This is a genomic window from Nocardia sp. NPDC056000 (genome assembly GCF_042269265.1).
Classification (GTDB): domain Bacteria; phylum Actinomycetota; class Actinomycetes; order Mycobacteriales; family Mycobacteriaceae; genus Nocardia.
This window is the reverse complement of record NZ_JBHJXS010000001.1, coordinates 1005203-1060879: the sequence shown is the minus strand read 5'-3', so window position 1 is coordinate 1060879 and position 55677 is coordinate 1005203. Positions and strand designations below refer to the sequence as shown.

Below are 55677 nucleotides of genomic sequence, written 5' to 3'. Positions count from 1 at the left end.
GTCCCGACACCCTGCTGATGACCATCATCATCCCGCTGGTGATTCTGCTGATGTTCGTCTACGTCTTCGGCGGCGCGCTGAATGTGGGCGGGGCGTATATCGACTACGTGGTTCCCGGAATCATTCTGCTGTGCTCGGGTTTCGGTGCGGGCGGTACGGCGGTGGCGGTCTCCACCGATATGCAGAGCGGCATCATCGATCGTTTTCGCACCATGGCGATTTCGCGTTCGTCGGTGCTCACCGGCCACGTGGCGGAAAGCGTGCTGCGCAATATGATCACCACCGGTCTGGTGATTCTGGTGGCGGTGGCGCTCGGTTTCCGGCCGACCGCGGATCCCATTCGCTGGCTCGGTGTGATCGCGATGCTGGCGCTGTTCATTCTCGCGCTGTCCTGGCTGGCCGCCGCGCTGGGTCTGCTCGCGCCGAATCCGGAGGCGGCCAACGGTTTCACCTTCAGCTTCATGTTCCTGCCCTACGTGAGTAGCGCTTTCGTGCCGGTGCATACGCTGCCCGGCTGGTTGCGGGGCTTTGCCGAACATCAGCCCATCACCCCGATCACCGAAACCGTGCGCGGTCTGCTGATGGGCACGCCGATCGGCCACAGTCCGGTGACGGCCCTGATCTGGTGTGCCGCAATAGGTTTGGTCGGCTATCTGGCGGCGGGCACGCTGTACCGCAGGCGCGGCCTGAACTGATCATGACCATCGCTGGGGTCCGGGAGTGCTCGGACTCCAGCAATATTCGTCTACCTGGATATGCGCATCCAACTATGTGTTCCCGGCCTGTCATCTTATGTCGGCATTCCCGCTGACACGCGAATCATGCTGCGGATGTTGGGTTTCGCACACTTCCTAACAAGCAATTGCTTGGCTTGCTAACCTCGGAAGGGCAGGAGGACGGTGACGGGCATCGGTCGCAACGCAGCGGCACGCGCACTGCCAATCCGGACCGCGCTGGACGCGGCCGTCAGGACTATCAATGGGGATGTTGTCCGGGGGCAATACATTTCGGCTCGACGTCGAGAATTCGAAACGTCGGCGTGTGTCGTTACGTGCCGCCCGTCATCGGTAACGCGATACGACAGGACATTCCATGAACAACACACCGGTACTTCCGAACCCGAACCACCCACTGCTTCCCCTGGCTCGGGTCTATACGAATTACTTCACGCCGCAGGTGACGGGCGTGGAGAACCTACCGGCGGCGGGGCCGGCACTGGTGATCGGCAATCACTCGTCCATCTATTGGGCGCCCGAGGTGTGGATCACCTTCATGGCGGCGATGGATCGCCGCCCGAATGAGCCCACCTACGGGGTGGCACACGAAATCCTTTTGCGCGCACCGGGTCTCGGTGACAGCCTGCGCGATTTCGGTGTCATCCCGGCCTCGCAGGAGGCGGCCACGGCGGGCCTCAAGGACGGCGGCGCGGTCATGGTCTACCCGGGCGGCGACTGGGAGGCGTGCCGTCCGTGGACCGATCGCGGCAAGGTCGATTTCGCCGGGCGCAAGGGCTTCATCCGGCTCGCGCTCAAAATGGGCGTGCCGGTGATTCCGGCGGTCGCCAACGGCGGCCACGATTCCATCTTCATCGTGAGTCGCGGTGAGCGCACCGCTCGCGTGCTCGGACTCGATAAACTGGTGCGCGCCAAGGTATTTCCGTACACCGTCGGCCTGCCGTTCGGCATCGCGCCGATTCTGCCGCAGATTCCGCTGCCTTCGCACGTGGATGTGAGCTTCCTGCCCGCTCTGGACTGGTCCACCCAGCCCGGCGATCCGGAGGACACCGAACTGGTGGATCGCATCTACGAGCAGACCGTCGGAACCATGCAGACCGAACTGGATCGCCTGCGCGCGGCGACCCCGAACCCGGTGGCGACCGGTCTGAAGAATCACGTGGCCGCGCTGCCCGGTCCGCTCTCGGGTCTGGCGAATCTGCTGTAATCGGTCGCGGCGTGCGCGCCGGGCTCGCATCATGAATTGTGGTTAACTCTCGGCTATTGCATGGTGGACGGCTGTCCGTCCGCTGATCCGATATGTGTGGCGGTCACCCGTTGCGGGCCCGCCACACGGACCGGGAGGCTGGAAGACATGGCGCGCCTGATTCATTCGGTCGGACCGGCGCTGGCGGCGGTGGCCGCCCTCGCCGTGATCGCCGTGGTGCCACCCCTGTTGGACGCGGCGGTGCCCGATCGGGAGACCGCGGTCGCGGCGGGGACCGAGATCACGCTGACCGCGAGCGGTATCGGCGCCGTGCACGGCGCCGACGATCCGTCGAACGGGGTGCGGTTCGCGGTCCCGGAGGCCATGCGCCGCATCGCCACCGGCTCCGAATCCTCCGCGATCCTCGATTCCGATATCGGGGAGCAGCGATTGGGCGTCTCGGTGGTGGACGGCATCACCGATTTCGATACCGCCGCACCGCGACTGCTGCTGCCGCTGCGCGCGTCGGGACATCAGGTGCACTTCGACGGCGATGCCATCGAGGCGGGCTCGTTCCACGGCCGGATGTGTGTGCTGCCCGATACGGCGGGCGGTGTCTGCGCGGTCGCGAATTCCGGTGATATCGCGGTGACCATCACCGTCACGGGTCCGACCCGGGAGGCGGGCCGGGCCATGATTCTCGCGGTGCTCGCGTCGAGCAAAGCGGTCGAGGTATGACCGGGCCGGGCTGGTTCCAGCCGCGGTCGGCGCTGTTCTGGGTCTACTGCGTGGTGGTCGCGGCCGGACCGCTGGTGTTCCTGGTGCAGGCCGCGGGCATGGTGTGGTTCGGCGGTGCGCAGGCGCTGGCCGCGCTGCCGGTGACCGCGCTGACGCTGGTGTTCTTCGGCTGGGTGTTGTTCGAGCTGGACCCTTTTCGCGCGCGGCGGCGCTTGATCGCGCCGATTCTGATGGGTTTCATCTGGGGTGCGACGGTGTGGCCGGGTGTGGCGCTGTGGGCGAATGACCATGTGACACAGCTGGTCGCCAAGCTCGGGGGCGATGAGTTCGCGAACAACTGGCAGGCGGCGATCGCCGCGCCCATCGATGAGGAGTTCATCAAGGCGATCGGCATCGCCATCGTCGCGGTGCTGTTCCGGGCGCGACTGCGACGGCCCATGGACGGTCTGCTGATCGGCGGTTTCGTCGGATTGGGCGCGCAGATCTCCGAGGATTGCCTGTACAGCGTGCAGACGGCGCTGGGTGCTCCGCAGGATCCGATCGCGGATGTGCTGATCGTGGCGGTCCTGCGGCTGATCACCGCGTTCACCTCGCACTGGGCGATGTCGGCGCTGGTGGGTGTGGGCATCGTGGTGCTGTTGCTGCGCACCGATCGCTCATGGGGCTGGCGGATCGGCTTCTTCGCGCTGTTCTACGCCATGGCGGTGACCATGCATTTCGTCTTCGACGCGCCGCGCCCGAGCGGTCCGGGCGTGCTGACGCTCTTCTTCCCGGTGATCGTCGATCTGCTCATCTTCGGCCTGGCGTATCGCTGGGTGCTGGGTACCGAGCGAAAATGGTTGCGCGCCACCATCGCCCAGCCGTCGGCGCGCACGCTGGGCACCGAACAGCAGTTGGCTTCGCTGCTCACCCGGCGCAGTCGCCGCCGTGCCCGGGCGGGCCTGCGGGCCGCGACCCGAATGGATCGGCGGCAGGCTCGGCGATACGAACGCGCGCTGATCGATCGGGTCGAGGCGCTGTCCGGTGGTGTGCCGCCGGAGCCGAGTTGGAACTATCAGCAAACGGCGTGGAGGTAGCCGCATCATGCGCCGCCGAAGGATTTCGACCCATCGGGAGCGTGCCGGTTACCTGCGACTCAGCCGCCGAGCGCTAGCTTGTTTGTTATGAGTGAGGGCAGATCGCTTCCGGAAGCATCCGGTTTCGAGCGGGCGCATGAGCTGCTGGACCGGAGACAGCAAGCACTGTGCAACTATTTGGCGGCCAGCGGTGATGTCGCGGGCAGCCGGATTCGAGCCAATCTCACCGGGTGGCGGCGCTGGTTGCACCGGCTGCCCGGTTCCACCATCGCCAATGCCACCGGCCGCCGCGATGTGCTACTGCGCGAACTGGCCCAGCACGGCGTCGGCGCGGACGACAGACGCTGGGGCGTGCTGTCCGGCGGCTATATCCGCAGCCGCGGCAGTTCGTTCGGCCTGGAGTTCACCCTGGCCGATCTGATCACCGAATACGAGACCACCGATCCGCACTGGACCCGGCAATTGCGCGTGCTGGCCGCGCTCGCCGAACAGACCCGCCCGCTGGCGGCACTGGGCGATCGGGTGGCCGTGGCCGATCTGACCGAGCAGCTGGTCGCGCTGACCCGCACCGCGCCCGATGAGGCCGCGCGCGGACGGCTCGCGGATCATCTGCCCGGCGTGCTGCGCCCGCTGCCCGCCGATATCGAATCCCTGCGCCGCAGTGACGATCTCGTCGATGTGGTCTTCGACGTGTACGCCGACACCATCAAACTCGACAACATCACCGTCAATCCGGAGTTGCGCGGCACCGGACTGGGAACCGCTGTGCTGCAACAACTCTGCCGGGCCGCGGATGCCCATCACCTGACCATCGTCGGTCAGCTGGTGCCCACCTACCGCGATGACGATTCGGCCGTCCCGATGCTGGCCGCCTGGTGCCGCAAACACGGCTTCGCGGTCAACGAGCGCCTGGGCGGCCGCATTTCCCGCACCCCGGCCAGCGTTTCCTCCTGACGGACCCCAACGCGCTCGGCCCCCGGATATCCCGTCCTCGGCCATGCTGAAACTGTTCCGCCGCTACGCGGGCACGTTGCACGCGGCCACGCCTCGATCGAGAGTCGCGCCGACCAGGTGTGAGCGAGCTGCGTCATCACGGCATGCCCTCGCCGATGCGTCGTCGTTTGATGCGGCGGCCGTGGGCTTCGTCGGGGTGGCGCTCGGGTTCCGGGGCGCGGCGGTCGACGGCACGGCGTTCGCGCGCGACCGCCTCCTCGAGCAGTTGCAGCATGGGTACCGCGCTGAGCGCGTCCCGGGTGGCGGCGTGGTCGACATCGCTGCGCGTGAGCAGTCCCGCGGCGATGAGCCCCTCGACCGGGTTGGCGTCGTAGGCGCGGGCCAGTTCGATCACGGTGTCCGCCACCGGCGGATCCGATTCCTCCAGATGCCGCTTGATGCGCGGCCCATTGCTGTCCAAGCGTTCCGCGATGGCCCGGGTGCTCGCCCCGCGCGTAATGGTCCGCTTCCAAGCGTCGAACGCCTGGCTCATCGTCGCATCCTCGGGTCGGTGGTGCTGTCGGCTGCGCCGAAGGCTACGCGACGAATCGTGAATATTCCAAGACCGCAGCGAAAATGTTGCACCGGTGGTGGGAACGGCGAAAGCGGGGTGGGGTGTGGGATGGGCACATACGCTCGGGTGGGTGAAGACACTGCTGCAGATTGTCGCCGGTCACTTGCCTCCTACTGTCGCCGCGCGGGTGCGGGTGGCCGCGGCGGATCCGCGGTTGGACGGGGCGCAGATCGAGGATGTGGTGGCGCCGCTGGCACAGTTGAGCGAGGGTCAGGTGCGCGAGGTGTGGCAGGCGCTGGCCGATCAGTCGGACGAATCCCTGCCGCAGCAGCTACAGGACGATCTGGTTGCGCTGCACAAGGATCCGTCACCGGTCGCGCTGATGGCGGTGGTGCGCGATCTGCTGACCGCCATCGCGGCGCGCTGATATCAGGTTCGGTTCCGCAGGCGGTCCAGCACTTCGGGATGGGTGGTGAGATAGCGGTCGAAGGCGATGGGCGGATGACCGGTGATCGCCTCCACGGTGCTCGAGACCGTCGCGAGCTCACCGGTGGCGATGGCCTGATAGGAGGTCACCCATCCCGCGACCATCCAGTCCGGCGCACCGTATTTCGATCGGCTCTCGTACGCCTCGGGAATCGATTCGGGTTTGTAGGTGATCTCGCGGTCGGTGTGCTTGCTCAGAATGGCCGCGACCTCATCCAGATTCAGCGCTTCGGGCCCGGTGACATCGCGTATCTCGTTGGGCAGCAACTGATCATCGAGCAGCACCGCGGTGGCCACATCGGCGATGTCCTCGTGCGCCACCGCCGCGACCCGGCCGTCACCGGCGGGTCCGCGGATCACCCCGGTCTCGGGATCGGCGAGCGCGGGCAGATGGATCTGATAGTTGTTGTCCCGCAATACCGTGAACGCCAGTTCGGTCTGGCGGATCTGCTGTTCGGTGTACCAGTGATCGCGCGCGAAGGTGAAGGTGGCCTCGGGCGCGGCGCCCTGGAACGAGATGTAGACGATGCGCCGCACCCCGGCCGCGACCGCGGCCTCGATGGCGGTGGTGTGCTCGGCCACGCGCAGATCGCTCTCCATGGCCGAGACCAGCAGCAGGGTTTCCACCCCGCCGGCCGCCAGCTCGAATTTGGGACCGTCGCCGTAGGGGGCGAAGCGCACCTCGGCATCGGGGATGGGCAGCTGTTTCCCGGGTTTGCGGGCGATCAGGCGCAGATCTGCGCCCGCCGCGGCCAGGCGCTGGGCGACGAGGGTGCCGAGCTTGCCGGTCGCTCCGGTGACTCCGATTTTCGTCACGGTCGTACCTTTCGGTGCGAGGAAGTGAATCTCGGATCGTGCCTTTGTGGCAGCCTACGCCCCGCGCGGGCCTGTCGGAGTGTTCGACTACGGTCGACGGCACTGGTTGCCGAGCAGAGGTGAGGATCTTCGATGCCGCGGGATTTGGCCGATCTGTCGTTCGCGCGTTTTCTGCAGGAGCGCGATGAGATCACCATGGAGGGCGAATACGATTGCGCCCTCTTCGAGGGAATGCGGCTCGAGGATGCCGAGGTGCGCGGCGCTCAGCTCACCGAATGCGCCATCACCGGCGGTTCGATCACCGGTGGTTCGTTGCGGCACACCAGGTTCAACGATGTGTGGATTCAGGGCACCCAGTGGACCCGCGCCGATCTGTCCGAAACCTCGTGGATGGACGCGGAATTGGTGATGAACGCGTGGTCGGGGGTGGAGGCGTTCGGCGCGCGGCTGCGCCGGGTCAAGTTCTACAACTGCAAATTCGATTCGGTGAATCTGCGCGGCGCGCACCTGACCGAGGTGTCCTTCACCGATTGCGTACTGCGCCATGTGGATATCGGCGAGGCGAAGCTGACCTCGGTCACCTTTCCGGGCACCGAGATCGAGGCGCTGTCCATGCGCAAGGCCACCCTGTCCAAGGTGGATCTGCGCACGGCGCGTTCGATCGGCGTCTACGAGGGCGTGGAATCCCTGCGCGGGGCCACGATCACCAGTTTGCAGCTGATGGATCTGGCCCCGATCTTCGCGCACACCATCGGAATCAACGTCTCGGACCGGTGAGCTACACCCCGTAGCCGCCGTCGATATCGAGCTTCTGCCCGCTGATGAAATCGGCGCGATCCGAGGCCAGGAAGCACACCGCTTCGGCGATGTCCTCCGCATTTCCGAAGCGGCGCAGCGGAATATTGCCCCGGGTGATATCCAGCGCCTGCTCGTCGAGTTCGCCCGAGCTGATCAGCCGTTCCGCCATACCGTCGGTGGTCATGCCCGGTCCGACGCAATTGGCGCGAATCCCGAACCTGCCCTCTTCGGCGGCGATGCCCCGGACCAGTGCCTCCACAGCGGCTTTCGGGCCGCTGGACAGGCCGTCCCGGATGGGGAAGCGCGCGGTGGCGGCGGTGCTGATGGCGACGATATTGCCCTGGGTCCGGCGCAGGTGCGGTATCGCGGCGTGCACGGCGTTGAAGAAGCCGCTCGCGTCATCAATGAGCTGAGATCGGAAGTCGGCCGGGGAGATTCGGCTCAGGTGCCGCATCGGGATATGCGGTCCGGCGGCGTAGACCAGGGTGTGGATCCCGCCGAATTCCTCCGCGACCTGCGCGGTGACCTCGGCTGCGCGTTCGGCGTCGGTGAGATCGAGTCGCCAGGATCGGGCCCGCCGCTCCTGCTCCTTGGCGATGGTGAACAGCGGATCGAGCTTGCCCGCCGAGCGGAAGTAGGTCAGCCCCACATGACTGCCGCGCTCGATGAGCATGCGCGCCACCGCGAGTCCGAGCCCGCCGCTGGCGCCCAAAACGAGTGCGGCGCCGGGCCGATGACCGAAGTCGTCCATGCACTTCCTTCGACTGTGAACAGGGCGATACCACCTCATTCGTAGTCCACGGAGGCAAAACAAGCAAGTGCTTGGTTGTTAGGCGGCGGTGATCAGCCGGTTCGATACAGCTCGGCGGCAATGCGCCGGAACGACTCGATCAGCGGATTCGTATCGGCCCGGGGCCAGGCCACCACCAGGTGACTCGGCATCGCGTCATCGATCGGCACCGCGCGCAATCCCCGCGGCAGCGTGTGCACCAGTGGTGCGAGCCCGATGGACCCGTTCCAGAGCACGGCCTGCATGCATTCGTGCACGGTGCGCACCACCGGACCGTCGGCGTGTCCCAGGTCGGGTTGCGTCCAGTACGCCTGCCACACCGGATCGGTGCCCTCGGGTAACCGGAACCACTGCCGGTCCGCGAGCTCGCGAAGGTCGATCCGCTCCCGCCCGGCGAGTGGATCGTCCTCGCGCACGATCACCCCGATCGGATCCGAGCGCAAGGGATGCACCGCGATCCCGTTGTGCTCGAACGGAGTTCGGGTGAGCGCCAGATCGGTCAGCCCGGCCCGCAGCCCCGCCGTCGGATCGGTGAAGTCGAACTCGCGCACGCGCACCCGGATATCGGGATGTACGCGCCGGAACTCCGAGACCAGATCCGCGCCCACCTGTTCGGCGCTATCACCGAGCGTGCCCAGGGTGAGCGTGGCCGAGGCGGCGATCGCGCGCACCTTCGCACGGGCCTGTTCGGCTTGAGCCAGCAGTGCGCGTGCCTCGTCGTAGAGGGCCGCACCGGCGGCGGTCAGCGTGACACCGGCGGGGGAGCGCAGTAGCAGCACGCTGCCGAGTTCGGTTTCCAGCTGCCGGATGGCCCGGCTCAGCGGGGGTTGGGACATGTGCAGGCGGGCGGCGGCCCGGCCGAAATGCAGTTCCTCGGCGACCGCCACGAAATAGCGCAGCGTGCGTAAGTCCATCAGCGGCAACGATACCCGCGGGGTATAGGGCGGCCGGAACGGGTGTTGGACGGTGCGCGGCCGCGCGACTGGACTGAGAGGGAGTCGAGGACAGGAGTGTGCAATGACCGCAGCGGTGACACCCGAACATCCGATCCCGGATCCGGCGGTGAACCTCGCGCAGGCTCGCGAGGTCGCCCGCGATCTGGTGGTGATCGAGAATCACGGCGTGCAATTGGTGCCCAATATCGGGGTGATCGGCGGCCGCGAAGCGGTGCTGGTGATCGATACGGGTATGGGGCCGCGCAATGCGGAGGCGGTGCTGGAGTTCGCGGCCGACTACGCGGCCGGACGCCGATTGTATTTGACGACAACGCATTTCCACCCCGAGCATGCTTTCGGTGCCGAGGTGTTCGCGGGCGAGGCGACCTATCTGATCAATCGGGCGCAGGCCCTGGATCTGGAACGCAAGGGCGCGGCATATCTCGAAATGTTCCGGGGCCTGGGCGATTCGGTGGCGCGACGACTCGAGGATGTGCGGCTCATCGCACCGGATCAGATCTACGAGAGCGAACACGAACTGGATCTGGGCGGTCGCCGGGTGCGCATGCGCGCCACCGGTCGCGGGCACAGCCTCGGCGATCAGGTGGTCGAAATCCCGGATGCCGACGTGCTTTTCACCGGTGATCTGGTGGAGGCGGGCCAGTTCGCCATCTTCCCGTGGTTCCCGCCGTACGACACCGATGTCTCGGGTATCGGCTGGCTCGCGGTCATGGAACGGCTCATCGCCGAGCGGCCGGGCACGGTGGTCCCCGGACACGGTGCGATCGGCGGTCCGGAACTACTCGCCGATGTCCGCGACTACCTGCGACTGTTGCGCGAGGAGACCTGGATTCGCCGCGACAGCGCCGTGAGCGAGGCGACGATCATCGCCGAGGTGCGCGCGATAATGCTTGCTCGGCACCCGGATTGGGCCGGGCGCGAATGGATCGAGAACGGCATCGGCTGCCTGTGCGCCGAACACGCGCACGCCGGTCACTGATCCTTGGGTTTGGGGCGGGCGCGCAGGTGTGCGCGTTCGCCCTGTTTGCCGAACAGGCTGAGGAATTCGACCGGATTGCCATCGGCCGAACCGAACCAGTGTGGTTCGCGGGTATCGAATTCGGCCGCCTCACCGGGTGACATGACGAAATCGTGGTTGCCGAGCACCACGCGCAGGCGGCCGTTGAGGATGTACATCCATTCGTAGCCCTCATGCGTGCGCGGATCCGGTTCCTGCCGGCTGCCGCCCGGAATCACCAGCTTGTACGCCTGGATACCGCCCGCGCGCCGGGTGAGCGGCACCATGGTCATCCCGTTCATGCTGACCGGCCGCAGATGGATGCGCGGATCGCCGGTGGCGGGCGCGTCCACCAGTTCGTCCAGGGTCACCCCGTGCGCCTTGGCCAGCGGCAGCAGCAGTTCCAGGGTGGGCCGGCGCGCACCGGATTCCAGCCGGGACAGCGTGCTCACCGAGATTCCGGTGCTCGCGGACAGTTCCGCCAGCGTGGTGTCGCGTTTGCGGCGCAGTTCCCGCAGGCGCGGGCCGACCGCGTCCAGGGCCTGATCGAGTTCGGAGTCCATCCCCCGATTTTGCCGTATCGGCAACATTAGTTGCCAGGATTGTGGGTGTTCTCGCATTGTCGAAGCAGACGAACGAGGAGGTCAGGATGACGGATCAACTGGCGAACGGTTATGACGCGGTGGTGATCGGCGGCGGCGCGGCCGGGTTGAACGGTGCGCTCATGCTCGCACGGGCCCGGCGCTCGGTAGTGGTGATCGATGCGGGCGCACCGCGCAATGCCCCCGCCGAGGGAGTGCACGGGCTGCTGGCCCGCGAGGGCATATCCCCGGCCGAATTGGTCGAACGCGGTCGCGAGGAGGTGCGCGGCTACGGCGGGCACATCATCTCGGGCACCGTGGTCGCCGCCACCCGCGACGGCGCGGACGGGACCGATGCGGTGGCCGATGCCGAAACCCCCGGCTTCACGGTCGAATTGGCCGACGGCCGGACCGTGCGCGCCCGGCGACTGCTGGTGACCACCGGCCTGGTCGACGAACTGCCCGATATCCCGGGCTTGCGAGAGCAGTGGGGCCACAATGTGATCCACTGCCCCTACTGCCACGGCTGGGAGGTTCGGGACCGAGCCATCGGCATCCTGGGCAGCGGACCCATGTCGGTGCATCAGGCGCTGCTGTTCCGGCAGTGGAGCCCGGACATCACCTACTTCGCGCATCACATGCCCCCCACCGACGAACAGGCCGAACAGCTTGCGGCACGGGGGATTCCGGTGGTGACCGGTGAGGTGTCGGCGCTGGAGACCGTCGACGGGAGTATCGTCGGAGTGCGGCTGGTGGACGGCACCGTCGTCCCCCGTACGGCCGTGACGGTGGCCTCGCGCATGGTTGCCCGCGCGAGTTTCCTTGCGCCCCTGGGCCTGAAGGCCGTCGACCATCCCTCGGGTATGGGGGAGCATGTGCCCGCCGTCGATCCCACCGGCCGTACCGAGGTGCCCGGCGTCTGGGTCGCGGGCAATGTCACCGATATGTCCGCCCAGGTGGGAGCCTCCGCCGCCGCGGGCGCCATGGCGGGCGCGATGATCAACGCCGATCTGGTGACCGAGGAGACCGACGCTGCGGTGGCGGCCTACCGCGCTCGCGCCTGATCCAGTTCACCGACGAAGGCGTCGATACGCGCGAAGGTCGCTCCGGGCTGTTCGAGCTGCGGCAGATGCCCTGCCTCGCTGATGATTTCGAGGCGGGCATCGCCGAAGGCCGCGGCATAGGCTGCCCCGTACGCGGGCGTGACGATCCGATCGCTCGCGCCCCACAGCAGCAGGGCGGGAATCCGCACCGCCGCGAGCCGGTCGAACAGGCTCGGATCGTGCATGTAGGGCTCGCCCGCGAGGTGCCGTAGCGCGACCATATTCCCCTGTCGCACAGCGATTTGCGCGGCGGGCACGGTGGCCGGGTCCTGATAGAACCGATCCGGATCGTGATAGGAGAATTCGGCGATCTGGCGCGCGTCGAGGGCGAAGAAATCCGGAATCGGTTCCGCGTCAACCCATATTCCGGTGGCGTCGATGAGGATCAGCCCGCCGATCAGGCCCGCGTCGTCCTGGGCGGCCATCTCGGCGGCGATCCAGCCGCCGATGGAGGAGCCGACCACCAGCACATCGCGCAACCCGCGCTCGGCGAGGTCGCGCAGGTAGGCGGCGGCGAGATCGGCGATGGTGTCGATCTCCGCCGGTCGCGGGGTGCCGTTCCAGCCGGGATGGGTGGGTGTGAGCACCCGCCGGGTACGCCCCAGATGTTCGGCGAGGGTCGCCACGCTGAATGGCCCCGCGCCGCCGTGCAGTACGAGAGTGGCTGGGCCGCTGCCGATTTCGTCCATGGATGTCATCCCCATTCACTGACTAAACATGTTGATATAAACAACCTTAGTCACCTGATATGGTTCTGTCCATGCCTGATCTGCAAGCCCTGGGGCGGGCGATCAAACAAGCCCAGTACCGCCACCACCGCGCCCTGGACACCGCCCTCACGGAGGTGGGCAGCACGCTCGCCCAATGGGATGCCCTGCGCGCCATCGACCGCACGCCGGGCTCCACCGCGCGGGCACTGGCGGAGGAGACTTTTCAGAGCGAACAGTCGTTCGGCACCCTGGCCACTCGCCTGCTGGCCCGCGATTTGATCGAGCGTGCGCCCGGTCGCGGGCGAGCCATCGAGCATCGGCTGACCCCGGAGGGCGAACGCACGCTCGCCGCCGCCAACCGGGTCGCCGACGCAGTACTGGCCGAATCCTTCGCCGCGCTGTCCGCCGCCGAACGCGCCACCCTGCGCGGACTGCTCGAACGCGTGGGAACGCACTGACGTAGTGGCTCACATCGGCGCTGGCGAGCGGCTCGCATCGGCGCTGGCCGGGCGGTTCGCGTCAGTCGGCCAGCGCGTCCTCGCGGAGCTGGGTCAGCGTCCTGGTGAGAATGCGCGAGACGTGCATCTGCGAGATGCCGAGGCAATCGGCGATCTGCTTCTGCGTCTTGCATTCGAAATAGCGCATGGTCAGGATGTCGCGCTCACGGTCGCCGAGTTCGATCAGGTGCGGGCGCACCGCCATGCGCTGTTCGATGAGTTCGTAATCGGGATCCTCGCCGCCGAGGGTTTCGGCGGGCGGAATGGGGGAGTTCTCGCCGTCATCGCTGGTGTACGCGTCCAGCGAGGAGGTCTGATAGGCGTTGGCGGCGACCAGTGCCTGGGTGACCTCGAGCAGGTCGACGCCGAGTTCGGCGGCGATCTCGCGGGCCTTGGGCATCCGGCCCAGGCGCTGCGCGAGGCGCTCCACCGCGCCGCCGATCTGGAGCTGAATCTCCTTGGTGCGGCGCGGAACTCGTACCGACCAGGTGTAGTCGCGGAAATGCCGGCGCACCTCGCCCATGATGGTGGGGATGGCGAAGGACAGGAAGGTCGAACCGCGCGAGACGTCATAGCGAGCTACGGCCTGCACCAACCCCACCCGTGCCACCTGTTGCAGATCGTCGAATCCCTCACCGCGCCCGGCGAATCGGCGCGCGATATGGTCGGCGAGTGGTAGGCAGCGTTGAATGATGCGCTCGCGCAACGCTTCTCGCTTGGGGTCGTGATCCTCTACGGCGATGGCGAGCTCTTCGAAAGCCGCCTCGATATTGTCGTAGCTGTTCTCGCTCATCGGTTGCACTCCGACTTCCGCCGATTCGCTCGCGACCTCTCGCTGAGGGAGGTCGGCTGCGTCGCGTCGCGGATTCCGCGGCGGAAAAATCGGCTGTCGCACTGGTGCGGCCGCAGGGACTACGGGCCGCGCCGGGATCGGCTGTGTTATCAACCTTCCCTGCGGGTACCCAGCGCGCTCGTTGTCAAACCGAGATTCCGATAACACGCTATCCACCGGGGGGTTTATCGAGCCTGATCCGGGTATCGCCGGAATAACGGCGACCCGGAAGGAACCCCTCACATGTTGATGCGACGACTTGCCCGCCCGCTCCTGGCCACGGCCTTCATTGCCGACGGATTGGACACCCTCGCCAATCCGCAGCAGCGCGCCAAGGCCGCCACGGTGCGGGTGCAACAGGCGCAGCGCGCATTACCCGAGCGCTACGCGGACCGGCTGCCCGAACCCGAGCGCGCGGTGCGCATCAATGCCATGGTGCAGGTGGGCGGTGGCGTCCTGCTGGCCTTCGGGCGGGTGCCCCGGCTGGCCGCGGCGGTGCTCGCGGCCACCGTGATTCCCGCGACGCTCACCGAACAGGATTTCTGGGCCGAGAACGACCCGGCTCTGCGATCGGCCAAGCGGGTGGGATTCCTGAAGGATGTGAGCCTGCTCGGCGGTCTGCTCATCGCCTCGGGCGATGTCGGCGGGCGCGGTACCCCCGGATGGAAGAAGCTGGCCGGACGTGCAGCCGCCGGAACGGCGGGTCTGGCCGATGCGGCACAGACGCACGGCGCGCAGCTCGCCGAGCGCGCACAGGAATCCGGTGCGCATCTGGCCGAGCGTGCCCAGGTACAGGGCTCGCACCTGGCCGAATTCGCCAAGGATCACGGCCCGCAGTTGGCCGAGACGGCCCGCGAGCGCGCCGCGGAGCTCTCCGAATTCGCCAGGGATCGCGGCGCGGAAATCGCCGACGTGATGAAGGATCGCGGCGCGGTGCTCTCGGACGTGGTCAAGGATCGGGGCGCGGTGCTCTCGGACGTGGTCAAGGATCGAGGGTCGGTGCTCTCGGAGGTCGTCAAGGATCGCGGTGCGGCGCTGGCCGAGGTGGTCAAGGACCGGGGCGCGGATCTGGGCGAGGTGGTCAAGGATCGCGGTGCCGAACTGGCCGAGCGGGTGCGTGAGCGCGGCGAGGAGCTGCCCGCGCGCAAGTCGTTCACATCTCGTTGGCGCGCTTGATATTTCCCATCGCGACGGCGTGCGCACCGGCGTCGAAGGCGCGGATGCGGGCGGTCTCATCACAGGCGCGCCAGGTGAAACCCCACTGCATGGGCGGGGTTTCGATGATCGGTACGAACGCGATATCGGGTCGCCGATAGAACCGATCCACCTGCGCGCCGCAGATGAACGCGCCCTCACCCGCGCCGATACTGGCCAGCACCTCCTGAAAGGTGTGCGTGACGCGGCCGCGCGGAATGGGCCTGCCGGAAGGGGTTTCGCCGGGAATGTGGTCCTCGATCCACGAGCGTGGCACGGTATCGGGCACGTCCAGCAGGGTCACCGTCGCGAGATCCTCCGGTTCGATCTTGTCCCGGCTCGCCAGCGGATGCGTCACGGATACGGCGAGCACGCGCGGTTCGGTGATCAGCACCGGACCGTGCACCAGGCCCGGATCCTCGATGGGCCTGCTCACCAGCACCATGTCGAAACCGCTGCTGAACCAGCGCAATCCGTCGGTGAGCTGGGCGTCGCGGATATTCAGCTCGGTTTCGGGGTGGTCGGCGCGAAAGCTCGCGGCGGTGGCGTGACAGAGCTGTCCGGCGGCCGCGCCGATGAACCCGACGGTGAGCGTGCCCGCGAAACCCCGGCCCGCGCCGATGGCCCGCCGGATGGCCTGCTGGATCTGTTCGTGTCCGGGCCGCAGATCGCTGAGCAGTTGCTCGCCTATGCGGGTGAGGGCGACCCGCCGGGTGGTGCGCCGGAACAGTTGCGCGCCCACCCGGCGCTCGAGCTGTCCGATGGTCTGGCTGACCCGGCTGGGGGAGACGTGTAGCTGTTCGGCGGCGCGCCCGAAATGCAGGTGTTCCGCGACCGCGAGGAATCCCTCGATTTCGTAGAGCTCCATGGTCCTTCGCTCGTTTCCTGAGTGGCACTACGTAAGCGTTGAGCGAACGGTCGTTGTTCCCGAGCCTGGAAGTGGGCCATTCTTCGAGGTGGATATCCGTTCGCGCCGAGGGAAGGGCCGCCTTGACCACCGCCATCCAGAACGAACTCCGCACACTGCTGGCTCGTGCCCGTCAGCTCGATGGTGAACTCGTCGAGGGTGCGACCCCGCTGGCCGATTCGGTGATCCGCCCGCTGGCCGCCGCGGTCGGCGAAACGGACTCCGCCGCAAGCGAACCCGAGTCGGGTGAACCGCAATCGCGACTCTGGGAGCTGGCCAAGGACGCCACCCGCCTGCGCGCGGGCAACGATCAGCCCGAATTGCTGGAGGCGGTGGCCGCGCTCCAGCACCTGGCGTGCGTATTCGCCTCGGACGAACAGGTTTTGACCGCGCGTATCGCCGAACTCACTGAGATTCAGGGTGTTTCGCCGACGCATATCGATGTGTCCCCGGACGGTCCGTACCTGGTCACGAACCCGGAACAGCTCACCAACTGGCTCGGCGAACCCGTGCGCACCTTCCCGCAGATGGCGCTGTGCCGTTGCGGCGCTTCGGAAATGAAGCCGCTGTGCGATGGCAGCCACGCCCGGATCGGGTTCAGCGGCGCGAAGGATCCCGAACGCGTACCGGATCGGCTCGACACCTATCCCGGGGTCGGGATGACCATCACCGACAATCGCGGTATCTGCGCGCATTCGGGTTTCTGCACCGACCGGGTGCCCACCGCCTTCCGTGCCACCGAGGAGCCCTTCGTCGCCCCCAGCGGCGCTCGCGCCGATGAGCTCACCGCGGCGGTGCGCGCCTGCCCGTCCGGCGCGCTGGGCAGTCCGCAAGTGGTGCTCCCGCACCGGGATCCGGCCATCGAAGTGTCCAAGGACGGTCCGTACCGGATCACCGGCAGAGTACCGCTGGACGGCGATGACGCCCGCGAGCACTACAGCCTGTGCCGGTGCGGTCAGTCCCGCAACAAGCCGTTCTGCAGCGGTATGCACTACTACGTCGAATTCCGCGATCCGCCGCTGTCCGAGGAGCCCTCGCTCTACGAGTGGGCGGGCGGCCTGCCCGCGCTCACCCGAATGACCAAGATCTTCTACGGCAAATACGTGGCGCAGGACGATCTGCTGGCCCCGCTGTTCGCCCGCATGTCCCCCGACCATCCGGAGCGGGTGGCCGCCTGGCTGACCGAAACCTTCGGCGGGCCACAGCTTTACACCGAGCAGTACGGCGGTTACGACCATATGGTCGCCGAGCACGCCGGTAAGGCGCTGACCGAACAGTGGCGTGCCCGCTGGGCCCAGCTCATCTCGCGGGCCGCCGATGACGCGGGCCTGCCGCGCGATCCGGAGTTCCGCGCCGCCTTCGCCGCCTATGTCGAATGGGGTTCGCGCATCGCGGTGGAGAATTCCCAGCCGGGCGCGAATCCGCCGCCGCATATGCCGGTGCCGCGCTGGTGGTGGGTCTGCAATGCGACTCCGGGATCACGCATTTCGGCGCTCGCGCCCAAGGTCGAGCAGTCGGCCGCGCTGCCGTCGGCCGGTGAGCCGATCGGATTCGCCGAGCACATCAAACCGCTGTTCCGGGAGATGGATCGCAAATCCATGAGCTGGGTGTTCGATCTGTGGTCGCACGATGACGTGACCCAGCACGCCGACGGCATTCTCACCCGCCTGCGGCAGGGCTCGATGCCGTGCGACGGTGCCTGGCCCGCGGAGCACGTGGATGCCTTCGAGGCGTGGATCAAGGACGGCTGCCCGGCCTGAGTTCCCTTGTGATTCACGCGGATTGGTCGACCAGCCGGTCGGCCAATCCGTTCGTGTATCCGGCGTCGAGCGGCCCCATGCCGAACAGGGTCCGGACATAGATCGGGGCCAGTATGTGGTCCACGATGTCCATCGGATCCGGTGCCCGCTCACCCCGGGCGGTCGCCCGGTCCACCATGGTGCGCAATTGTTCGAAACGCGCCATGAGGAATTGATTTCGGGCCTGCTGGCCGGTTTCCCCGGCATTGGTCAGTGCCATCGCCAGCCGCAGCACCCCGAGCCCGCCCGGACCGGACACATCCGAGGCGACCTTCGCCGCGAAACCGCGCAGGTCCGTGGTCAGGCTGCCGGTATCGGGAATCGGTGAATGCTCGGTGAGCCAGCCGATGGCCGCGTCCGCGCTGAGCGCCTCCAGCGTGCCCCAGCGGCGATAGATGCTGGTATCGGCCACTCCGGCGCGTGCCGCCACCTCGCCGACCGTGAAATTGCCGTAGCCGCGCTCGGCGGCGAGTTCGGTCACCGCCTGGTGGACGGCGGTGCGCACCCGGGCGCTGCGCCCGCCGGGCCGCCGGGTCTTCTCCGATTCCATGACCACACTCTAACGCAGTTGGGGGTTGCGTTTAGTTCGGCATGCTTCTACGGTTGTTCTTAACGCCGCTACGAACTGCTTTAGGAGCGATCATGCAACCGGTTTTCTTCCCCGAGGACACCCAGTTCTGGTACGAGACGCTGCGCACCCTCGGCCACATCACCTACGGCGGCGCCGATTTCGGCGAGGCCGTCGCGACCACCCACCGCATCAAGGCCGGCGACTACGACAGCTGGCATGACGAATGGCTCACCACCGCCGATCGGGTTGCGGCACAGGCGCGTTCCTCGCTGGCGGGCGGTCATCGGGTCAGTGCCCGGGACGCGTTCCTGCGCGCCTCGAACTACTACCGCAATGCCGAATTCTTCCTGCACGGCGATCCGGCCGATCCGCGCGTCACCCACGCCTACGACCTACAGGTCGAATGCTTCCGCGCGGCAGCGGAATTGGCGGTGACGCCGATCGAGCCGATCGACATCCCCTACGAGGGCACCACCCTGCCCGGCTACTTCTACCGCGTCGACGAGTCCGGCGCACCGCGCCCGACCGTGCTGATGTGCAACGGTTTCGACGGATCCGCCGAGGAGATGTACTTCTCCGGTGCGGCCGCCGCGGTGGAACGCGGCTACAACGTGCTGGTCTACGACGGCCCGGGTCAGCCCGGCGCGGTGCATCGCCGCGGCCTGCACTTCCGCCCGGATTGGGAGAACGTGGTCGGCCCGGTCATCGATTACGCGCTGACCCGCCCCGAGGTCGATCCCGCCCGCCTGGCCCTGTTCGGCAACAGCATGGGCGGTGTGCTGACCCCGCGTGCGGCAGCCTTCGAACCCCGCGTCTCCGCCCTGATCACCGTGGACGGCGTCTACGACCTGGGTGATATCTCCACCGCGAACCTGCCCGGTGAGCGCGCCGAGGTCGAACGCCGCCTGCGCGCCGATTCCGATCCCGAATTCGACGCCATGCTCGACGCGGCCGTCCAGCACAGCCCGATGCTGCGCTGGGCCGTCGATCAGGGCAAGTTCACCTTCGGAATCGGCACCGCCCGCGAATTCTGTGCCGCCTACCTCGATTACCACGTGCGCGACGGCATCGCCGAGCGCATCACCTGCCCGACCCTGGTCTGCGACGGCGTGGACGACGGCTTCTTCCAGGGCCAGCCCGAACTGCTGTACGACCACCTCACCTGTCCCAAGACCCTGGTGAAGTTCACCGAAGCCGAAGGCGCGGACGCGCATTGCCAATCCGGTGCGCAACGCCTGGCCTATGCCCGCGTCTACGACTGGCTCGACGACGTCTTCGCCTGATCCGGCCGCATCCGACCACGTCGCATCCGAAAGTTCCTGGAGCACACCATGTCCAGCATCGTCGACCACATCGACACCGCCCTCACCGCGACCGGCCGCATAGTCGACGCCATCGCCGCCGACCAGCTGTCCGCGCCCACCCCGTGCGAAAAGTGGGATGTCCGAACCGAACTCAACCACCTGGTCGGCGGTATGCGCATCTTCGCCGCCGAACTGACCGGCGCCGATCCGGGCGGCGAACACGAATCCGATTGGCTCACCACCGATCACCACGCCGCCTACCGCACCACCGAGGCCCTCGACCGCGCCGCCTGGCACCGCCCGGACGCCCTGTCCGGCACCGTGCGCCTGGGCTTCGGCCCGGTCCCCGGCACCCTGGCGGCCCTGATCCACCTGACCGAGGTCCTGGTGCATGGTATGGACCTCGCGGTCGCCATCGGCCGGGAGGATCTCATCGAGCAGCGCGCGGCCGCCGATCTCCTGGAAATCCTGCACGACAATGATTTCGACGACTTCCGCGGACCCGGCATGTTCGGCCCGGCGGTGGGTATCGCGGCAGTCGCCCCCGCACACCGGCGATTGCTGGCTTTCGCGGGCAGGGCGCTGCTCTGAATCCGAGGTCGGCTATGTCCGGATGTCGGCCGGGGGAGCAGGTAGCCTGGGCGTGAATCTCCGCCCGAAAGGTCCGCCCAGGCGACACCCCGTAAGCGTGAGGAGTTCGGCGCATGACGCAGTTGACCAGCGCGAATGATGACACTTCGGCCGATAATATCGGCGGGCCGGGCGGTAAGACGGTCGCGCCCGAGCCCTATCGGCTCGATCACAGCTCCGGACCGCTCGAGCGCGATGAATTGCGCCTCATCGATGCCTGGTGGCGGGCGGCGAACTATCTGGCGGTGGGCCAGATCTATCTGATGGCCAATCCGCTGCTGCGCGAGCCGCTGGAGGCGGAGCAGATCAAGCCGCGACTGCTCGGGCATTTCGGTACCGTGCCGGGCCTGAATCTGGTGTGGGCGCATGCCAATCGGGCCATTCTGAGCCGGGATCTGAACGCGGTCTTCGTGGCCGGACCGGGGCACGGCGGGCCGGGGCCGAACGCGTGCGCCTGGCTGGAGGGCACCTACTCCGAGCTGTACAGCGGTATTCCGCGCGATGCCGACGGGATGCGGGCGTTGTTCGCGCAGTTCTCCTTTCCCGGCGGCGTGCCGAGTCACTGTGCGCCCGAGACGCCGGGCTCCTTCCACGAGGGCGGTGAACTCGGGTATTCGCTGCTGCACGCTTTCGGTGCGGCACTGGACAATCCGAGCCTGACGGTCTTCTGCGTGATCGGTGACGGGGAGGCCGAGACCGGACCGCTGGCGGGCAGCTGGCATGCCAACAAGTTCCTCAATCCGGCGCGCGACGGTGCGGTGCTGCCGATTCTGGCGCTGAACGAATACAAGATCGCGAATCCGACGATTCTGGCGCGCATTCCGGAATCGGAGCTGATCTCGCTGCTGCGCGGCTACGGATACGAGCCGATCATCGTCTCGGGCAGCGATCCGGCCGCGGTGCATCAGGATATGGCCGCGGCCATGGACGACTGCATGAACCGGATCGCCGAGATCCAGCAGATCGCCCGCACCGGCGATCCGACCCGCCCGATCTGGCCGATGATCGTGCTGCGCACCCCCAAGGGCTGGACCTGTCCGCCGATCGTCGACGGTGAACCGGTGGAGGGTACCTTCCGAGCGCATCAGGTACCGCTGCCCGCCGCCCGGACCGATGCGAAACACCGTGCGGTACTTGAGAAATGGCTGGAGTCCTATCGCCCGCGCGAGCTGTTCGACGATTCCGGCCGCCCCGTCGAGGAGTTGCTGCGGCTGGTCCCGGCGGGGGACCGGCGGATGAGCGCCAATCCGGTCGCCAATGGCGGCACCCTGGTGCGCGATCTGGCCCTGCCCGATTGGCGCGAGTACGGCGTCGAGGTCCCGTCGCCCGGTGCGACCAAACATGAGGCGACACAGGTGCTCGGCACCTGGCTGCGCGATGTCACCGCCGCCAATCCGCACAACTTCCTCACCTTCGCCCCCGATGAGCTCGCCAGCAATCGCCTCCAGGACATCCTCACCGTCACCGGCCGGGACTGGCAGGCCGAAATCGGTGAGTACGACGTGAAATTGGATCGCACCGGCCGGGTGATCGAGGTGCTGTCCGAGCATATGTGCGAGGGCCTGCTGGAGGGCTATCTGCTCACCGGCCGGCACGGCGTCTTCACCTGCTACGAGGCGTTCATCCACATTGTCGACGCCATGTTCAATCAGCACGCCAAATGGCTGGACGCCAGCGCGGCGGTGCCGTGGCGACGGCCCATTCCGAGCCTGAATTACCTGCTGTCCTCGCATGTTTGGCGACAGGACCACAATGGCTTCACCCATCAGGACCCCGGATTCCTGGATGTGGTGCTGAACAAGTCACCGGAGATCGTCCGGGTGTATCTGCCCGCGGACGCCAACACCTTGCTCTCCACCTATGACCACTGCCTGCGCTCACGGCACTACGTCAACGTCGTGGTCGCGGGCAAACAGCCGCAGCCGGACTGGCTTTCGGTGCCGGAGGCCACGGTGCACTGTGCGCGCGGTGCGGGCATCTGGGACTGGGCGGGCCATAACGACGACCTCGGCACCACCCCGGACGTGGTGCTGGCGTGCGCGGGCGATGTACCGACGCTGGAGACCCTGGCGGCGGCCGCGATCCTGCGGGAACGACTGCCGGACTTGCGAATTCGCGTGATAAATATCGTCGACCTGATGCGCCTGCAACCGCAGGACGAGCATCCGCACGGCCTGCCGGACAGCCTCTTCGACACCATGTTCACCACCGATCGCCCGGTCATCTTCGCCTTCCACGGCTATCCCTGGCTGATCCACCGCCTCACCTATCGGCGGGCCAACCATTCCGGCTTGCATGTGCGCGGATACAAGGAGAAGGGCACCACCACAACACCTTTCGACATGGTGATGCTCAATGACATGGACCGCTTCCACCTGGTCATGGATGTCATCGACCGCGTACCCGGACTGCAAACGCGAGCCGCCGGGCTCCGCCAGGAAATGGTGGACGCGCGCTGGACGGCCCGGGCCTGGACCCGGGAGCACGGCGAGGACATCCCGGAGGTCGCGAACTGGTCGTGGCCGTATCCGCGTACCTGATTTCGGCGGATGTCCCCCGTCCGGCCCGCGACTTTCCCCGAGTGGGTAGCGCAAGTGAACTGACTCACCTACGCTGGGCGAATGACGGACTGGCAGCCCACGGCATGCATCCTGTGCGAGTGCAACTGCGGCATTCAGGTGCTGCTCGGGCCGGACGGCCGGTCCTTCGAGAAGATCCGCGGCGATAAGCTGCACCCCGCCTCGGCGGGCTACACCTGCAATAAGGCGCTGCGCCTGGACCACTACCAGAACGGCCGCACCGACCGCCTGACCACGCCGCTGCGCCGCCGCCCCGACGGTGAGTTCGAGGAAATCGATTGGGATACCGCGATTTCCGAGATCACCGCGCGCATGCAGGAGATCGGGCTGCGCCACGGCGGCGAATCGATCTTCTACTACGGCGGTGGTGGTCAGGGCAATCATCTGGGCGGGGCGTACGCGCCCGCCACCATGGCCGCCTTCGGCATGAAGTACCGCTCCAGCGCGCTGGCACAGGAGAAGACCGGTGACTTCTGGGTGGGTGCGCGCATGACCGGCTATCCCATGCGCGCCGATGTCGAACATGCCGAGGTGGCGTTCTTCATCGGCAAGAATCCCTATCAGTCGCACGGGTTTCCGCGCGCCCGCACGGTGCTCAAGGAGATCGGCCGGGATCCGGAGCGATCCATGATCGTGCTCGATCCGGTGCGCACCGAAACCGCCGAACTCGCCGATTTCCATTTGCAATTGCGCCCCGGCACCGATGTGTACCTGCTCTCGGCCATGGCGGCAATCCTGGTGCGCGACAACCTAATCGACACCGCCTGGCTGGCCGAACACACCCTCGGCCTGGACGAGGTGGCGGCGGTGCTGCGCTCGGTGCCGATCGAGAAGTACTGCGCCATAGCCGATGTCGACCTCGATCTGGTGGTGGCGGCGACGCATCGGCTGGCCCGCGCCGAATCGGTGGCGGCGCTGGAGGATCTCGGCGTGCAGATGAACCGGTACTCCACGGTCGTGAGCTACGTGGAGAAGCTGGTGTGGCTGCTCACCGGCAATGTGGGCAAGCCCGGCACCCAGTACGCCTTCACCGGTATGGCCGCCATCGGCCATGATCGCGGGCATCCGGCGGGGGAGGGGCCGCGCAGTCCGGTCGCGGGCGCACCGATCATCAGCGGTTTGGTGCCGTGCAATGTGATCACCGAGGAGATCCTCACCGATCATCCGGCCCGCTACCGCGCCATGTTCATCGAGAGCAGCAATCCCGTGCATTCCCTGGCGGATTCGGCTCGTATGCGGGCGGCGCTGGAATCGCTGGAGCTGGTGGTGGTGATCGATGTGGCCATGACCGAGACCGCGCGCCAGGCCGACTATGTGCTGCCCGCCGCCACCCAGTTCGAGAAGTACGAGGCGACGTTCTTCAATTTCGACTTCCCGCGCAATATCTTCCACCTGCGGCATCCGCTGCTGCCCGCGCCCGAGGGTGTCCTGGCCGAACCGGAGATCCACGCCCGCCTGGTCGAGGCGTCGGGAGCGCTCACCGAGGACGACTATCGCCCGCTGCGCGATGCCCTCGCACAGGGCCGCGAGGCGTTCGCCATGGCCTTCCTCGGAATTCTCGCCGACCGGAACAAGTCGAAACTCGCTCCGGTACTGCTGTATCGGACGCTGGGGCCGACCCTGCCCGATGGTGCGGACGCGGCCGCGCTGCTGTGGGCCGCGGCCTACAACTGTGCGCGCAAGTTCCCCGCGAGCGTCGAGCGCGCCGGATACGGCACCGGATTGGCGGCGGGCGAGCGACTGTTCGAGGCCATCCTCACCGGTAAGCACGGCATCGTCATCACCGAGGACGATTACGAGGAGACCTGGAACCGGCTGCGCGACAGCAAGATCCAGCTGCACCTGGCGGACCTGCTGAACGTCGTGGCAACCCTGCCCGAACTTGACGCCGCCGACGGTCAATGGCCGTTCGTACTGTCCGCCGGTGAGCGGCGCGCTTTCACCGCGAACACCATCGTCCGGGATCCGCTGTGGCGCAAGCGCGATGGCGGCGGCACGCTGCGCATGAGCCAATCCGACGCCGATCAGCTCGGCGTCAGCTCCGGTGATCTGATTCGCGTCACCACCCGGCGCGGTAGCGTCGAGGTCCCGGTGGAGCCCACCGATCGCATGCGCCCCGGCCACCTGTCCCTGCCCAATGGCTTCGGGCTCTCGGTCACCGATGCCACCGGAGCACAGGTCACCACCGGCGCTGCGCCCAATGAACTCACCGAATTCGATTCCCGCGACGAATGGGTCGGCACCCCGTGGCATAAGTACGTTCCGGCCCGCTTGGATACCGTGGACGCATGAAACGGACGACGTTCGCCAATTGGCCGTGCACGGTGGCGCGCACGGTGGACCTCATCGGCGATTGGTGGACGCCGCTCGTCCTGCGCGAAGCCTTCTACGGCGCAAAGCGTTTCGACGAATTCGAGCGCATTCTCGGGCTGAGCCGCAATGTGCTCACCCAGCGCCTGACCCGCCTGGTGGACGAGGGCCTGCTCGAACGCGTGCGCTACCAGGAGCGCCCGCCCCGATTCGAATACCACCTCACCGATCAGGGCCGCGATTTCTTCCCCGTCATCGCGGCCATGATGGCCTGGGGTGATCGCTACCTCGCCCCCGACGGCCCGCCGGTGGTGCTGCACCACACGGTCTGCGACCACGACACCCACGCCGAGGTGGTCTGCGCGCACTGCCGCGAACCCCTCCGCCACGCCGACGTCTCGGTGTCACTCGGCCCCGGCTTCCCCGACCGCCACCGCGAAACCGCCCTCGCCACGGGGCGATTCGGTGATGCGCAGCCGGGGAATCCCGAGTAATACCGCTAGAGGTACGAATGCCCGCCCAATGAGGCGGTGTGCACGGCGGCATGATGACAACTGGCGCGGAGATTGTGGCGCTCATCGGCGGTGAGGGTGTGCCGTGCTCGCATCCGGCGTGCCGAATCGCCGAGTAGCAGAAACATCGCCATGGCACGGGAACGTGCGGTGACCATCATGACCATCTCCTTGAAATGAATTCCCAAGGATTCACATCGCGCCGCCCGCGAGTCAATCTCGAACGGTGTCCTTGCGGAATTCTGTACGGAACTTTTACGGCTTGCCCCGAATCCTTTACGGTTCACCGCAATTCGGCTCTGACCTGGCGCTTCGCAGTACATGGAGTCTATCGATGCGGTGCGCGTCACTATTCCCATTCGCGGATTGACAGCGCTCGAATTCGCGGCACATGATGAGCGCCCAGCGCGGTTGTCGCGCATTCGAATTACCGGCGTGCATACCGAATTCGCCGAACCTGGAAAGATTCTGATGAAGTTCCGTTCCTTTGTCGCGACCGCGGCCGTCGCCGTCGCCGCAGTCTCCGTCACCTCTGTCACCGCGAATGTGGCCGCGGCGCAGCCCGCGGGCAACAGCACGGTCGGCGCCGATATCGCGCCCGGTATCCATTACCGGGCGAGCGTGGTCGATCACTCGGTCGTCATCACGACCGACGCGGGTTCACTGTCCGCGAAGGACAATCAGTTCCAGATCGTCGACGCGACCGGTAAGACCGTCGCGACCGTGCCCCTGGGCTACCAGCGCGACGGTGCGCTGTTCCCGATCACCGCCCGCATCGACGGCACCACCGCAACGCTGACCCCGGTCACCGATCCGTCGGCCGCCACCCCGGTCGCCCCGAATGCCCCGGCCGTCAAGCAGATCGACGCCACCGCGAACGCCAACTTCAATCAGGCGCTGAGCAACCTCACCAATGAGGTGTCGGTCGGTGTGGCGATCGGCAGCCTCATCGGCACCGTGATCGGTGCGGGCATCGGCTGTATCGCGGGAGGTGCGGCGGTCGGCGTTGGCGCGGCCGCCGTCACCATCGGCACCCTGGCCATTCCCGGTTTCATCGGCGGATGCCTGGTCACCGGTGCGGCCCTGGCCGCCATCGGCGTGGTCGCGGGCACCATTTTCATCGGCGGTCCGGTCGCGGCCGTGGCGCTGTTCCAGTTCTTCAACGAGCTGAACACCCCGCCCGCTCCGGCGGCCTAATCGCCCCGTCGTGCCCCGGGGAAGGACGCCGGGAACAGGTCATCCGTGCTGCGGCGCAGATAATCTCGTTCGGAGTAGGCGTCCTTCATCCGATCGAACAGCCGCTGGGCGCGTCGGGTCATGGCCGTCAGGTCGATACCCGGTATCCGCCCGTCACGCATGACGATGCGGCCCGCGATCATGGAGAAGATCGCCGCGCGGGCCGTGCTGTTCATGCAGAGGGTGCGAATGGGATCGTCCAGCACTCCGTCGAGCGGATCGCCCAGCCGGAAGGCCACCAGATCGGCGGTCGCACCCGCCTCGATGCGACCGAGATCGGTGCGGCCCAGTGCGGTCGCGCCGCCGAGGGTGGCCGCGGTGACATAGTCCGCGTAGCCGATCGCATCGGTGCGGTGCGCCAGGATTTTGGCGACGGTGACGCCGGTGTCGATGCCGCGCACCAGATCCGGTGGGAAGGAATCGGTTCCGAGTGCGAGGCGCACACCCGCGGATTGATAGCGCGCGAAGCTGTCCAGTGCCGCACCATGCCTGGCCATGGTGAGCGGACAGTGGATGACCGTGGCTCCCGAGGCCGCCAGGGTGGCGAGATCGGTATCGGTGTCGGCGTCGACGAAGGGATTCGAATCGATGTAAATGCCGTGCGGTATCAGCAGATTCGGCCCGAGCAGCCCGGTTTGCGCCAGCACCTCCAGCGGGGGCGCGCCGAACTCCTCCAGTATCAGTCGTCGTTCCAACAGACCCTGTAATGCGTGCAGTCGCACCGGCACACCTGATTCCACCGCGAGTTTCGCGGTGCGCCGCATGAGGTCCGCACCGAGCGTCTCGATCCGGCATGGCAGTAGCGCTCCGTGCACGAGATCGGAATCCTGTGCGCGCGCCCAATCCAGAAACCGTGCGGCACCGTCGAATCCGTCGTTGCCCAGGGCCTCGTTCCAGTAGATGGAGCGGGTGCCGTCCGCGTCCACCACATTGACGCCCGAGCGATAACTCGGCCCGAGATACACCCGCAGCCCGAGCCGCTCCGCCGCCTCACCCATGGCGATGGCGTCCTCGCAGGTTTCGGCCCAGTCGCTGTGCACCTCGGAGGCGATCGGCATGGCCGTGGTCACCCCGTGCAGCAGCAGTTGCGCGAAGCCGTATTCGCGAATGAAAGCGCGCTCCTCGGCATCGAATACGGCCCGCCGCCGATGTTCGGCGTAGTCGCGTGACCATTGCAGTCCTAAGCCGAGTTCGCGGGACTGCCAGGAATCGATAATGGTGTGGTCGATATCGGTGAGCGCGTCGAGGTCGATGAGCCCGGGAATGAGCAGCGCGTCACCGAGTTCGATGACCGTCTCGGCGGCCGGTCCGGTCGCGCGCGGCCCGGCGAAGACGATTCGCGAGCCGTCCACCACGACCTCGCCGTGCTCGATCAGCACATGCGAGCCTTCTTCGTGAGCGAGGAGATATCTCGCCCGAATACATTGGCGCACAGTCACTGTCCCGCCCGTCCCCAGCGTCCGGGGATCTCGAAGCCGTCCAGCGTGGTGTCCACCGAGACCACCGCGCCCTGATGGATGACGGTGCGTTCGGCGGGCCGATCCATCACCGCGGCCGTGGGGCTCACCGCGTCCATGAGCACGAATTCGGCGGGATCGCCCGTTGCGAAACCCGGATGCAATCCGAGCCGATCCAGTACCGGCAGATCGTGATCCAGAATGCTCGCACCGCCCCAGGTCGCCACCGCCAGCGCGTGTTCCACCTGCGGATCGCTGGAATACCCCTGGACGAACGCCAATTGCCAAGCGCGATCGAGCATGTCGCCATTGCCGTACGGCGACCAGTAATCGCGCTGGCCGTCCATCCCGACCCCGACGCGCACCCCGGCGGCGGCCAGGTCGAGCAGCGGCAACTCCCAGCCGCTACCCCCGGCGGCATGGGTGATATCCACCCGATTCGCGGCCAGTCGTTCGATGGTCGCGGGTACGCCCCGCAGTCCGCTCGCCAGCGCGCGGGCGTGTGAAATCGTCACGCGCCCTTGCATTCCGAGCGCCTCGACCCGTTCCAGGATCAGCGACAGCGTGAACAAGCCGAGCTCACCAGCCTCGTGCAGATGAATATCCGCCCCGACCTGATGCCGTTCGGCGAGCTCGAATACCGCGTCCAGATGCCGCACGGGATCACGGTCGATCTCGCACGGATCGATACCGCCGATGAGATCCGCGCCGCCGCGCAGCGCCGCGTCGAGCAGATCGAAAACCCCCGGCTCGAGCAGGATTCCGACCTGGGGGAAGGCCACGATCTGCACATCGGCGGCGTCGGCGTAGCGTTCCCGCGCCGCCAGCACGCCTTCGAATTTGGTCAGTTTCGAATCGGCGTCCACCTGTGCATGCGTCCGAATTCTGGTGGCGCCATTGGCGATCGCCGTAGCTAGGGTGAACGTCGCGCGTTCGGCGACCGAACGCTCGGCCGATCGCCAGTTGGCCCGGTCGTTCATGATGCGGCCCCAGCGTCCCGGTTCACCGGTGTAGGCGCGGAAAGGCAAACCGAGACAGCTGGAGTCGAGATGCAGATGCACATCCGAGAGCGCGGGAAGTATGAGCCGGCCGCCGCCGTCCAGCACCGGACCCGCCGGGGCGTCGACCGTTCCCACGGCGGAAACCGTTGCTATCGCACCTTTCTCGATCGTGACGTCGACGGGTTCGCCGCCCCACGGGCGCACGTTGGTGATGTGGAGGTTGCCGCTCATACTTCCTTCTTCTCGCTCGTCATCGGGTGAGAGGTGGTCAGCTCTTCGGGAAGGTGACCGCGTCCAGGGTGATCATGCCGTCGGCGCGCGGCGTCCAATTCAGGCCCGGCCGCACCGCATAGCTGGTGTCGGGCGTGTACAGCCCGATCAGCAGCGCCTGACCGTCGTTATGCCGGAACAATTCGCTGTAGGCATTGATGCGATCCTGTCCGCCGACCGTCCGGGTCTTGGCGACCAGCGCCTTGGTGACCGGTTGCATGGCGTAATCATTCTGCTGTCCGCCGAACATGGACGACACCGGCGCGTCGCCGTCCATGGTGGAGGGCGCGTAGGTGTTCAGATACAGCCCGGTCGCGGATTTGGTGCCGTAGATGATCTGCGAGAAGCTGCCCTGATCGGTGCCGTTCAGCGTGACATTGATGCCGACCTTGGCCAGATCGCCCTGAATCGCCTGCGCGATTTCCGAACTCAGCGGAATGCGCCCGTTGGTGGCGTATTGGAAGGGAATGGCCTGACCCTTGTACCCGGATTCCGCGAGCAGCTGTTTGGCCTTGACCGGATCGTAAACCGCCTGCGGATAGGCGGGATCGAAGCCGCCGACATTCTTGGCGATCAGCTGATTGTCCACGGTCGCCTTACCGGCGAGCACATTCTTCACAATGGCGGTGCGGTCGATGGCCAGCGCGATCGCCGCGCGCACCTTCTGATCGGCCAGCGGCCCGGCGGAGGAGTTCATACCCAGGAAGGTCACGCCGTTCGACACATTGGCCTTGACGGTCACATTGGCCGAACCCGAGACCGCCGACACCTGATTCGGTGCGATGAGCGCGACATCGAGGCTGCCGGACTGCACGCCATTGAGGCGGGCATCGGCATCGCCGACGGTCTTGAAGGTGATCTTCTCGACCTCGGTGGCCTTACCCCAGTAGTTCGGATTGCGCTTGAGCACGTATTCGACGCCGCGTGTGTAGTGATCGAACATGAACGGCCCGGAACCGACCGGGGCCGCGGCGAATCCGGCGGAACCGAGTTTGGTGTAGACGTCCTCGGGCACGATCGACACACCGGTGACAATGGTCGGCCAGGCCGAATACGCGGCGTTGAGGGTGAATACCACGGTGTTCTGCGGTCCGACGACGGCGTGCTCGAACATCTCCATGTACGAGGCCGGATCACCGGTCGGATTCGCCTTGATGGTGTTGTAGGTGAACGCCACGTCCGAGGCTTTCACCGGTGCGCCGTTCTGGAATTTGGCGTCCTCGCGAATGGTGAAGGTCCACTGCGTGAAATCGGCGTTGTGCTCCCATTTGGTGGCCAGCAGCGGATTGATCTTGCCGTCGGCGTCGAAGCGGGCCAGCTGCTCGAATTCGGCGAAGTAGTAGTTGTAGCCCGCGAGCGAGCCATCCATGATCGGGTCGGGCACATGCTCGGGTTCGGCGACCGCGCCGACGACGATGGCGTTCGACGAATTACCGGAGACACCGGCGGGGGAGCAGCCGCTCAGGACGAGCGAACCGGCGGCCAGCACGGTCAGCCCGGCCAGCACGGTGGAGAGGTTGGATCTCATTGATTTCCTTCATTTTCACAGGGGGAAGAGGCAGGCCACCGCATGGCCGTTCGGATCTCGGGATTCGAGGGGTGGAATATGTTGCGTGCATTCGGGTTTCGCGATCGGGCAGCGAGTGCGGAAGGTGCAGCCGCTGGGCGGGTTCGCCGCATCGGGCAGTTCACCGCGCAGCAGCGCCGCGGTCCCGCGCCCGCGAGCGCGTGGATCTGGCACCGGGGCGGCGGCAATGAGCGCGCGGGTGTACGGATGCCGGGGTGCGGTGAAAACGTCCTCGGTCGCGCCGATCTCGACGAGCTTGCCCAAATGCATGACGGCCACCCGGTCCGCCAGATGCCGCACCACCGAAAGGTCGTGCGCGATGAACAGATACGACAGTCCGAGCCGTTCCTGCAGATCCTGCAGCAGGTTGATGACCTGGGCCTGCACCGAGGCGTCCAATGCCGACACCGGTTCGTCCAGCACCAGCACCTCGGGGTCGAGCGCCAATGCCCGGGCGATGCCCAGGCGTTGACGCTGCCCGCCGGAGAACGCGGCCGGACGCCGATCCAGCGCATCCGCGCCGAGGCCGACCTGGGCCAGCAGTTCCAGTACGCGTTCGTGGCGGTAGACGCCCGCGATGCGCAGTGGTTCGGCGATGATGTCGTGCGCGGTCATCCGCGGATCCAGCGACGAATACGGATCCTGGAACACCAGCTGAACCCGATTGCGCAGCGCCCGTCGCGCTTTCGGCCGCAGTGCGCCCAGATCCTCACCGAGGATGCGAATACTCCCCGAATCCGGCGTATTGATTCCGAACAGGGTGCGCACCAGCGTCGACTTCCCGCCGCCGGATTCGCCCACCAGCCCGAAGGTCTCACCGCGTCGCACACCGAACGAGATTCCGTCCAGCGCCCGCAGCGTGCGCTTGGCGCGCAGGCCGCGGCGGCTGGTGAAGGACACCCGCAGGTCCTCCACGCGAATGACGTCCTCGGGTGACTCGGTGACTTCCGTTGCGGCGGAGTCGGTCTCGGTGGGACTCTCCCTGCTCATCGCTCGGACGGGGCTACCGGGAAGGGCGATCGGGTTCATGAGGCTGCCTGCCGTCCGCTCGGTGCGGTGGTGCGCATCGCCTCCCGCGCGGGCGGGCAGGCGAGCGCGTGATCGGTGTCGAGTGCGATCAACGCGGGCGCGTTGGTATCGCACTCCGCTGTCTTGCCGGGGAATTCGCAGCGCGGTGCGAAGCCGCAGCCGGTGGGTCGCTGTGCGGGTGCGGGCGGTGATCCGGGGATGGCGTAGGCGCGGCCGTCCGGTTCGCCGTCACCGCCGAGCAGACTGCGTTGCAGCCCCCGGGTGTACGGATGTGCCGGATCATCGAATATCTGCCAGACCGTGCCGGTTTCGACGACCCGTCCCGCGTACATGATGGCCACGCGGTCCGCGTGCTGGGCGACCAGGCCGAGATCGTGGGTGATGAGCACCATGGCCGCGCCGGTGCGCGCGCGGGCCTCGGCGAGCACCTGCATGAGCTGGGCCTGCACCGTGACATCGAGCGCGGTGGTCGGTTCGTCGGCGATGAGCACCGCCGGATCGTTCGCCATCGCCATGGCGATCACCGCGCGCTGGCGCATACCGCCGGACCATTCGTGCGGATAGGCGCGGGACCGCTCCTCGGGCTGCGGAATGCCCACCGCCGCAAGCAGTTCCACGACGCGCTGCCGCCGAGCCCGGCGATCCAGGCGCTGGTGGACGGCGAGCGCGCGCTCGATCTGCACGCCGACCCGGCGCACCGGATTGAGCGAGGTCATCGGATCCTGGAAGATCATGCCGAGTTCCGCCCCGCGCAACCGCCGCAGGGTCTCGTCATCCGCGCCGACCAATTCGCGGCCGCGGAATCGGACGCTGCCGGAGAACACCGTCAGCGGTGGCGTGAGCAGGCCGAGAACGGCGAGCATGGTGACCGACTTCCCGGAGCCGGATTCGCCCACCAGACAGAGGACTTCGCCCGGTTCCAGGCGCAGCGATACCGAATCGACGAGCACGATGCGCTCGCCCTCCGGGGTCACGTATCCGACCGTCAGATCGGTGACCTCGAGCAGTGGAGTGGAGGTCATGCCGCCACCGCCTGCCGGCGTCCGGCCCGCACGGTGCGGCGCAGTCCCTGTCCATCGCCGGTGAAACGCTGACTCACCAGCAGGGTTCCGCCGATCACCAGCAGCAGCGCGACGGCCGGGACGATGGTCAGGTACGGCGCCTGCCGCACATACTTCTGCCCGTCGGTGATCATCAGACCCCAGCTCGGCGTCGGCGGTTGCACACCGAGCCCGAGATAGTCGAACGACGAGATCATGATCATCACGTTGCCGAGGTCGGCGGTGGCCAGAATCCCAACGGGTGTGAGTACATGCGGCACAATGTGTTTGCGCATGACCCAGCTCGATCGCGCGCCGAGCAGTCGCGGCGCGATGACGAAATCCCGGGTGGACAAACCCAATGCGACCGATCGGCTCACCCGGGCGTACCCGACCCAGAACGTCAGTCCCAGAATCGTGGCCATGAGCATGACGCTCGGCCCGCGCACCGCGGACAGCGCCATGATCACCAGGGACATCGGAACCGCCAGCTGCACATCGGCGTAACCCATGAGCAGGCTGTCCAGCGGGCCCCGGAAGTAGCCCGAGACCGTGCCGATCACCACGCCGATCAAGGCGTTCACGAGCACGATCACCACCACCAGCGCGAGGGTGATCCGCCCGGCCAGCGCGAGCCTGCTGGCCAGATCCCGGCCCAGCGAATCGGTGCCGAGCGGATAGTGCCCGGTGGTGAACGGCCGGGTGAACGAGGCCGAGAGTTCCTGGGCGTAGGGGTTGTACCCCGGGGTCAGCGGATACAGCAGGGAGAACAGTACGACCGCGAGAATCATGGCTATTCCCGTGAGCGCCAATATATTTCGCGCCGAATATCTGCGCGTCGAGGACGCACGGGACGGGCGCGGCAGAACAGGGATCATCGAACTCTCGCTCTCGGATCGACGAAGCCGTACAGCAGGTCGACGGCCAGATTGACCAGGACGAAGATGGCGGCGATCACGATGAGTCCGGACTGGACCACCGGGAAGTCGCGACTGAACACCGAACCGAGCATCAGCTGGCCCAAACCCGGCCAGGCGAACACGGTTTCGACGATCACCAGACCGCCGAGCAGGGTGCCGAAATTGATACCGGAGACGGTGAGCACCGGCAGCAGCGCATTGGGCAGGATCTCGCGCACGATGACCGTCGAGCGGCGTTCCCCGCGGGCGTAGGCGGTGCGCACGTAGTCCTGTGAACTCTCGGTGGTCAGCGAATTGTCCAGCAGCCGTGCGTAAACCACGAACTGCGCGGTCGCGATGGTCACCGCCGGCATGACGATCGAGAGCGGATTCGCGCCCGCCAGCGAGGGCAGCCAGCCCAGCGTCACCGAGAACACCAGCACCAGCAGCAGTCCGAACAGGAAGTCCGGCACCGCGAGTCGGCCCGCGCCCACGCCGAGCAGTACCCCGCGCAATGACCAGAACCCGCTCAGATGCACGGCCAGCACCGCGAACAGCGCGAGCGCGACGCCGAGCAGGAAACCGGCGGTGCCCAATTGCAGTGAGGCGGGCAGCCTTTGCAGCACGATCGTCATGGACGAGGTGCCGTCCTGGCGATAGGAGTCACCGAAATCCCCGGTGAGCACACCGCCCAGATAGTCCAGGTACTGGGTGAGCAGTGGTTTGTCGAAGCCGAGTTTCGCGTTGAGCGCCGCCACATCGGCCTGGCTCGCGGTCTCCGGCAGCAGCGTCGCCGCCGGACTGCCGGTGAGCCGTCCGAGCCCGAAGGCCAGGGTGATGACTACGAAGACGGTGATCACCGCCTGAAGCAGGCGGCGCAGCAGGTAGGCGGCCAAGCGTTTCTCCTCGGATCCGGTGTTCGGTATACAGAATCACCGACCTCGGTTTCCTGAGAGTGTTGTTCATGTTTCGTAAGAGATATATCGGTATACCGAAACCAGTTCGTAGACTGGGCGGGTGCCTCGAAACGCGAGTACGTCAGAGTTGATCGTCGATGACACCTCCCAGACCCGCCGCATCTACGACGACCTGCGGCGCAGCATCATCACCGGGGTCTACTCCGAAGGGCAGAAGCTGCCCGAGGCCAGACTGGCCGAACTGCTCGGCGTTTCGCGCCTGCCGGTGCGGGAGGCGTTGACGCTCTTGGAATTCGACGGGATCGTCACCGCCCAGCCGCGCCGCAGCGCCGTGGTGCAATCCTGGGACCGCACCGCGGTCGAGGAGCTCTTCGATGTGCGAATCGGCTTGGAGCCGTTGGCCGCCCGGCTCGCGGCCGCTCGCATCCGGCAGGGCGCGGACAGCGCGCCGCTACAGACCGCGCTGTCGAATTCGCAGGCGGCCATCGCCTCCGGTGATCCACTGCGCATCGCGGAGACCAATGCGGATCTGCACGGCGCCATTGTCGAACTGGCGGGCAACACGCTGCTCACGCAATTGATGCGGGCGATCCTGGCACGCATGGCATGGCTGTTCTTCATCACCACCGAACGTGATGTGGCCGAACAACTAGACGATCATCGTCATCTCATCAGTGCCATCACCTCGGGGGACGAACGTCTGGCCGAATACGCCATGCTCAGTCATACCGAGGCGGGCCGCATTCCGACCCTCAGAATCCTGGCCGAGCTGCGCCGCACGAACGACGCCTGACCCTTCCCGTCATCCCGGCGCGCTTTTGGCCGGGATGACGAAGGTCGCGCGGACTACGCGCCGACGGGTACGCGACCCGCGAGGATGGCCTCGGCGGTGTTCGCGGGCCACTCCAGTCCGGCGTCGAGTTTGCTCAGCACGTCGGCGGCCGGGGATTCGACCAGGCTGCGCTCGATCTGGCTGATCATGCCGGCGGCCGGTCCGCCCTTCTTGGCGACATCGCCCTGGGTCCAGCCCATTTCCTTACGGCGGGCCTTGACTCGATCGGCGAGGGCGTTCAGGTCGGGTCCGTCGCCGGGCTGCGCGGCGGGCTCGGCCGCGGCCGGTGCGGGCTTCGCCGCAGCATCCGGGGCCGGTTTCGCCGCGGCGGCCTGTGGCGCGGCGGCTTTCGCGGCCGACTCGGCCGAAACGGCTGCGGCGCTCTCACCTCGCATCGCGCGCTCTGCCGCTTCCTGCTGCTTCTTCGATACGCCGCCACTGGCCAGGAAAGCCTGTGTGTTGAGCCGCGAGCGCTTTCGCCTACCCATCTTTGCCATAAAACCCTCCCTGATCTGTCGATGCCCACGGTCGTCGGAGCATGGGGAAGACTGCCACGACTGCGCGTGACCCCCGGGCATGAGCGGAAGCTCGGCGTGCCGCGAACCGCTGGCTACCCCTCTTCGGAGCCGACCCGGGGTCCGGATGGCTCCGATTTCGAAGTCATTCGGGGCGCAATCGGACCGGGAGTTCGGTGAGGCCCCGAATGACCGGATTCGGATACCAGCGCAGCTCCGATTCGGGGACGGCCAGGCGCATATTCGGAAAGCTCCGCAGCAGCGCGGTGAACGCCGATTTGGCTTCCAGGCGAGCCAGCGGAGCGCCGACGCAGAAATGCATGCCGTGCCCGAAGGCGAGATGGGCACTGTGCTCATCGGCGGGGTGGAGCTGATCGGGGTCGGAATAGTGCGCGGGATCGCGATTGCCCGCCGCGAGCGCCACGTACACGACCTCGCCCGCCGGAATCACGGTATCGCCGACCGTGATCGGCTCCACGGTGAAACGCGGCGTGGCCAGATCGACCGGGCCGTCCAGGCGCAGAAACTCCTCCACCGCGCCGGGGATCAAGCCGGGATCGGCGTGCAGCCGCTCCAGCCAGGGACGGTCGCGCAGCAGGGCGAGCGCGCCGTTGCCGATGAGATTGACGGTGGTCTCATGCCCGGCGACCAGGAGCAGTAGCGCCATGCCCACCAATTCCTGATCGTCCAGTCGCGCCTCGTCGTCGACGATCAGCAGCGAGAGTAGATCCTCACCCGGGTGTAACCGCTTGTCCCGCAGCATATTGCGCAGGAACCGCACCATATCGTGGTGGGCCCGGGCGCGATCGGTCGCCGGATCATCGGTGCCCACCAGCGCCCTGGTCCACGCCCGGAAGGTATCGCGATCGTCGATGGACACCCCGAGCAGATGGCAGATCACCGTCACCGGCAGCGGCACCGCGAAGGCGTCGAGCAGATCGACCCGCTCGAATTCGTCCATGGCGTCGACGAGTTCACGCGTGGTCCGCTCGATGACCGGTTCCAGCAGTGCCACCCGCCGCGTGGTGAACGCCCGCGCCACCGCTTTGCGCAGCCGGGTGTGATCCGGCGGATCGGAATTGAGCATATGCCGCAGCGCCTCCCGGGGCCGCGGATTCACCCGTGGCACACCGCGTTTGCGCGCCAGCACCTGTTCGAACAGATCGATGTCCTTGCGCAGTCGCGGATCCGCCAGCGCCGCGCGCCCCTGCTCGTATCCGAGAATGAGCCACCGATCCAGCCCATCCCCGAAGTCGACCCGATGCACCGGCCCGGCCTCGCGCCACCGCCGGTAATGCTCGTGCGGATCAGCGAAGAACTTATCGTCGAGCAGCTCGCTCATCACTCCGACGCTACGCCAATTCCACCGAGCGCCATGGCAATCCGGCGGAGCGCGGCACCGGGTTCAGCGCTTGGCGGCGCTGCGCTCGCGTACTCGGTTCAGGGTCAGGTGCCAGAAGGTGCTGGCCAGGTCGAGGGGGATGCGGGGCTTGGCGGCGCGTTTGGTCATTTCGAGGCGGGTCTTGCGGAGCAGGTCGGCGGGGGCCTTGTCCGGGTGGCCGGTGTCGAAGGGCGGGTGCGGATCGTATTCGATACCGAGCTGGACCATCTGCGCCGCTTCGGTGCCCGCGATCTCGCCGACCAGCCACAGCCCCAGATCGATTCCGGCCGAGACGCCGGCGGCGGTGACGATCTTGCCGCTGCGCACGATGCGATCATGCGGTCGCGATTCCGCGCCGAAGGCGGCCAGCATGGGCTGGGCCGACCAGTGTGTGGTCGCGGGATGCCCGCGCAGGATATCGGCGGCGGCCAGCACCATCGATCCGGTGCACACCGAGGTCGTCCATTGGGTGTTCGGATGCACCGCGCGCAGCCAGTCGATGAGTTCGCGATTGGCCATGGCCTCGGTGGTCGCGGCCTCGGAACCGCCGATCAGCACCAGATCCGGGGCGGGCGTCTCGGCGAAGGTGTGCGTCGCGCCCAGCACCAGCACCCCGGAGTCCGAGACGATCGGGCCGACTTCATTGGAGACGAAACGCAATTCGCTGTCGGGCAGGGAGCGCAGCACCTCGTACGGGCCGATGGCGTCGAGCACGGTCATGCCCGGGTACAGCACGATGGCGATCTGGAAGGTCATGGGGGACTCTCACTTTCGGTGTTCTCTGAAGTGCTGTCACACGCGGGTGAAGCGGGCGCGGTATTCGCCCGGCGGTATGCCCAAGTGCCGGTGGAAGATTCGATACAGCGTTTCGGGACTGCCCAGCCCGACGGCGGCCGCCACCCGGTCCATGGGCTGATCGGTGTTCTCCAGCAGCCGTCGCGCCGCCCCGATACGCACCTGTTCGACATATCGCGCCGGGGTGGTGCCGGTCTCGACGGCGAACACCCGGGAGAAATGCCGGGTGCTCATACCCGCGCGCTCGGCCAGCACGGGCAGCGACAGATCCGATCCCAGATTCTCCTCCAGCCACACCTGAAGCAGCCGAAGCGAATTGCGTTTGGGCGGATCGGCGGCTACGGGCGTGCTGAACTGGCTCTGCCCGCCGGGGCGATGCAGGTACACCACCAGCCAGCGCGCCACCTCGCGCGCTACTTCGGGCCCGTGGTCGGCGGTCACGATGGCGAGTGCGAGATCGATTCCCGCGGTGACGCCCGCAGAGGTCCAGATCGGCCCGTCGCGTACATAGATGAGATCGGGTTCGGTTGTCACAGCGGGGAATTCGCGTCCGAGCAATTCGCCTGCCGCCCAGTGCGTGGTGACCCGGCGGCCGTCCAGCAGTCCGGTGCGCGCGAGCGGGAACGCCCCCGAGCACACCGAGGAGATCCGCTCGGCGTACCCGGCCGCGTGCGCGATCCCCGCGATCAGTTCGGCATCCGCGCTCGCATTCCAGAAGCCGAGCCCACCGGCGACGATCAGCGTGTCGATCGGCTCCGACCAGTCGGCGAGCGCATGGTCCGCGGTCACCGTGACCCCGCTGCTCGAGCGCACCGGTCCCGGCCGCACCGCGGCGACCTCCACGCGGTATCCGTCGGCCACGAGCGCGGCCGCACCGCTGAACACATCGGCGGGTCCGGCCAGATCCAGCAGCGCGAACCCGTCGTACACCACGATCAGCACCACCCGCATGCCTTCAGCCTGCGGTGTGCGCCCGATGGCGTCAATGACACGACTCTTGCAAATTCGGCCATCGACTGCCGGTCGGAGCGCTGCGGCGGCGGCTTGATATGAATGGCGGGTGGCCCGACACCAGTTCCTCTGCCCCCTGCGCTGGTCCGATATGGACGCCGACGGGCACGTCAGCAATGCCGCGCATCTGCGCTATCTGGAGGAAACCCGCATCGACCTGTTCGGGACGCGCGGATTCAGCGGATCGAGCGTGGTCGCGCAGATGGATATCGACTATCTGACGCCGCTGCGGTACCGCTCGCATCCGGTGCGGGTGGAAACCTGGGTGACCAAGGTGGGCGGCTCCTCCTTCACCCTGGCGCAGGAGATCCGCGATGACGAGGTGGTGTACTCCACCGCGATCTGCACCATGGTCGCCTTCGACAGCGAGTCGCAGCGCTCGCGCAAACTCGGCGATACCGAACGCGGCATGCTCGAGGAGTTGAGTCTGTGATGCACAGCTACGCCATTCAATTGCGGCGCACCGATATGGACGCGCTGCAGCACGTCAACAACGTCATCTTCGCCCAGTATCTGGACGAGGCGCGCACCGATCTGCTCGACGGTCACCACTCCCCGGATACGCCATGGCGAGTCGTGGTCGCCGGACAGCGCCTGAGCTATCGCACCCCGCTGGTCTTTCGTACCGATCCGGTCACCGTCACCACCGTGGTGGATCGAATCGGGACCAGTTCGTTCACCCTCGCGCACGAGGTGCGCGATGACGAATCCCTTTATCTCACAGCGACTTCCACGCTCGTGACGGTGTCGGACGGCGCCACCCGCGCGCTCACCGCGGCCGAGCGTGACTTCCTCGCGAGGTTCGCGGCCCCGCGAAACTGATCGCCCCGCGCGGACGCCGCGCATATGATGGATGTATCGCCTGGTCAGCGCTGCAAGGGGGTCCATCATGGCCAAGATGACCGTCGACGAACTGCTCGAAGTCTTCAAAGGTATGACGCTGCTGGAACTCTCCGGTTTCGTCAAAGCCTTCGAAGACGAATTCGGCGTCACCGCCGCCGCACCGGCCTACGCCCCGCCACCGAACGGCGCGGTCGCCGAACCCGAAACCGCCGAGGAGCAAACCGAATTCGATCTCATCCTGGAATCCTTCGGCGACAAGAAGATCCAGGTGATCAAGGCGGTCCGCGAAATCGTCTCCGGCCTGGGCCTCAAGGAAGCCAAGGACCTGGTCGAATCCGCCCCGAAACCGGTCCTGGAAGGCGTCTCCCGCGACGCCGCCGAAACCGCCCGCGTTAAACTGGAAGCCGCAGGCGCCCGCGCCGCCCTCCGCTGAGCGCCGGCGCGCATTACAGCGGCCCCCCGTCATCCCGGCATGCTTTTGGCCGGGATCCACACCCTCGGCGTGCGTCGAATCTCGCGCCGCACTCGCCCCGGTCTGCCAGAGTGGGTTGATGAGGTGGTCGTTCGCCCTGCTGGCGGTTCTCGCGCTGGTTGCCGGATGTAGCAGTGCCGCAACGCATTCGGGGTGGCGAGAGCTGCCCGCACCGGCGGCGGGCGCGCGGGTGCTGGAGCTGATCCCGGTTCGCGACGGGGTACTGGCGCTCGGGTCGGTGCCCTCCGGTGCGGATCGGGCTCCGGCCGCCTGGCTCTCGGCCGACGGCACCCGGTGGTCATCGATCCCGGTGCGACCGCAGAGTCCGTACGGGTTTCTGGCGGAACTGATTTCGGCGGGCGCGGGGGAGCGGACCGTCGTACTGGGTCAGGCTTTCGGTGGCGCGCACGGGAATCCGCGCATGACGGTCTGGAGCGCCGACCACCCCGAGTTGGTGGACCACCCCGCCGAGCTGGTCGAGCATCCGCAGGTTTTCGAATTGTTCGGCGGTCCGCACGCGTTAGCGGTGACGGCCGCCGCAGGTCTCGCCGGTGTCACCGTGCTGATCGGCGGATGGGACGGTCCCGGCGGCCGCTACGGCGCTGCCACCTGGACCTCGGTCGACGGCGCGACCTGGGAACGGCATGCGGACGATCCCGTCCTGTCCTCGGCTCCCGGTGAATTGACCGGCGCTGCCGCCATCACCACCGGCCCGCCCGGTTTCGTGATCGTCGGTCAGACCCAGCGCGATCGCACCCAACTGCCGCTGGAATGGACCTCCCCGGACGGCTTCACCTGGCGGCGCATCTCCCTGCCGGGCACCGCCGCCCTCGCCACCCGGGCGGGCTGTAATCCTGACCGCTGCACCATCTTCGGTCAATCCACCTCGGCGTCGCCCACCCTGCTGTGCTGGCCGAACGACGCCACCCCGGCCGTCCCCGGTCCGGCCGCCGGAATCATCGACACCCTGAAGGTCATCGCCGAGGACTCCCGAACCCTGGCGATGGTCCGGCTCGACGGCGCGGCGCACCTGCTGTCCGTCGATCCGAATTGCGCCGACTGGCAGGACATTCCACTCCCGGTTCCCGCGACCCGAGTCCAAATGGCAGCGCTCCCAGCCGGACTCCTGCTGTCGACCATCGAGGACAACGCCAGCCGCCTCTGGCTCCGCTCGCAACCCTGACTCCTCCGGCGGGCGGTTTCCGGCGCGGGTGGACCCCGTGCACGCCCGCGTCATTGCGCGTGCGCAAACTGTCCAGTTTGCGTTGCTAGGGTATTGCGGTGGCGAATGGCTGGCGGGCTGGGAGGATGCGCGGGTGACGCAGGCGCTGATCGTTATGGCGGGGGCGGTGGCGCTGTGGTCGCTGCTGGCCGCGCGGTTGGAGCGGTGGCAGATCACCGCGCCGCTGGCAATGGTGGTGGCCGGGATCGTGGTGGGGTTCGGGACCCGGAACACGCTCGGTGAGACGCTCAATACCAAGGTCGCACAGCACGCGGCCGAGATCGTGCTGGCGGTGCTGCTGTTCGTCGATGCCACCGAGGTGCGCGGCGGACTGTTCGGCCCGCAGCCGCGCGCGGTGTTCCGCATGCTGCTGATCGGCCTGCCGCTGGGGCTGGGGCTATCGGTGCTATTCGGGGCCTGGCTGCTGCCGGGACTGTCCTGGGCGGTATTGCTGGTCATTGCCTGCGTCGTGGTGCCCATCGATTTCGCACCCGCGGCGTTCATTCTGCGAGACAGGCGGATTCCGCTGCGGGTGCGCGAGGTGCTCAATGTCGAGGGCGGCTACAACGACGGAATCGTTTCGCCCATCTTCATTTTCGCGCTCGCGCTGGCCGGTGACGCCTCGCACGCCACCACGCCGATGGGTGCGCTCGGCGATGCGCTGCCCTCGGCGGTGAAGGCCATCGCGGTCGGCGTCGCGGTGGGCTGGGCGCTGTCCGCGGCGACCAAGGCGGCCGAACAGCACGATCTGATGAGTCATCAGTCCAAGCGCATGGCCATGGTGGCCGCGCCGATCCTCACCTATGCGGTGGCGGTCGGCTTCGGCGGCAATGGTTTCGTCGCCGCCTTCGTCTGCGGTCTGACGCTCAATTTCTTCCGGCATTCGACGAGCTTCCATCGCGAATTGGAATTGATCGACGATATCGGCTTCCTGCTGACCACCGCCATGTGGTTCGTCTTCGGCAGCGTCGCGGTCTTCTCCCTCGCCGAGGGACATGAATGGCGCGCCGTGCTTTTCGCGGTCGCCGCCCTGACCGTGGTGCGCATCGTGCCCACCTATCTGGCGATGATCGGCTCGCATTTCTCGATGCGGGACCGCTGGCTGCTCGCCGCGCTGGGCCCGCGCGGCACCACCTCGATCGTGTTCGGCCTGCTCGCCTTCAATGGATTGAGCGGCGAGGCAGCCGATCTGGTCCTGCTGACCCTGGTGTTCACGGTGCTCGGCAGCATTCTGCTGCACGGGGCGGGCGTCCCGCTGGCCGCCCGCCGCCACGGTCAGGCCCGCTGACGCGCCTCCTGCCCGAACGAGCCCACCGGCAGCGAACCGTCGGGCAGCACCAGATCCCCGGATTCCAACCGGATGCGCAGATAGCGGAACAGCTGCGCGGTCTGCGCGAAGAGATGTTCACCCGCCCGCAGCGGTGCGCGTTGCGGCCGATCGGGCGAGGTGAATTGCGGGAGCGGTTCGACGACGGTGTGATAGTCGACATTGAAGAACAGCGGGAACGAATACCGTTCCTGTTTCACCTTGCGCACCCGATGCGTGGTGGCGACGAATTCGCCATTGGTCCAGAGTTCGAGCATGTCACCGATATTGATGACGAAGGTATCCGGAATCGGCGGCACATCGATCCAATCGCCCGCGCCGTTCATCACCTCCAGTCCGGGAGCGGTCGGCTTGAGCAGGGTGAAGCATTCGAAATCGCTGTGCGCGCCGATGCCCATGGCATCCTCGGCCCGCTCGTCATAGGGATAGTGGATCAGGCGCAGCTGACTGGGCGTCTTGGTGGCATAGCGCAGGAAGGTGTCCGGATCCTCGCCGAGGGTGACCGCGAACGCCCACAGCAGCTGCCTGCCGAGATCAAGGACGGCCTGATAGTAGGTGGTGACGGTATCGGCGAAACCCGGTAGCGCGGGCCAGACATTGGGTCCGAGCATGGGATTGCCCGCCAGATGATCGGGATCGTCCGCGGGCAGATCGAGCGCGGTGTCGAAGGCTTCCTTCAAATCCGGTGTGCCGCCGTCGAATCCCTCCTCGCCGGTGGGGACATAGCCGCGATGGCAGTCCGACAGCCCGATATAGGAGCGCATCTTCTCCTCGAGCGGTAGCGCGAAGAACCGCTCGGTGGCGGCGAGCAACCCCTCGAACAGCGCCGGGTCGACCCCCGAACCGCTGATATAGAAGAACCCGACTTCGCGTGCGGCCCGGCCGATCTCATCGGCGACCGCGCGCCGTTCGGCCGGATCGGCCGAACGCAGTCCGGCCACATCGATGACCGGAACCGAGGTGAACGAGGTTACCTTGCTCATAGCGTCACATTTCCTTCCGTATGGCCGATCAGCCACTCCCGGGTGCGGAGCGCGCCGTGATCGTCGATGTCATTGGTGTGCAGGTGAATTCGGGAATCACCGACCCAGCGCGGAGCCAGTCGCTGTGATTCGCGATAGGGCAGCGCGGAATCGGTGATGATCCATTCGCGGCCCTCGATAGATCCGAGTGAGAGTTCCACGGTCCCGGCGGTGGTTCGCATTGCCCAGCCGAACAATCGGTCGACCCGCACCAGTAGCGCTCGTCCGCCGTCGCCGGACCGCAATTCCATTGCCCAGCAGTCCTGTCCGGGGCTGTCCCGTATCCAGTGTTCGAAGTAGTCCGCGTGCACGCCCACTTCGACCAGCACATCCGCCGCGTAGCTCATCCGGCCCTCATCCGGATGCGGTCCGGGTGGCTGCAATTCGATGCTGCGCCGCCAATGGAAGACATCGGCGTACTGGGTGAGCTGTCCGGCGAATCCGTCCTGCATGCGCATCCAGGCGCGCTGCTGATCGGTGAGATCCGCCGCACAGTGCACGCCGGTGAAATCGGGCCGGGGCATCGGCCTGCGCAGGTCGACGAAACGCGTAATGCCTTGTAGCCAGCGCACATCGGTGGTGATGTCCTGTGACCCGTCGGGATCGACCAGCAGCGTGCGCTCCCAGAGTCCGGCGCAGTCCGCCATCCGCACCGGTGTATCGGTCTCATGCGCGTTCATGCCGGGAACCGTTCGTGGAAGTGCCGGGTCCAGTGCGGCCAGGCATGCGGATCGTGCCCGGGGATGAGCGGATAGTTCTTCTCGTAGGCGAGTTTCTTGAGCCGCCGGATCGGCTCGATGGTGTCTTCCGGATCGACCCCGACGAAGCCGCCGATGGCCAGTTCATGATCGATATTCTCGGTGAGATCGGCTGCGTCGAAGGCGAATACGAATCCGCCGCCGCCCACGGTGCGATCCAGTTCGACCATGAAACTCTGATGTCCGGGCGTATGCCCGTAGGTCGGTATAGCGGTGATGCCGGGCGCGATCACCGCCTCACCGTCCGCGAGTTGCCAGTCGATGCGTGGATCGTCGAAGTCGACCCGCGCCATCGCATGGTGTTCCGGCTCCGGATGATTGGACAGCCCGTATTCCAGCTCGATGCGCTGGGCGTGCACCGGCACTCTGCCCGCGAACAGTTTCAACCCGCCCGCGTGATCGTGATGCAGATGGCTGACCGCGACCGCGTGAATGTCATCGATATCGATTCCGATGTCGTGCAACGATTCCTCGATCGGCTCACCCGGACCGGGCAGCACCGGAATGTATTCCACGCTCGGATAGAACCGCCGGTACAGCGCCGGATCGCGAATCAGCGCGGTATTGAATCCGGTATCGAGCAGCACCCAGCCGCCATCGGTCTGCAGCAGCACACCCGGCGTGGGTTCTCGGAGCCGCTCATGCGCCGGAGCCCCGTGTACGGAAATGGCTTTGGGCAGTTCCTCCCAGCCCAGGGTGAGCAGGACGATGCGGCGTACACCCGTCATGGTTCACCCCACCGACAATCCGGCCAGGCGTAGCGAATTCGGCTCGGTCACCGCATGGGATTCGGCGACGCCCTTGAGCCAGGGCTGCGCGACCATGAAGTCATTGACATCGGCGATATTGAGCCAGCAGCCGGTGGCCGAGGCCTGTTCCGCGGCGCGCGAGAACACGTCCGCCGCACCGGATTCGCGTCCGGCGGCCAGCGAGGAGGTGACATCGGAGGAGGAGCAGTTCAGGTAGTTCAGGCCGCCGTCGGGATCGAAATTGATATGCCCCCAGGTGTACGGCGACGGCGCGTCCGGCCAGCCCGCGAGCAACAGCATTTCCGGCGCGTCGGCCGGGGTGGTGCCGACCCAGCCGTAGATCTGCGAGGTGGGATAGCCCTGCACCTTGGCGGTGATGCCGACCGTGGCCAGCTGCGTCTGGATCAGATTGCCGACCAGCTGATTGTCGGGATTGCTGGAGTCGTAGCCGACGGTCACGGTCTTCTGATCGGCGGGCAGACCCGACACGATCTTCTGCAGTGCCGAAGTGTCATGTGTGACAGTCTGTTTCGCGTAGTCGGCCGCCATCATATTCGGTGGATACACCTGCGCCCCGACCTTGCCGCGCCCGAAGTAGGTCTGCTGCACGATCTGCTGTAGGTCGATGGCCTGGTTCAAGGCCGCGCGCGCCGGCTGTGAGGTGAACATCCCCTTGTGCGGGTTCACGTAGAAGTAGTTCGACATCATGGTCGGCAGTGAGTAATTCGCGAATTTGGAATTGCCGATGTACGACGAGACCGCCGAGGACGGCAGATCGTGCAGCACCGCCGCCAGCTGGCCGTTGTTGAATTGCAGCTGCTGTGAGGAGGTATCGGTGATCACCGGCAGATCGACGGTGGTGAAGTACGGCTTGCTGCCCCAGTAATCGCCGAAAGCGGCCAGCGCGTAATGGGATCCGACCTGTGCGTCGGTGAGTGTGTACGGGCCGGTGCCGAGATCGTGGGTGGTCAGATAGGTCTGGGTGTTATCGGTCCCGGCATTGGCGGCCAGTCCGGTGGGACTGAGCATGCGCGGCCCGTACGGCGAGGCGAGGTAGTCCAGGAACACCGCGTTTGGTGCCTTCAGCGTGATCGTCGCGGCGTAATCACCCTGTGTGGTAACGGATTCGATGTCCGACACCATGTACGCCGGGCCCTGATTCACCGCCAGCCGGCGATCGAACGAGGTCTTGATGGCGGCCGAGGTGAACGGCGTCCCGTCATGGAATTTCACGCCCTGGCGCAGCGTGAAGGTGAACACCTTGTTATCCGGTGACGCCGTCCACGCGGTGGCCAGCAGCGGTTGCAGCTCGGCCTTCTCGGTGCCCGGGGCGTATTGCAGCAGTCCCTCGTACAGATTCGTGGTCAGCAGCAATCCCTGTCCGGCGTAATAGACGTCCGGGTCCGGCGGCTGACCCGGATCCTGCAGGAAGGACAGGTGCAGCACCTTATCGGTCGGTGCGGCATTGGGTGTGTGATCGGCGGAACCGCACGCGGTGAGCGCGAGCAGTGTGGCGGAGGCGAAAGCGGTTGCGGCCAGGAGCCTTCGGGCGGTGTGGAGCATAGGGCGGTTCCTTCGAATCGAACTTCAGGGGAAGGTCAGGCGGTGACGAGGCGCGGATCGGCGGCAGCCTGGAGCAGGTCGACGACCGTATTGATGACGACGTAGACCGCGCCGAGCAGCAGCGTCACCCCGGCGATGGCGGGGAAGTCGGCGACCGGAATGCTCTGGGCGACGTACTGGCCGATACCCGGCCAGCCGAAGACCTGCTCGACCACGAGCACGCCCGAGAACATCAGTCCCACTTGTAATCCCGTCATGGACAGGGCCGCGCCGACGCAATTGCGCAGTACATGCCGCAGCAGGATGCGGGCCGGGCTCAGGCCCTTGGCCTTGGCGGTGCGCGCGTAATCGCTGTCGATGTCGGTGAGCAGACTCGACCGCAGCACCCGGCCGATCGCCACCGCCGGACCGAGCGCGATGACGGTGGCGGGCAGGATGAGATGGCTGAACGCGTCGGTGACCACATCGAACCGCCCGGCCAGCAGACCGTCCACGGTGAGCAAACCCGTTGGGCCCGTTGGTGCTCCGGAGATGGACGACCGGCCATTGGCGGGCACCCAGCCCAGGCGCTGATAGAACACGATCAGCCCGAGGATGCCGAGTAGGAACATCGGCACCGACGCACCGGCGAACAGCACCGCCCGCAGTACGCCCGCACCGGGCCAGCGCAGCGTGGTGGCGAAGGCCAGCAGCGCCGCCAGCGCGAGCGCGATCACCAGGGCGCACAGCGCGAGTTCCAGTGTCGCGGGCACGAAATGCAGCAGATCGGTGCTCACCGGTCGGCGGGTGCGATACGAGGTGCCGAAATCGCCGTGCGCCGCCGCGGTCAGATAGTGCCAGAACTGCACCGGCACCGGCTGATCCAGGCCGAGCTCATGCCGTCGCGCCGCGATGGCGGCCTGCGAGGCCGAACTGCCCAGCTGCGCGTGCACCGGGTCCAGCGGCGAAATGCGTTGCAGCACGAACATGACGCCGGTGAGCGCGATGAGGATGGCCACCATGGCGGCGAGCCGGGAGATGATGAATCCACGCATATCAGCGGTCCCTACTCGTGAGATTGCGCAGGCAGTCACCGGCGACGGTGCCGATCAGCGCCAGCACCGCGACGCCGAGTCCCGGCATGACCGGAATCCACCACTGCTGCAGGAAGTAACTGAGATTGCGGGCCGCGTCCGCGCCGAGTTCCGGTGCGGGTGCGGGCTGCCCGAGTCCCAGGAAGGACAGCGAGGCCAGGGTGAGGATGAGCGTGCCCAGATCCAGGCTGGCCGCCACCAGCGCACCCGGTGCCGCACCGGGCAGCAGATGGCGCAGCGCCAGCCGAATCGGCCGCACCCCACTGAGTTTCGCGGCCTCCACGTGCGGCCGGGCGGCCAGCGCGGCGATCTCACCGCGCACCAGCCGGGCGTAGAACGGCCACCATACGATGGAGACCGCGATCAGGGTGTGGGTGAAGCCGGGACCGAGCGCGGCGACCACGGCAATGGCCAGCACCGGCGCGGGCAGCGCCAGGAACGCATCGGTGACGCGCATCAGCAGGTTGTCGATCCAGCCGCCGACCGTGCCCGCGATCAGGCCGATCAGACCGCCTACGGCCAGGCCGCTCGCCACCACCGCGAGGGCGGCGAACCAGCTGGCGCGCATACCGTAGAGCACCCGGCTCAGCAGATCGCGGCCGATATTGTCGGTGCCGAGCAGGAATCCGCCGTGCCCGGGCGATTGCAGCGGCATGCCCACCGGCAGCAGCGGATCGTAGGGCGCGAGCACCGGCACGGCGAGCGCGACCAGCGTCACCACACCGAGCAACGCCACCCCGACGCCATTCCAGCCGCCGGGAAAAGCGCGCGGCGCCACCGTGATTCGGGTACCGCGCAATCGAGTGAGCGCGGGCAGGGCGACGGTCATATCAGCTCACCTTCTGTTCGATACACGCCACCTGATGCGTACCGCCGGGAATGCCCTCGAGCCGGACATCGAGCCGCGCATCGGCGCAGGCGTCCACCGCCACCGGGCAGCGCGGATGGAACGCACACCCCGATGGGGGAGCGAGCGGGCTCGCGGGCTCACCCCGGGGCGCGACGGGTGCGCGCGCGGGATCCGGAATGGCATCGATGAGCGCGCGGGTATAGGGATGCACCGGATTGCCGAGAACCTCATCGGCGGTGCCGATTTCGACGATTCGCCCCAGATACATGACCGCGATCCGATCGGCCACCACCCGGGCGACCGCCAGATCGTGCGTGACGAAGACGACCGACATACCCAGGCTTCGGCGCAGCTCACCGATGAGGTTGATCACCGACGCCGCCAGCGAGACATCCAGCGCGCTGGTCGGCTCATCGCACAGCAGGATCGACGGCGGCACCACGGTCGCCCGCGCCAGCGAAACCCGTTGCCGCTGACCGCCGGACAGCTGCCGCGCCCGCGCCTTCGCGATCTCGGGCACCAGCCCGACCCGCCCCAACGCCGTCTCGACCGCGGCCTTGCGCTCGCCCCGCGACAGCCCCGACCGCAACAGTCGCTCGGAAATCAACTCGCCCACCGACATCCACGGCGTCAGCGAGGCCCCCGCGTCCTGGAACACCATCTGCGGCCGCTCATCGGAGTTCGCCCCGGTCTGTACGGTCCCGCCGCTCGCCTGCTCCAAACCGGCGATCACGCGCAGCAGCGTGGACTTGCCGCATCCGCTCTCCCCGACCAGCGCCACCGCCTCACCGCGTTCGACGGTCAGCGAAACCCGCCGCAGCGCATGCAATGTCGCGCGATTGCGCAACCCGCCGACGCTGAACGTCTTGGTCACGTCACGCAGCACCACGGCCGGTGCGGCCTCGGCCTCGCCTTTCGTTATCGACTGCGGTACAGCGTCATTCGTTGATGCGTCGGCCGATCGAGCCTTTGCCGCGATGCTCTCTCCACGGTCCTTGTCCACGGGCACAATGCATGCCGATACCCGTTCGACTGCGATCTCGGCCGGTTCCGGGGGAGTGCTGGAGCATCGCGCGACGGCCTGCTCGCAGCGGGGCGCGAACGCGCAGCCGGGCAGGGGCGCGGCGGGACTCGGCACTTCACCGGGCAGCGCCGCGAGACGTTCGCCGAGCGGGGTGGTCAGGGTGAGGCGGGACCGGAGCAGGCCGCGAGTGTAGGGGTGCGCCGGGTCGCCGAGCACCTGTGCGGTGGGGCCGATTTCGGCGATCCGCCCGGCGTACAGCACCGCGAGGCGGTCCGAGATCTGCGCCGCCACCCCGAGATCGTGGGTGATCAGCAGAATGCCGCAGCCGAGCTCCTCGCGAATTCCGCGCAGCAGGGCCAGAACCTGCGCCTGCACGGTGACGTCCAGCGCGGTCGTCGGCTCGTCGGCGATGATCAATTCCGGGTTGCCCGCGATCGCCATGGCGATCATGACGCGCTGGCGTAAACCGCCGGACAGCTCATGGGGGTAGCTGCGCATCCGCCGCGCGGGTTCGGGGATCCCCACCGCGGTGAGCAGTCGTATCGCTTCGGCTTCGCTCCCGGCGGCCTCGACGACCTGTGCGCCGATGCGCATGGTCGGATTCAGCGAGGTCATCGGATCCTGGAATACCGCACCGAGATCCAGTCGCCGCACCTTGCGCAGTGTTCGCTCGTCACCGGCGACCATATCGGCCCCGGCGACCGTGATCGAACCTTCCACGCGGGTTCCGGCGGGCAGCAGGCCCAGCAGCGAATAGCCGAGAACGCTTTTCCCGGAACCTGATTCGCCGACGAGTCCGAGGATCTCGCCGCGCCGCACGCCGAGCGACACCCCGCGCAGCGCGAATACCTCACGCCCGCCGCGGCGGAACGTCACGCGCAGCTCCTCGACAGTGCCGACCTCGGACACCTCGGTGTCCAGCAATGCAGTGCCCATGAACGCTCCTACCGATCAACCTGTCAATCGATAGTTTTTAGGTGTCGCCGACCGTTTCGATGACGTGCGCGTATCGCTTGTGCTGCCCCTGGTAACTTCTGGATTGCCGGACGTTTCTGTCGAGTGACAGGAACCGCCCAATTCGCTTGCGCCCGTGCCGTTTCTCGCCCTGAACTGCGCAAACCCGGATTCGCGATCGAGGTCCGGGTGTACGGTCGAGCGATGACGCGGAACCGCCCCGGTCGTTTTCGCATTGCCCGCTGGGGCGCGCTGCTATCGGCGGCGGCCCTGATCGCCGCCGGATGCGATGGCGGGTCCGCCGGGGAGGCCGCACCGGCGGCGGCGCAGTGGCCGCCGGTGAGCGGTCGCGGCTCCTGCGCGGTCGACAAACAGGAGAACGTCCCCGCCGCCATGCGCGACGGCGTGGTGTTGAGAGCCGATGTGTACCGGCCCCGGACCGCCGAGCAGGTGCCGGTGATCCTCATGCGGACCCAGTACGGCAAGGCGGAGGCGCAGATTCAGCCGTTCCGCTATCAGTCGCCGGACTGGTTCGCCTCGCAGTGCTATCTCGTTGTCGTACAGGATATTCGGGGCCAGGGTGCGTCCGCGGGCACGTTCACCGAATTCGGGAACGACCTCGACGATGGATACGACTCGGTGGAATGGGCGGCCGGGCTCGCCGGATCCAATGGCAAGGTCGGGATGTACGGATCCTCGTATGTCGGTGCCACTCAATGGCTCGCGGCCGTCGGCGCGCCGCCGCATCTGACCACCATCGTGCCCGCCAACACCTCCTCCGACTATTACGACGGCTGGAACTACGAGGGCGGCGCGTTCCGGCTCGGCTTCGTCGAACCGTGGGCGATGGGGACGATCGCCGCGAGCTCCGCGCTCAATCGCGGTGATACCGGCACCGCCAAGCAATTGCGCTCGGACGTGGCGAATTACACGCGCTGGCTGGGATTCCGGCCGTATCAGCAGTTCCCGCCCATGCATCCGGAGAATCCCGCGGTCGCGCCCTGGTACTTCGATTGGCTCCGGCACGCCACCCGTGACGACTACTGGAAACAGTGGAGCATTCGCGACCGCTACGCGCAGGTGAAAGTGCCGGTGCTCGACATGGAGGGCTGGTACGACGCCTTCCTCGCGGGCGGGGTGGAGAACTTCACCGGTATGGTCGCCAACGGCGGCACCCCCGAGGCGCGGGCGAATCAGCGTCTGGTGATCGGCCCCTGGGACCATGTCGGCTGGGGCAGAACGGGTTCCGGCATCGGCACGCCCATGATGACCGCCGCCGGTGCGGCCGGGGACAGTCCCGTCAACGAACTCATGCTCGCCTGGTTCGATCAATTCCTGAAGGGCAAGGGCGGCAACGTATCCGGACACCCGATCGTGGACTACTTCCTGATGGGCGCGAACCGCTGGAAGAGCGCCACCGCCTGGCCGCTCCCCGATACCCGCTGGACCACCTACTACTTGTCGGGCGTCGGCGGCAATGGAATACAGGGCCGGGCCGGGCATTTGGGGACCGATGCGCCCAAAGATCCACAGCCCCCGGATATCTACGATTACGACCCGGCCAATCCGGTGCCCAGCGCGGGCGGACACTCCTGCTGCGGTGCGGGCACCGGCCCGCAGGGGCCGGTCGATCAGTTCGTGGTGGAGCAGCGCGCCGACGTGCTCACCTACACCACCGATCCGATGACCGTCGATACCGAGATCACCGGTCCGATCCAGCTGAAACTGTGGGCTTCGTCCACCGCTCCCGATACCGACTTCACCGCCAAGCTGGTCGCGCTCGCCCCGGACGGCAGCACGATGAACCTCAACAACGGCATCATCCGGGCCGCCTTCCGGGATTCGCTGGAGCATCCGTCACCCATCGAGCCCGGCCGCGCCTACGAGTACAAGATCGCCATCTGGCCGACGTCGTACCTGGTCAAAGCCGGTTATCGCATCAGGGTCGAGGTCTCCAGCAGTGACTTTCCGCAGTACGCGCCGAATCCGAACACCGGGGAACCCTTCGGCCTGAGCGCGAATTCACAGCTCGCCACGCAGACCGTCTATCACGATGCCGAGCACCCATCGGCCCTTGTACTACCGGTCATTCCGGGCAGCGATACCGGGAGCACCCGATTTCCTGTCGGGCACTGACCGTAGACTGCCAGGGAATACCCCTTGTAGGTATTTCAGCCATTTCACGACGCCATAGGAGATCATGTGTGCCAGCGAATCGTCTGTCAGGCCTGCGGTAAGCCCTCCTTCCAGGGCTGCGGCGAGCATGTCGAGGAAGTACTCGGCGATGTGCCTGTCGCACAGCGCTGCTCGTGCGCGAACCCGGGCGGCGGCAGCCGGGGCCTGTTCTCCCGGCAGTGATCACTCACGTGGTCGCGGCGTGTAGACGACCGACCACGGCCCGGCCCCGCCCGGTGTGGCCAAGGCCGATCGGGCGCCGTCGGCGGTAATGACCTCGGCGGTGAGCTGGGCGAAACGGGGTGCGGCCGGGTGAGCGCCGGTGCCCGGCCAGACCGCCGCGAGCCGGCGGCGCAGCGGCCGTCCGGTGATCGGACGCCAGGCCACCCGGGGTTCGCGCCGCGCGGTGCTCTCCAGCTCCAGGGCGATTCCGTGCCCCGCCAGCACCAACCCCAGCAGGAATTCCGGATTGCGGGCATGCCGAATGCGGGCGGGCACGAATCCCCGCGCCCGGCAATGCTCGAGCAGCCGATCGTGCCAATCGGGTGCGGCGGCGCGGGGGAACAGCACCAGATCGTGTCCGGTCAGCTCGGCGAGCTCGAGCTCCGATGACCGGGCCAGGGCATCGGTGCGCGGCAGCACCACGCCGAGTTCGAGGTCGACGATCGGGCCGTGCGCCAGATCGGGCAGGGCCGCCGGATGATCGACCAGACCCACATCCAGGGCCGAGGTATCGAGTACCCGGAGTTGTTCCGCGGTGGTGAGTTCCAGCAAATCGACTGTGAGACCGGGTATTTCGGCCTCGATTCGGGACAGCAGCGCATGCAGCAGGGTGGCGGGCAGATCCGGCGGCACCCCGGCGCGCAAGGTGCCGAGGTCGCCGTCGCCCGCCTTGCGCATCACGGTGCGCAGCCTTTCCTCGGCGGCCAGCATGCGCCGCGCCTGATCGATCAGCAGCGTGCCCGCGGCGGTGAGTTCGACCTGCCGACGGGAGCGATCGAACAGTGTCACGCCGAGTTCGCGTTCCAATCGCTGCACCGATTGGCTCAGCGGCGGCTGGGCCATGCCCAGCAGTTCGGCAGCCCGGCCGAAATGCAGTTCCTGCGCCACGACCAGGAAATAGCGCAGGTGCCGGGCCAGATCCACCCGGCAACGATATGCCATCGGATATGAGTTCGGGACCCGGCTACCGTGGTCCGGTGCTGGAAGAGATCTTCGCGGCCGTCCCGGTGCGGGGCTGGTTGCACGCCATCGATATCGATACCGGTCGTGAGGTCGGGGTGCGCGCCGACGAGCGGGTGGTGATCGCCTCGATCTTCAAGATTCTGCTGGCGCTGGAGTTCTGCCGCCAGGTCGATGCGGGCCAGGTGGATGCCACCGAACGGGTGCGGGTGCGGGCCGAGGATCGGCTCGGCGGCTGGGGCACCGCCGGATGCGCGGACGATATCGAAGTGTCGCTGCGCGATCTGGCCTACTTCGCCATGTCGGTGAGCGATAACACCGCCGCCGATCTCGTGTTGCGGCGCATCGGTGCGGATACGCCCGGTCTGCTCGCCGCCGAACTCGGTTTGGACCACACCCGGGTGATCGGCGGACCCCGGCAGCTGCTGGAATCCATGCTGGCCGATGCCGGTGCGGCCGACGGGGCCGAATTCGCCCGCGTCTACCCGACTTTGACGTGCGCCGAGGTCGCGGCCATGCGGGTCTTCGATCCGGCGCACACCACCTCCAGCACACCCCGCGATATCACCCGGTTGCTGACCCTGATCTGGCAGGACCGTGCGGGTTCGCCCGCCGCCTGCGCCGCCACCCGGGATCTGCTCGGGCGGCAACTGTTCTGGACCCGCCTGGCCGCGGGCTTCCCGGATGAGGTGCGGGTGGCATCGAAGACCGGCACGCTGCCCGGACTGCATATGGAGGCGGGTGTCATCGAATATCCGGACGGCGGCCGGTACGCGGTGGCGATCTTCGCGCGCACCGAGGAGCTCGGCAGCCGCCGCCTCGACGTCGATCTGGCCATGAGTCGCGCCGCCCGCGCCTCCGTGGAAATGCTTCGTACCAGCGCTGATATCCGTTCACCTA

General features: G+C 67.0%; 56 protein-coding genes (2 of these 56 only partly in view). 27 read left to right on the top strand and 29 right to left on the bottom strand.

All coding sequences use genetic code 11. From position 1 onward, the window contains the following. From ACFC4D_RS04875 to ACFC4D_RS04855, 5 genes are all read left to right on the top strand, one after another. Window positions 1-695, top strand: the 3' portion of a protein-coding gene (locus ACFC4D_RS04875) for an ABC transporter permease (protein WP_375966538.1). The gene continues 73 nt to the left of window position 1, outside the view; 695 of the gene's 768 nt are visible here — the last part of the coding sequence; its start codon lies beyond the left edge, outside the window; it ends in the stop codon at window positions 693-695. 397 nt (window positions 696-1092) lie between these two features. After that, window positions 1093-1941, top strand: a complete 849-nt coding sequence (locus tag ACFC4D_RS04870) for a lysophospholipid acyltransferase family protein (protein WP_375966539.1) — start codon at window positions 1093-1095, stop codon at window positions 1939-1941. A gap of 147 nt (window positions 1942-2088) precedes the next feature. Further along, entirely contained in the window at window positions 2089-2658 is a 570-nt protein-coding gene (locus ACFC4D_RS04865; protein ID WP_364632923.1) for a hypothetical protein, read from the top strand. After that, a complete protein-coding gene (locus ACFC4D_RS04860; protein WP_376061860.1) occupies window positions 2655-3734 on the top strand; it encodes a PrsW family intramembrane metalloprotease in 1080 nt (359 codons plus the stop codon). The genes ACFC4D_RS04865 and ACFC4D_RS04860 overlap by 4 nt, the downstream gene beginning before the upstream one ends. A gap of 87 nt (window positions 3735-3821) precedes the next feature. Next, a complete protein-coding gene (locus ACFC4D_RS04855; RefSeq protein WP_364632927.1) occupies window positions 3822-4688 on the top strand; it encodes a GNAT family N-acetyltransferase in 867 nt (288 codons plus the stop codon). A gap of 136 nt (window positions 4689-4824) precedes the next feature. Here ACFC4D_RS04855 and ACFC4D_RS04850 read toward each other — a convergent pair whose 3' ends face one another. Continuing rightward, window positions 4825-5220 carry a hypothetical protein gene (locus tag ACFC4D_RS04850; RefSeq protein WP_376061859.1) on the bottom strand — a complete coding sequence of 132 codons (396 nt, stop codon included), beginning with the start codon at window positions 5218-5220 and terminating at the stop codon, window positions 4825-4827. Window positions 5221-5371: 151 nt separating this feature from the next. On the opposite strand from ACFC4D_RS04850, the gene ACFC4D_RS04845 reads away from it, so the two are divergent. Beyond that, on the top strand, window positions 5372-5668 hold the full coding sequence (locus ACFC4D_RS04845) for a hypothetical protein (protein WP_375966544.1): 297 nt from the start codon (window positions 5372-5374) through the stop codon (window positions 5666-5668). A gap of 2 nt (window positions 5669-5670) precedes the next feature. On the opposite strand, the gene ACFC4D_RS04840 is transcribed toward ACFC4D_RS04845, so the two are convergent. Next, entirely contained in the window at window positions 5671-6543 is an 873-nt protein-coding gene (locus ACFC4D_RS04840) for an SDR family oxidoreductase (protein WP_376061858.1), read from the bottom strand. A gap of 132 nt (window positions 6544-6675) precedes the next feature. On the opposite strand from ACFC4D_RS04840, the gene ACFC4D_RS04835 reads away from it, so the two are divergent. After that, window positions 6676-7320 (top strand): pentapeptide repeat-containing protein, encoded by a 645-nt coding sequence (locus tag ACFC4D_RS04835; protein WP_376061857.1) that lies wholly within the window; start codon window positions 6676-6678, stop codon window positions 7318-7320. A 1-nt stretch (window position 7321) separates the two neighbouring features. On the opposite strand, the gene ACFC4D_RS04830 is transcribed toward ACFC4D_RS04835, so the two are convergent. Next, the gene (locus ACFC4D_RS04830) at window positions 7322-8092 is read right to left on the bottom strand and encodes an SDR family NAD(P)-dependent oxidoreductase (RefSeq protein WP_376061856.1); all 771 of its coding nucleotides are present in this window, start codon (window positions 8090-8092) and stop codon (window positions 7322-7324) included. A gap of 92 nt (window positions 8093-8184) precedes the next feature. Continuing rightward, window positions 8185-9045, bottom strand: a complete 861-nt coding sequence (locus ACFC4D_RS04825; protein ID WP_376061855.1) for a LysR family transcriptional regulator — start codon at window positions 9043-9045, stop codon at window positions 8185-8187. A gap of 103 nt (window positions 9046-9148) precedes the next feature. Between ACFC4D_RS04825 and ACFC4D_RS04820 the strand changes: the two genes are divergently transcribed. Then, window positions 9149-10066, top strand: a complete 918-nt coding sequence (locus ACFC4D_RS04820) for an MBL fold metallo-hydrolase (protein ID WP_376061854.1) — start codon at window positions 9149-9151, stop codon at window positions 10064-10066. Here ACFC4D_RS04820 and ACFC4D_RS04815 read toward each other — a convergent pair. Next, a complete protein-coding gene (locus ACFC4D_RS04815) occupies window positions 10060-10647 on the bottom strand; it encodes an XRE family transcriptional regulator (RefSeq protein WP_364632943.1) in 588 nt (195 codons plus the stop codon). The genes ACFC4D_RS04820 and ACFC4D_RS04815 overlap by 7 nt on opposite strands. Before the next feature lie 86 nt (window positions 10648-10733). On the opposite strand from ACFC4D_RS04815, the gene ACFC4D_RS04810 reads away from it, so the two are divergent. Further along, the gene (locus ACFC4D_RS04810) at window positions 10734-11729 is read left to right on the top strand and encodes an NAD(P)/FAD-dependent oxidoreductase (protein WP_376061853.1); all 996 of its coding nucleotides are present in this window, start codon (window positions 10734-10736) and stop codon (window positions 11727-11729) included. Here the strand turns inward: ACFC4D_RS04810 and ACFC4D_RS04805 are convergent. Further along, complete coding sequence (locus ACFC4D_RS04805) at window positions 11711-12472, bottom strand: alpha/beta fold hydrolase (RefSeq protein WP_376061852.1); 762 nt, start codon at window positions 12470-12472, stop codon at window positions 11711-11713. The two genes, ACFC4D_RS04810 and ACFC4D_RS04805, sit on opposite strands and share 19 nt — an antisense overlap. Window positions 12473-12528: 56 nt before the next feature. Here ACFC4D_RS04805 and ACFC4D_RS04800 point away from each other — a divergent pair, with 56 nt between their 5' ends. After that, entirely contained in the window at window positions 12529-12936 is a 408-nt protein-coding gene (locus ACFC4D_RS04800) for a MarR family winged helix-turn-helix transcriptional regulator (protein ID WP_376061851.1), read from the top strand. Between the two features lie 61 nt (window positions 12937-12997). On the opposite strand, the gene ACFC4D_RS04795 is transcribed toward ACFC4D_RS04800, so the two are convergent. After that, window positions 12998-13768 carry an RNA polymerase sigma factor SigF gene (locus ACFC4D_RS04795; protein WP_376061850.1) on the bottom strand — a complete coding sequence of 257 codons (771 nt, stop codon included), beginning with the start codon at window positions 13766-13768 and terminating at the stop codon, window positions 12998-13000. Between the two features lie 282 nt (window positions 13769-14050). On the opposite strand from ACFC4D_RS04795, the gene ACFC4D_RS04790 reads away from it, so the two are divergent. Next, window positions 14051-14983, top strand: a complete 933-nt coding sequence (locus ACFC4D_RS04790; RefSeq protein ID WP_375966560.1) for a DoxX family membrane protein — start codon at window positions 14051-14053, stop codon at window positions 14981-14983. Here the strand turns inward: ACFC4D_RS04790 and ACFC4D_RS04785 are convergent. Next, window positions 14961-15869: a LysR family transcriptional regulator gene (locus ACFC4D_RS04785; RefSeq protein WP_375966562.1), complete on the bottom strand. Its 909-nt coding sequence runs from the start codon at window positions 15867-15869 to the stop codon at window positions 14961-14963. The two genes, ACFC4D_RS04790 and ACFC4D_RS04785, sit on opposite strands and share 23 nt — an antisense overlap. Before the next feature lie 122 nt (window positions 15870-15991). On the opposite strand from ACFC4D_RS04785, the gene ACFC4D_RS04780 reads away from it, so the two are divergent. Then, the gene (locus tag ACFC4D_RS04780; protein ID WP_376061849.1) at window positions 15992-17668 is read left to right on the top strand and encodes a CDGSH iron-sulfur domain-containing protein; all 1677 of its coding nucleotides are present in this window, start codon (window positions 15992-15994) and stop codon (window positions 17666-17668) included. Window positions 17669-17681: 13 nt separating this feature from the next. Here the strand turns inward: ACFC4D_RS04780 and ACFC4D_RS04775 are convergent, their stop codons facing one another. Next, a complete protein-coding gene (locus ACFC4D_RS04775) occupies window positions 17682-18257 on the bottom strand; it encodes a TetR/AcrR family transcriptional regulator (RefSeq protein WP_376061848.1) in 576 nt (191 codons plus the stop codon). A gap of 92 nt (window positions 18258-18349) precedes the next feature. Between ACFC4D_RS04775 and ACFC4D_RS04770 the strand changes: the two genes are divergently transcribed. The 5 genes from ACFC4D_RS04770 to ACFC4D_RS04750 all read left to right on the top strand — a co-directional run bounded on the left by ACFC4D_RS04770 (window position 18350) and on the right by ACFC4D_RS04750 (window position 25595). Then, window positions 18350-19561: an alpha/beta hydrolase gene (locus tag ACFC4D_RS04770; RefSeq protein ID WP_375966566.1), complete on the top strand. Its 1212-nt coding sequence runs from the start codon at window positions 18350-18352 to the stop codon at window positions 19559-19561. A gap of 48 nt (window positions 19562-19609) precedes the next feature. Further along, a complete protein-coding gene (locus ACFC4D_RS04765; protein WP_376061847.1) occupies window positions 19610-20173 on the top strand; it encodes a TIGR03086 family metal-binding protein in 564 nt (187 codons plus the stop codon). Between the two features lie 113 nt (window positions 20174-20286). After that, window positions 20287-22752: a phosphoketolase gene (locus ACFC4D_RS04760; protein ID WP_376061846.1), complete on the top strand. Its 2466-nt coding sequence runs from the start codon at window positions 20287-20289 to the stop codon at window positions 22750-22752. Window positions 22753-22833: 81 nt separating this feature from the next. Next, the gene (locus ACFC4D_RS04755) at window positions 22834-25083 is read left to right on the top strand and encodes a molybdopterin-dependent oxidoreductase (RefSeq protein ID WP_376061845.1); all 2250 of its coding nucleotides are present in this window, start codon (window positions 22834-22836) and stop codon (window positions 25081-25083) included. After that, window positions 25080-25595: a winged helix-turn-helix transcriptional regulator gene (locus ACFC4D_RS04750; protein ID WP_375966572.1), complete on the top strand. Its 516-nt coding sequence runs from the start codon at window positions 25080-25082 to the stop codon at window positions 25593-25595. The genes ACFC4D_RS04755 and ACFC4D_RS04750 overlap by 4 nt, the downstream gene beginning before the upstream one ends. 5 nt (window positions 25596-25600) lie before the next feature. On the opposite strand, the gene ACFC4D_RS04745 is transcribed toward ACFC4D_RS04750, so the two are convergent. After that, window positions 25601-25774 carry a hypothetical protein gene (locus ACFC4D_RS04745; RefSeq protein WP_375966573.1) on the bottom strand — a complete coding sequence of 58 codons (174 nt, stop codon included), beginning with the start codon at window positions 25772-25774 and terminating at the stop codon, window positions 25601-25603. A 274-nt stretch (window positions 25775-26048) separates the two neighbouring features. Here ACFC4D_RS04745 and ACFC4D_RS04740 point away from each other — a divergent pair, with 274 nt between their 5' ends. After that, a complete protein-coding gene (locus tag ACFC4D_RS04740) occupies window positions 26049-26810 on the top strand; it encodes a hypothetical protein (RefSeq protein WP_376061844.1) in 762 nt (253 codons plus the stop codon). On the opposite strand, the gene ACFC4D_RS04735 is transcribed toward ACFC4D_RS04740, so the two are convergent. From ACFC4D_RS04735 to ACFC4D_RS04705, 7 genes are all read right to left on the bottom strand, one after another. After that, a complete protein-coding gene (locus ACFC4D_RS04735) occupies window positions 26807-28282 on the bottom strand; it encodes a chlorohydrolase family protein (protein ID WP_376061897.1) in 1476 nt (491 codons plus the stop codon). The genes ACFC4D_RS04740 and ACFC4D_RS04735 overlap by 4 nt on opposite strands. Before the next feature lie 2 nt (window positions 28283-28284). After that, on the bottom strand, window positions 28285-29538 hold the full coding sequence (locus ACFC4D_RS04730) for an amidohydrolase family protein (RefSeq protein ID WP_376061843.1): 1254 nt from the start codon (window positions 29536-29538) through the stop codon (window positions 28285-28287). Window positions 29539-29575: 37 nt separating this feature from the next. Next, window positions 29576-31105, bottom strand: coding sequence for an ABC transporter substrate-binding protein (locus ACFC4D_RS04725; RefSeq protein WP_375966579.1), 1530 nt, complete (start codon window positions 31103-31105; stop codon window positions 29576-29578). A 15-nt stretch (window positions 31106-31120) separates the two neighbouring features. Then, window positions 31121-32134, bottom strand: a complete 1014-nt coding sequence (locus ACFC4D_RS04720) for an ABC transporter ATP-binding protein (protein ID WP_376061842.1) — start codon at window positions 32132-32134, stop codon at window positions 31121-31123. Window positions 32135-32169: 35 nt separating this feature from the next. Further along, the gene (locus ACFC4D_RS04715) at window positions 32170-33195 is read right to left on the bottom strand and encodes an ABC transporter ATP-binding protein (RefSeq protein ID WP_376061841.1); all 1026 of its coding nucleotides are present in this window, start codon (window positions 33193-33195) and stop codon (window positions 32170-32172) included. Then, window positions 33192-34004: an ABC transporter permease gene (locus ACFC4D_RS04710; RefSeq protein WP_376061840.1), complete on the bottom strand. Its 813-nt coding sequence runs from the start codon at window positions 34002-34004 to the stop codon at window positions 33192-33194. Before ACFC4D_RS04710 ends, ACFC4D_RS04715 begins: the two co-directional genes overlap by 4 nt. Before the next feature lie 83 nt (window positions 34005-34087). After that, a complete protein-coding gene (locus tag ACFC4D_RS04705) occupies window positions 34088-35008 on the bottom strand; it encodes an ABC transporter permease (protein ID WP_376061839.1) in 921 nt (306 codons plus the stop codon). A gap of 121 nt (window positions 35009-35129) precedes the next feature. Between ACFC4D_RS04705 and ACFC4D_RS04700 the strand changes: the two genes are divergently transcribed. Then, window positions 35130-35822 (top strand): GntR family transcriptional regulator, encoded by a 693-nt coding sequence (locus tag ACFC4D_RS04700; protein ID WP_376061838.1) that lies wholly within the window; start codon window positions 35130-35132, stop codon window positions 35820-35822. Window positions 35823-35875: 53 nt separating this feature from the next. Here ACFC4D_RS04700 and ACFC4D_RS04695 read toward each other — a convergent pair whose 3' ends face one another. The 4 genes from ACFC4D_RS04695 to ACFC4D_RS04680 all read right to left on the bottom strand — a co-directional run bounded on the left by ACFC4D_RS04695 (window position 35876) and on the right by ACFC4D_RS04680 (window position 39503). Beyond that, complete coding sequence (locus ACFC4D_RS04695) at window positions 35876-36349, bottom strand: helix-turn-helix domain-containing protein (RefSeq protein ID WP_376061837.1); 474 nt, start codon at window positions 36347-36349, stop codon at window positions 35876-35878. Between the two features lie 172 nt (window positions 36350-36521). Next, entirely contained in the window at window positions 36522-37718 is a 1197-nt protein-coding gene (locus ACFC4D_RS04690; RefSeq protein WP_376061836.1) for a cytochrome P450, read from the bottom strand. Between the two features lie 63 nt (window positions 37719-37781). Further along, window positions 37782-38513 carry a DJ-1/PfpI family protein gene (locus ACFC4D_RS04685; RefSeq protein WP_376061835.1) on the bottom strand — a complete coding sequence of 244 codons (732 nt, stop codon included), beginning with the start codon at window positions 38511-38513 and terminating at the stop codon, window positions 37782-37784. A gap of 36 nt (window positions 38514-38549) precedes the next feature. Continuing rightward, window positions 38550-39503, bottom strand: coding sequence for a GlxA family transcriptional regulator (locus ACFC4D_RS04680; protein WP_375966593.1), 954 nt, complete (start codon window positions 39501-39503; stop codon window positions 38550-38552). A 109-nt stretch (window positions 39504-39612) separates the two neighbouring features. Here ACFC4D_RS04680 and ACFC4D_RS04675 point away from each other — a divergent pair, with 109 nt between their 5' ends. The 5 genes from ACFC4D_RS04675 (at window position 39613) to ACFC4D_RS04655 (ending at window position 43388) form a co-directional block, all read left to right on the top strand. Beyond that, window positions 39613-39996, top strand: coding sequence for a thioesterase family protein (locus tag ACFC4D_RS04675; RefSeq protein WP_364632991.1), 384 nt, complete (start codon window positions 39613-39615; stop codon window positions 39994-39996). Next, on the top strand, window positions 39996-40385 hold the full coding sequence (locus ACFC4D_RS04670) for an acyl-CoA thioesterase (protein ID WP_376061896.1): 390 nt from the start codon (window positions 39996-39998) through the stop codon (window positions 40383-40385). The genes ACFC4D_RS04675 and ACFC4D_RS04670 overlap by 1 nt, the downstream gene beginning before the upstream one ends. Before the next feature lie 67 nt (window positions 40386-40452). Continuing rightward, window positions 40453-40839, top strand: a complete 387-nt coding sequence (gene rplL / locus ACFC4D_RS04665; protein WP_375966595.1) for a 50S ribosomal protein L7/L12 — start codon at window positions 40453-40455, stop codon at window positions 40837-40839. A 118-nt stretch (window positions 40840-40957) separates the two neighbouring features. Next, complete coding sequence (locus ACFC4D_RS04660; protein ID WP_376061834.1) at window positions 40958-42061, top strand: hypothetical protein; 1104 nt, start codon at window positions 40958-40960, stop codon at window positions 42059-42061. A 133-nt stretch (window positions 42062-42194) separates the two neighbouring features. Further along, complete coding sequence (locus ACFC4D_RS04655) at window positions 42195-43388, top strand: cation:proton antiporter (RefSeq protein WP_376061833.1); 1194 nt, start codon at window positions 42195-42197, stop codon at window positions 43386-43388. Here the strand turns inward: ACFC4D_RS04655 and ACFC4D_RS04650 are convergent. Genes ACFC4D_RS04650 through ACFC4D_RS04620 form a run of 7 tightly spaced genes read right to left on the bottom strand, consistent with a single transcriptional unit; the run spans window position 43376 to window position 51402 of the window. Then, window positions 43376-44410: an isopenicillin N synthase family dioxygenase gene (locus ACFC4D_RS04650; RefSeq protein WP_376061832.1), complete on the bottom strand. Its 1035-nt coding sequence runs from the start codon at window positions 44408-44410 to the stop codon at window positions 43376-43378. The two genes, ACFC4D_RS04655 and ACFC4D_RS04650, sit on opposite strands and share 13 nt — an antisense overlap. Continuing rightward, window positions 44407-45129 carry a hypothetical protein gene (locus ACFC4D_RS04645; RefSeq protein WP_376061831.1) on the bottom strand — a complete coding sequence of 241 codons (723 nt, stop codon included), beginning with the start codon at window positions 45127-45129 and terminating at the stop codon, window positions 44407-44409. The genes ACFC4D_RS04650 and ACFC4D_RS04645 overlap by 4 nt, the downstream gene beginning before the upstream one ends. Continuing rightward, window positions 45126-45935, bottom strand: a complete 810-nt coding sequence (locus tag ACFC4D_RS04640; protein ID WP_376061830.1) for an N-acyl homoserine lactonase family protein — start codon at window positions 45933-45935, stop codon at window positions 45126-45128. Before ACFC4D_RS04640 ends, ACFC4D_RS04645 begins: the two co-directional genes overlap by 4 nt. 3 nt (window positions 45936-45938) lie before the next feature. Continuing rightward, window positions 45939-47519 carry an ABC transporter substrate-binding protein gene (locus ACFC4D_RS04635; RefSeq protein WP_376061829.1) on the bottom strand — a complete coding sequence of 527 codons (1581 nt, stop codon included), beginning with the start codon at window positions 47517-47519 and terminating at the stop codon, window positions 45939-45941. A 35-nt stretch (window positions 47520-47554) separates the two neighbouring features. Then, window positions 47555-48553, bottom strand: coding sequence for an ABC transporter permease (locus tag ACFC4D_RS04630; RefSeq protein WP_375966606.1), 999 nt, complete (start codon window positions 48551-48553; stop codon window positions 47555-47557). A gap of 1 nt (window position 48554) precedes the next feature. Continuing rightward, on the bottom strand, window positions 48555-49421 hold the full coding sequence (locus ACFC4D_RS04625; protein ID WP_376061828.1) for an ABC transporter permease: 867 nt from the start codon (window positions 49419-49421) through the stop codon (window positions 48555-48557). Between the two features lies 1 nt (window position 49422). After that, entirely contained in the window at window positions 49423-51402 is a 1980-nt protein-coding gene (locus ACFC4D_RS04620; RefSeq protein WP_376061827.1) for a dipeptide ABC transporter ATP-binding protein, read from the bottom strand. A 222-nt stretch (window positions 51403-51624) separates the two neighbouring features. Here ACFC4D_RS04620 and ACFC4D_RS04615 point away from each other — a divergent pair, with 222 nt between their 5' ends. Then, a complete protein-coding gene (locus tag ACFC4D_RS04615; protein WP_376061826.1) occupies window positions 51625-53556 on the top strand; it encodes a CocE/NonD family hydrolase in 1932 nt (643 codons plus the stop codon). A 66-nt stretch (window positions 53557-53622) separates the two neighbouring features. Next, on the top strand, window positions 53623-53778 hold the full coding sequence (locus ACFC4D_RS04610) for a hypothetical protein (protein WP_364633016.1): 156 nt from the start codon (window positions 53623-53625) through the stop codon (window positions 53776-53778). On the opposite strand, the gene ACFC4D_RS04605 is transcribed toward ACFC4D_RS04610, so the two are convergent. Further along, the gene (locus ACFC4D_RS04605) at window positions 53779-54741 is read right to left on the bottom strand and encodes a LysR family transcriptional regulator (RefSeq protein WP_376061825.1); all 963 of its coding nucleotides are present in this window, start codon (window positions 54739-54741) and stop codon (window positions 53779-53781) included. A 23-nt stretch (window positions 54742-54764) separates the two neighbouring features. On the opposite strand from ACFC4D_RS04605, the gene ACFC4D_RS04600 reads away from it, so the two are divergent. After that, window positions 54765-55677, top strand: the 5' portion of a protein-coding gene (locus ACFC4D_RS04600) for a serine hydrolase (protein WP_376061824.1). 8 nt of this gene lie beyond the right edge of the window; only the first 913 of its 921 coding nucleotides appear in the window; it begins with the start codon at window positions 54765-54767; its stop codon lies off the right edge, out of view.

Coding starts and splice junctions, on each gene's coding strand:
- ACFC4D_RS04870 (WP_375966539.1), top strand. CDS start 1,093: ATGAACAACACACCGGTACTTCCGAACCCGAACCACCCACTGCTTCCC.
- ACFC4D_RS04865 (WP_364632923.1), top strand. CDS start 2,089: ATGGCGCGCCTGATTCATTCGGTCGGACCGGCGCTGGCGGCGGTGGCC.
- ACFC4D_RS04860 (WP_376061860.1), top strand. CDS start 2,655: ATGACCGGGCCGGGCTGGTTCCAGCCGCGGTCGGCGCTGTTCTGGGTC.
- ACFC4D_RS04855 (WP_364632927.1), top strand. CDS start 3,822: ATGAGTGAGGGCAGATCGCTTCCGGAAGCATCCGGTTTCGAGCGGGCG.
- ACFC4D_RS04850 (WP_376061859.1), bottom strand. CDS start 5,220: ATGAGCCAGGCGTTCGACGCTTGGAAGCGGACCATTACGCGCGGGGCG.
- ACFC4D_RS04835 (WP_376061857.1), top strand. CDS start 6,676: ATGCCGCGGGATTTGGCCGATCTGTCGTTCGCGCGTTTTCTGCAGGAG.
- ACFC4D_RS04830 (WP_376061856.1), bottom strand. CDS start 8,092: ATGGACGACTTCGGTCATCGGCCCGGCGCCGCACTCGTTTTGGGCGCC.
- ACFC4D_RS04825 (WP_376061855.1), bottom strand. CDS start 9,045: ATGGACTTACGCACGCTGCGCTATTTCGTGGCGGTCGCCGAGGAACTG.
- ACFC4D_RS04820 (WP_376061854.1), top strand. CDS start 9,149: ATGACCGCAGCGGTGACACCCGAACATCCGATCCCGGATCCGGCGGTG.
- ACFC4D_RS04815 (WP_364632943.1), bottom strand. CDS start 10,647: ATGGACTCCGAACTCGATCAGGCCCTGGACGCGGTCGGCCCGCGCCTG.
- ACFC4D_RS04810 (WP_376061853.1), top strand. CDS start 10,734: ATGACGGATCAACTGGCGAACGGTTATGACGCGGTGGTGATCGGCGGC.
- ACFC4D_RS04805 (WP_376061852.1), bottom strand. CDS start 12,472: ATGGGGATGACATCCATGGACGAAATCGGCAGCGGCCCAGCCACTCTC.
- ACFC4D_RS04800 (WP_376061851.1), top strand. CDS start 12,529: ATGCCTGATCTGCAAGCCCTGGGGCGGGCGATCAAACAAGCCCAGTAC.
- ACFC4D_RS04795 (WP_376061850.1), bottom strand. CDS start 13,768: ATGAGCGAGAACAGCTACGACAATATCGAGGCGGCTTTCGAAGAGCTC.
- ACFC4D_RS04790 (WP_375966560.1), top strand. CDS start 14,051: ATGTTGATGCGACGACTTGCCCGCCCGCTCCTGGCCACGGCCTTCATT.
- ACFC4D_RS04785 (WP_375966562.1), bottom strand. CDS start 15,869: ATGGAGCTCTACGAAATCGAGGGATTCCTCGCGGTCGCGGAACACCTG.
- ACFC4D_RS04775 (WP_376061848.1), bottom strand. CDS start 18,257: ATGGAATCGGAGAAGACCCGGCGGCCCGGCGGGCGCAGCGCCCGGGTG.
- ACFC4D_RS04770 (WP_375966566.1), top strand. CDS start 18,350: ATGCAACCGGTTTTCTTCCCCGAGGACACCCAGTTCTGGTACGAGACG.
- ACFC4D_RS04765 (WP_376061847.1), top strand. CDS start 19,610: ATGTCCAGCATCGTCGACCACATCGACACCGCCCTCACCGCGACCGGC.
- ACFC4D_RS04760 (WP_376061846.1), top strand. CDS start 20,287: ATGACGCAGTTGACCAGCGCGAATGATGACACTTCGGCCGATAATATC.
- ACFC4D_RS04755 (WP_376061845.1), top strand. CDS start 22,834: ATGACGGACTGGCAGCCCACGGCATGCATCCTGTGCGAGTGCAACTGC.
- ACFC4D_RS04750 (WP_375966572.1), top strand. CDS start 25,080: ATGAAACGGACGACGTTCGCCAATTGGCCGTGCACGGTGGCGCGCACG.
- ACFC4D_RS04745 (WP_375966573.1), bottom strand. CDS start 25,774: ATGATGGTCACCGCACGTTCCCGTGCCATGGCGATGTTTCTGCTACTC.
- ACFC4D_RS04730 (WP_376061843.1), bottom strand. CDS start 29,538: ATGAGCGGCAACCTCCACATCACCAACGTGCGCCCGTGGGGCGGCGAA.
- ACFC4D_RS04725 (WP_375966579.1), bottom strand. CDS start 31,105: ATGAGATCCAACCTCTCCACCGTGCTGGCCGGGCTGACCGTGCTGGCC.
- ACFC4D_RS04720 (WP_376061842.1), bottom strand. CDS start 32,134: ATGAGCAGGGAGAGTCCCACCGAGACCGACTCCGCCGCAACGGAAGTC.
- ACFC4D_RS04715 (WP_376061841.1), bottom strand. CDS start 33,195: ATGACCTCCACTCCACTGCTCGAGGTCACCGATCTGACGGTCGGATAC.
- ACFC4D_RS04710 (WP_376061840.1), bottom strand. CDS start 34,004: ATGATTCTCGCGGTCGTACTGTTCTCCCTGCTGTATCCGCTGACCCCG.
- ACFC4D_RS04695 (WP_376061837.1), bottom strand. CDS start 36,349: ATGGGTAGGCGAAAGCGCTCGCGGCTCAACACACAGGCTTTCCTGGCC.
- ACFC4D_RS04690 (WP_376061836.1), bottom strand. CDS start 37,718: ATGAGCGAGCTGCTCGACGATAAGTTCTTCGCTGATCCGCACGAGCAT.
- ACFC4D_RS04685 (WP_376061835.1), bottom strand. CDS start 38,513: ATGACCTTCCAGATCGCCATCGTGCTGTACCCGGGCATGACCGTGCTC.
- ACFC4D_RS04680 (WP_375966593.1), bottom strand. CDS start 39,503: ATGCGGGTGGTGCTGATCGTGGTGTACGACGGGTTCGCGCTGCTGGAT.
- ACFC4D_RS04670 (WP_376061896.1), top strand. CDS start 39,996: ATGCACAGCTACGCCATTCAATTGCGGCGCACCGATATGGACGCGCTG.
- rplL (WP_375966595.1), top strand. CDS start 40,453: ATGGCCAAGATGACCGTCGACGAACTGCTCGAAGTCTTCAAAGGTATG.
- ACFC4D_RS04660 (WP_376061834.1), top strand. CDS start 40,958: ATGAGGTGGTCGTTCGCCCTGCTGGCGGTTCTCGCGCTGGTTGCCGGA.
- ACFC4D_RS04650 (WP_376061832.1), bottom strand. CDS start 44,410: ATGAGCAAGGTAACCTCGTTCACCTCGGTTCCGGTCATCGATGTGGCC.
- ACFC4D_RS04645 (WP_376061831.1), bottom strand. CDS start 45,129: ATGAACGCGCATGAGACCGATACACCGGTGCGGATGGCGGACTGCGCC.
- ACFC4D_RS04640 (WP_376061830.1), bottom strand. CDS start 45,935: ATGACGGGTGTACGCCGCATCGTCCTGCTCACCCTGGGCTGGGAGGAA.
- ACFC4D_RS04635 (WP_376061829.1), bottom strand. CDS start 47,519: ATGCTCCACACCGCCCGAAGGCTCCTGGCCGCAACCGCTTTCGCCTCC.
- ACFC4D_RS04630 (WP_375966606.1), bottom strand. CDS start 48,553: ATGCGTGGATTCATCATCTCCCGGCTCGCCGCCATGGTGGCCATCCTC.
- ACFC4D_RS04625 (WP_376061828.1), bottom strand. CDS start 49,421: ATGACCGTCGCCCTGCCCGCGCTCACTCGATTGCGCGGTACCCGAATC.
- ACFC4D_RS04620 (WP_376061827.1), bottom strand. CDS start 51,402: ATGGGCACTGCATTGCTGGACACCGAGGTGTCCGAGGTCGGCACTGTC.
- ACFC4D_RS04615 (WP_376061826.1), top strand. CDS start 51,625: ATGACGCGGAACCGCCCCGGTCGTTTTCGCATTGCCCGCTGGGGCGCG.